The following is a 56163-nucleotide window of genomic DNA, read 5'->3' on the forward strand; positions in this document are numbered from 1 at the left end:
ATAGCTCTTCACCAGCAGCTGCACGAGCACGAGGTGCCCGTCGACCGACAGGAACAGCAGCGTCAGCATGATCGTGAAGAACTGGCCGAGCGCCGGCGACGAGCGGCCGTTCTGCGGGTCGATCGACGAGGCGAAGCCGATACCCATCGACCCGCCGATGATTTCGGAGGCGACCATCGGCGCGGCGAAAGCGATCTGCAGGATGAACCCGATCGCGGCGCCGACCAAGGCTTCGGAAAAGACGGACAGGAAGGTCGCGACCGCGAACACCTGTGCGGGCGGTGCGACGGGATGGACGGCCAGCACGAAGATGCCGACCGCGCCGGTCAGCCCGACACGCACCGGCAGCGGAATCGCCACCGCGCCGAACACCGGCGCCAGGATAAACGCCGCCCCCACGCGCACCATCACGAAGATGAGCGCCCACAGCTTGGGTTCGATGGCGAGGCCGAATCCTAACATCTCAATCCCTCTCCCTGTGGGAGAGGGAGGGAGCGGCGGAGCCGCGGAAGGGTGAGGGTGAGAGGCGCGCAACGCCCTCACCCTTCCCACCCGGCTGCGCCGGGCGGGCCCCTTCCCTCTCCCGTCGGGAGAGGGAAATCATTATTTCACCAAATCCGGAATGCGCTCGAACATGCCGACGGTGAAGTCGCTCAGCAGCCCCAGGATCAGGCTGCCGAAGATCATGATCGAAAACGCGACGACCAGCAGCTTGGGCACGAAGCTCAGCGTCTGTTCGTTGATCGACGTCGCGGCCTGGATCATGCCGAGGATCAGGCCGGCGAGCAGCGCCGGGATCAGGATCGGCGCGCTGGCGAGGGCGAGCACCCACATCGTCTGGTTGGCGACGGTGAGGAAGTAATCGGCGTCCATCGTCTCGTATCCTGTGGCGGTGGCCAAGCCCGCACCGTTCGGCCTGAGCCTGTCGAAGGCCCTGTGTCTCACCGTGCTTCGTCATGCTCAGCACGAACGGAAGTAGAGGTCAGGTCGCGAAGCTGTTGGCGAGGCTGCCCATCGTCAGCGCCCAGCCATCGACCAGCACGAACAAGAGCAGTTTGAACGGCAGCGAGATGATCGTCGGCGACAGCATCGCCATGCCGAGCGCCATCAGCACCGTCGCGACCACCAGGTCGATGACGATGAAGGGCAGGAACATCAGGAAACCGATCTGGAACGCGGTCTTCAGCTCCGACGTCACGAATGCGGGCAGCAGGACCGCGAAGGGAATGTCCTTCGGGCTGGCATAAGGGCCCGACTTCGCCATGTCGGCGAACATCGTGACGTCCTTGATCCGCGTCTGCTTGACCATGAAGGCGTGGAGCGGCGCGCCAGCGCGTTCGATCATCTGCGTGCCGGCGAGCTGGCCGGCGGCATAGGGCTGGATCGCATCGCGGTTCATCTGGCTGATCGTCGGTGCCATCACGAACAGCGACAGGAACAGCGCGAGGCCGATCAGCACCTGGTTCGGCGGCGTCTGTTGCAGGCCCAGCGCCTGGCGCAGCACCGCGAGCACGATGACGATCCGGGTAAAGCTGGTCATCATCAGCAGGATGCCCGGCAGGATCGTCAGCAGGCCCATGATGATGAGGACCTGGAGCGACAGCGACAGCGGCGCCGACTGCGTGCCGCCCGATGCCGCACCCGAACTCAGCTGGCCGAGCGCGCGGTCCACCGCATCGCCGACGCCCGGCGCGGGCGCCGCGGCGGGGGCGGCCGGCGCGGCCTGGGCAAAGGCCGGCACCGCGATCAGCAGCGCGAGCGCGATCGCCAGGATCGCCCAGATCCACTTGTGCGCGCTGCGTCCGCCGGCATCGGCGTCGCGGCGGCGCGAGGTCTTGAACAGCGCCGGGCCATGGCCCAGCCGGGTCACCGTCGGGCTCACTGGTCCACCTTGTCGATCAGGTTGACGCCGCCACGGCCGACCGAGACGAGCAGGCGCTTGCCTTCGAAATCGAGCACGGCCAGGCGCAGGCCCGGCGAGATCATCATCGTTTCCTTGACCGCGATCAGCCGGTTGGTCGGCTTGCCGGGCATGCGCGTCTCGATCCGGCGCCACAGGTACAGGCAGCCGATCATCAGGCCGCATACGAGCGGCAGCAGGACGACGAGCTTCAGGATATAGGACCACATCATGGAATCGTGTCCTCAGGCGCGCTTGTCGGGCGAGACCAGCTCGGTCATGCGCACGCCGAAGCGGTCGCCCACCGTCACCACTTCGCCGCGGCCGATCAGCGTGCCGTTGACGAACACGTCGAGCAGTTCGTTCGCTTGGCGGTCGAGCTCGATTACGCTCGATTCGCCCAGCGCGAGCAGTTCGCGCAGCGTCAGCTGGGTCGATCCGATCTCGACGGTCAGCTTGACGTCGACATCCTGGAGCAGGCGGAAATTGGCGGCGACGCCACCCTCCACCGGAAAGCTGCCGGTCATGTCGTTCATGCGTCGAATCCTTCGTCGTCGATACGGTCGAGATGGGTGAGGCGGACGGCCGCATGGCCGTTCGAGGTGCCGACGGTCCCCATGCCCAGCCGGCCGCTGCCGACCATGACGGGCACTTCGGGGCCGAAGCTGATCGGGATGACGTCGCCGGGCTTCAGGTCCATCAGCAGCGACAGCGGCACGACGGGTTCGGCGAGGACCGAGCGGATCGGGAAGCGCACGCCGAGCGCGGCGCGCGTCAGCGAATTGCGCCACACCGGATTGGCATCGGCCTTTTCCAGCACCTTGCCGGTCAGCGTCGGGGCATGCGGCTTCAGCGTCGTGACCGGATACAGCAGGTCGATGAACACCGGCTTCGCATCGCCTGCGGCGATGCCGAAACGGGTGACGATCATCGCATCCTCGCCGTCGATCGCCAGCATCGCGGCGTTGATCTCGACGCGGGTCGGCGTGAAATCGATCTGCGCGAGCGGCTCCCAGGCGCTGCGCAGCGGCGCGGCGATCCACTGGCCCAGCCGCGTCACCATCGCCTCGCCCGCGGGCGAGAATTCCGCCGGCATCACCGCAGGCGCGGTGCCGGTGCCGCCGAAGAACAGATCGAGCAGTTCCAGCACGAACACGCCGTCCAGCACGCACAGCCCGTTCGTCGCATTGGGCGCCATCGTCATCGGCAGCCAGGCAGTCAGCCCCTCGGGCCGTTCCGACCGATAGTCCGCAAACCGCTGCACGACCAAAGGCTCGGCCCAGGTGCGCACCTCGCGCCGCAGCACCGGCTCGAACACGCCGCGCAAGGTGCGGGCATAGCGGGCCGACAGATGCTGCAGCGTGTGCAGGTCGCCGAACGGATTGAGCTTCGCCGCCCCCAGCACCGACGCATGCGCGGCGGTGGCGCGATCGCGCGTCCGTCGTTCGGTGGTTGCTGCGGCGTTAACCATGCCTCACTGAACAACGAAATTGGTAAAGTAGACGTTACTAACGCCGCCGAATCCCTCTTTTTGTGTCAGCGTATCGTTAATTGCCTTCGCCAGGCGCTTCTGCAGCTGCTCCTTGCCCTCGCTGCTGAACACCTGATCCTCGGGCGTGTCGCCCAGCGTCAGCAGCACCGCCGACCGCACGGCGATGTCGTTGGTCTTCAGATTCTCGATGACCGTGGCGTCATAGGGCGTCGAGATGGCGAGGCCGATCTGCACGACATGGACGGAATTCTGCAGGTTCGAGGTGAAGCTCGGCTCCATCGTATAGTAATTGGACGCATAGCGATCGCCCGGCCCGCCCGACGGCACGTGCTTGCCGCCGCCGCTGTCGTGGCTGCCGCCCGATTCGCCGCCGCCGCCATGGCCGCCCTCACCGCCTTCGCCTTCCGCCTTGGGGCGCTTCTGTTCGGATTTGGGGACCAGCTTGGGGCCATGGTCTTCCTCGGCCGCGGCATGGCCGCCGCCGATCAGGCCGCTGCTCGCGGCGAAGACGCCGGCACCGACGCCGCCGCCGACCAGCACCAGCAACACGACCACCATGACGATGATCTTCATCTTGCCGCCGCCCTTCTTCTTGGGTTCGGCCTCTTCGGGTTTGTCGCTCATCGCTCGGGTTCCTTAACGACTGGGATCAGGCGAGACGGCCGTCATCGGCGGCGTCCTGCTCGGGGTTGGTGGTCCGCGCGGCCCGGTCGGGCTGGCGCGCGGTGGAGGTTTGCTGGCGAGGCTGCTGCTGGCCGCCTTGAGGCTGGCCCGATTGGGCCTGGCCAGCCGTCTGCTGCTGGTTGCCGGTGTTGCTTTGGGTCGACGGCGACTGGCTCTGGTTCTGGCTTTGCCCCTGCGACGACGACTGCGACGACGTGCCCGCCTGCTGCTGGCTGGCGGCGGCGGTGGCGGCCTCGACCGTCGTCTGGCCGATGCGGATCCCGCGGTCCTCGGCGATCGCGGACAGGCGGGCGCTGGCGCCCTCGATCAGCGCGCGCGTTTCGGCATTGTCGGATGCGAAGCGGACGTGCAGCGCGCCACCGATCGTCTTCACCGAAACGTCGAGTGCCCCGAGTGCGTCGGGGACCAGCCGGATGCGCGTGTCCTGCGCATTGGCGGCGTCGCGCAGCCGCTCGATCCGGTCGATCATCGTCGCCGGCCAGTCGTTCTGGCGCATGTCGAGCGGCGCCTGCGTCGGCGTGGCGGCGGTGCTGCGGACCTCGACGGCCTGCGCGGCGACCGGCGTCGGCGCGACCGGCTGCGCGTCGCGCTCCTCGCTCGCGCTGGCGGCATGGATCGCGGCGCCGAACACCTCCGCCGCCGACGCGGTCGTGCCGGCCACCGGCTGCAGGCGCGGCAGCGATTGCGCGCTGAGCGCGACGGTCTGGCGCGGCGTGCCGGCGACTTCGCGCGCGAACGTCTGGCGGGCAGGCGTGGGCTGTGCCGCGGGAGCAGCCTCGGCCGGTGCGTCGGCGACGACCGCGGCACCGGCGACGGGCACCGGCGCCGCCGCGGCGATCACGGGTGCGGTCTCGGCCGGCGCGGGTGCGGCGGCCTGTGACGGCGCAGGGACAGTCTCGCCTCGCGGCGACGTGGCGGCGGGCAGGGGCGATGTCGTGACGGGCGTCGCAGCTGACTGCGGCACGGGGGATGTCACGACGTCAGGCGCAGAGGTCGGCGCGGCGGCCACGTCAGCGGACGGGGCCTGACGCCCGCGGCCGGCGGCGGAGGGCCGGGGGCCAGTGGCGATGGGCGCCCGGGGTGTCGTGGCGGGCGCTGTAGCTACCGGCGTCAGCACCGCGGGGGAGGGGGCTGGCGTGGTCGGCGGGGCGTCGGGCGTCGCGGCCGTCTGCGCGACCGGCACGGTCAGCGTCTGCGCCGGCGTGGCGACCGCGGCGGTGTCCGGCTGGACGGGCGTGTCGCGGCTCGGCGCCGGCTGGTCATCGGCGGTGGTGGTTGCCGTATCCCGTTGCGGCATCGGGTTCGGCAACGCCGTGCGGTCCTGCACGACACTGTCGTGCTGCGCCATGGCGGCATTCGGCGTCGCGGCGGGGGAGGGTGTCGCCACCGTCGTATGCGCATCGACGGCTGGACGCGAGGCCTGCCTGGCGCGCGGCGACGCTACGGATGCGGGCGCCGCCTCAGGCTGCCGCGCCGCGGGCTGCTTGGTTTCCGGCTGCGGAGTTTCGGGCTGGGGCGTCACGGCGACGGGTATCGCTGCGGCTGGCGTCGGATCGATGACCGGCGCGACGTTAGCGGGCACGACGGCGGAAGGATCGGTCTGTGCCGCCGCGTCATCCGCGTCTTGCTCGGTCGAATCGGTGTCGGCGGACGCCTTGGTGCCGGACGATGTGGTCGCGGTGACCAAGGGGCGGGCGGGCGCCTCCGCGATACCCGCCTTGGCCTCGGCCGGCCGGCCGACAAGTTTCGCCTTGGCACCCGCCGTAGTCTGCGGGAGGGGCGTGGGAGCAGGCGGGGCCGGCTGTGGAACGGGTGCCGCGGCGATCGGCGTTTCCGCCGCGCCGAGGTCGACCATCGGGGCCTCCACCGGTGCCGGCTGCGGCAGGCTAATCGTCGGCGCCCCGGGCGTGGTCGCGACAGGCGCGGGCGCGTCCTCGGTCGGCGCGGCGGGAAGGACCGGGGTCAGATCGGGCGCCAGCACTACGGACGGTTCGACGGGAGCCGGCGTGTGCGCGACAGGCTGCGTCGTCGCGACGGGATCCGCCTTGGGCGTTTGTGCGGCAGCGATCGTGGGCGGCGCGATTGGCGCAGGCGTAGTCGTGGTTTCGGCGGCGTGCGTAGCGGGCACCGGCGCGTTAGATGGCGCGGCGACGGGTTCCGGTACATCGGCCGTAGCCCGTCCGGTATCGGCGGCATTCGGGGCCGCAACGGTGGCGGTCGGCGCAATCACCGTCTCGACCAGCACCGAACCAGACGATGCCGGCGCCGCGATGGGCGCCGGGACGACCGGTGCCGCCGCGATACCGACGTCTGCGGACATGGTGACCGGCTCTGTCGTCACTGCGGCAGGCGGGGCAACCGGCGCGGGCAAGGTGCTGGTCATCGCCTTCGTCGACGTGCCGCTGCTCAGCCTCTGCGCCGTCGCTGGAGGAGTGGCAGGCGCAGCAAGGATCGCCGGCATGGCCGTCGCCATCGCAGCAGGCTTCGCAGCCACCGGCATGGCCGGCTTGGCAGCGAGCGCCGCGGGAATCTCGAGCGGTGCGGGCACCGCGATATTGACGGCGGGCAGCCACGCCAGCGCGGGATCGACCTCGGCCGTCGCAGGGGCCGCCGCAGGCGTCGTCGCCGCCGCCACGGCCGGCAGCGGCATGCCAGGAGCGGCAACCGTTTGCCGCCCGGCCGGGGCGCTTGCCGCCGCGCCGGCTGGCGCAGCGGCTGCCGTCTTGGTCGCAAGGATAGGCAAGACTGCCGCGGCACCCCCCGGTGCCACGGCAGCCTCGTCCTCACCACCGCCGATCTGAAGCATCGACAACGCAAACAGATCACCGCCCGCCGACGACGCGCCCTTGCCCGGATGGCCGGGGGTGGGAGAGGCGACGGTAAGAGCAGTGTCGATCATGGTCATCATCTCATCGGACAGAGGTGTCCCGAGACAGTCAGCAAGGATCGTGCCGTTTTGCTTTCAGTGGCGACACGGGCGGCGTCTCTTCAAGCGCGCGCATCTCTTTGGCCAAGGCGGTGCGGCGTGCGCGCTCCAGCAGTTTCTCGATCGCACTCTGGTCGCGCTTGGCCGCCTTGGTCGCCTCGGCGGCGCGATTGACCATCAGTTCGGCGGTGTCGACGCGCGCCTGCGCGGCGGCGGCGGACTGGTGCAGCCGTTCGCGGAAATGCGCCTGCGCCCCCATCGATGCGGCGGAGACGCGCGTGTCCGGAGCGGGCGCGACCGCATCGGCCAGCGCCCGGATCCGGTTGTGCAGGCTGGTTTCACTGGCGTGCTTTTCGTGCGCGCGCATCTCGTCGGCGCGCACCAGCCCCAGTTGCAGCGTGCGCACCCGGTGGATGCGCGCGAGCTTCTTGGCGTCAGGCACCGAAGACGCCGGTCAGTTCGGCGATCGCCTCGTCCAGGCTCACCGTCTCGTTCGACGCCTGTTTGATATATTCCATCACCACCGGGTGCGCGGCGATGGCGTTGTCGATCGCCGGATCGGCGCCGGGGCGATAGGCGCCCATCAGCACCAGGTCGCGGTTTTCCTCGTACGTTGCCAGGTGCCGGCGCAATACGCGCGCGGCATGGACGTGATCGGGATGCGCGATATCGGTCATCACGCGGCTGACCGACGGACCGATGTCGATCGCCGGATAGACGCCGCGCTCGGCGAGGTGGCGGTTGAGCACGATATGCCCGTCTAGGATCGACCGCGCCGAATCGACGACCGGATCGTTGCCGTCGTCGCCATCGGCCAGCACGGTATAGATGGCGGTGATCGACCCGCCGCTGCGCACGTCGGTGCCGGCGCGCTCGATCAGATTGGGCAGCATCGCGATCGCGGACGGCGGATAGCCGCGCGCACTGGCAGGTTCGCCCAGCGCCAGCCCGATCTCGCGGCCCGCATGCGCGACGCGGGTCAGCGAATCCATGATGAGGAGGACCTTCTTGCCCTCATCGCGAAAGGCTTCGGCGATCGCGGTGGCGCGCAGCGCGCCGCGGATGCGCAGCACGGGGCTGTGGTTGGCGGGCACCGCGACGACGACCGCACGCTTGCGTGCCTCACCCGCGACCTTGGTCTCCAGGAAGTCGGCGACTTCGCGGCTGCGTTCGCCGATCAGGCCAATGACGATGACGTCGGCCTTGGCCGCCTTCACCATCATGCCGAGCAGCACCGACTTGCCGACGCCCGACCCGGCCATAATGCCGACGCGTTGGCCCTGGCCGATCGTCAGCAGCCCGTTGATCGCCCGCACGCCGACGTCCATCGGCTGGAGCACGCGGCCGCGGTCGAGTGGCGACTGCAGCTTGCCGGCGAGCGGCCATTTGCCCGCACCGCGGATCGGTCCCAGGCCGTCGATCGGCTTGCCCGATCCGTCTACCACGCGGCCCAGCATCGCCGCGCCGACCTCCGCCTCGCCCGGCGGCCCGATCGGGCGCACCGGCGCGCGCGGCAGCAAGGCGGCGGGGCCGCCCAGGTTCATCAGCAGAGTACGGCCGTTGCGAAAGCCGATCACTTCGGCCTCGACGCGCGCCGCGCCCGTGTCGTTGGCGCTGCCGCCGCCGATCTCGCAGATCGTGCCCACGGGCAGCGACAGGCCCACCGCTTCCATCAGCAGGCCGTCGTAGGAAGCGAGCCGGCCCGATACTTTGGCGGTGGGGCGGAAGTCGGCGACGCCCAGCGTCTCCAGATAATCGGTGGTAAAGCGGTTCAACATCACGCGTCCGGGTTGGTCACGACGGGCAGCGGCACGCGCTCGATCGCCTGCGCCAACTGGCTAAGCCAAAGGTCGGGGCCGTCCTCGACCAGGGTAGAGGCGCTTTCCAGGACGAAGCTGCCGCGGGCGAGATGGGGATCGGCCGCCGCGAAGATCGACTTGGGCAGAGCATCCGCCAGCAGCGGCATGTCGTCGGGGTTGAGGCGCAGCAGCGCGGATTCGCTGGCATCGGCCAGCAGCTCCGCCGCCGCTTCGATCCGTGCGTTCAGCATGTCCGCGCCGACGCCGCATTCGCCCACCAATTTGCTCACCAGCATCATCACCGTGGTGCGCAACTGGTGCGCGATCCGGTCGCGGTCCAGCTGGTGGCCGTTGGCAAGCGCCGCGGCGAGCTGCGTCATCAGCGCCGCATCGCGGTCGCCGCTTTCGCGCGCCGCAGCAGCGGCGGCGGCCAGACCCTCGGCATAGCCGGCGGCGTGCGCGGTTTCGACGGGATCGATGAAGGCCGTGGGTTCGGCCTCGGCGTCCAGCGGGTCCCAGCCCTGCGTCGGCTTGTCGCCGTCGCGGTCGGCGGGGCTGAAATGCTTCGGTCCGACCGGGCGCTCGTCCGCATCGTCGGCGGCCGCGCGCGCGCGCGAATAATCCGGCGCCTCGCCGCCCAGCTCGCGCTCCAGCGTCGCCCACATGTCGCGCGGGGTGAAGCCGGGCACCGGCGGCGCGAACGCCGCCTGTAACAGCTGCGCCGTGGTGTCGTGGCGCGAGGCGAAGCCAGCGACGAAGTCGGTCGGCTGGAGCGGCACGGTGCCGCGCGCAAAGGCGTCAGACATAATCGTCGTCGCCCGCGCCCATCACGATCGTGCCGTCCTTGGCCAGGTTGCGCGCGATAGTGATCATCGCCTTCTGCGCCTCCAGCACCTCGGCCAGCTTCATCGGCCCGCGCGCCTCCATTTCGTCGCGGATGCCGTCGGCGGCGCGCGCCGACATGCAGCCCAGGAAGCGGTTGCGGCCGTTTTCGTCGGTGCCTTTCAGCGCGCGCGACAGGATGTCGCCATCGACGTTGCGGATCAGCGTGCCCAGGTTCTTGTCGTCCATGTCGAGCAGGTTGTCGAAGATGAACATCGCCTCTTCGATCGCCTTGGCGACTTCCTTGTCGATCTTGAACAGCTTGGGCATCACGCGCTGCTCGGTCGCCTTGCGCGCGCCCTGCAGGATCAGCGCCGCCTCGCGCGTGCCGCCCAGCGTCAGCCCGCCCGACGTGGTGCCGCCGCCGTTGCGCCGGTTGGCGAGCACGGTCTTCAGCGTCTCGATCGCATCGGCGTTGATCGGCCCCAGTCGCGCGATGCGGTGCAGGATGTCGGGCTGCACGCCTTCGGGCAGCAGTTCCAGCACCTTGCCGCCGACCGCGGGTTGCAGATGGGCGATCATCACCGCGGCGATCTGCGGATGCTCCTTTTCGATCATCTGCGCGATTTCGGGCGCGTCGAGCCAGTTGAGCATCTCGAGCTCGCTCGACGTTTCGGCCGGGCCGATCCGGGCGAGGATGCTCTCCGCCTTTTCCTCGCCCAGCGCGCGCGTCATCAGCGCCTGCACCTTGGCGCGCGGATCGAAGGTGATGCCGTTGCGCTCGCGCGCCTTGCCGGTGAAATCGTCGAGCACCATCTGCATCTCCTCCTCGGAGACGTCGGCGACGTTGAGCATCGCCGTGCCAAGCTCGCGCACCTCATCGGGATCGAGTTTCTGGAGCATGGCCGCGGCCTCCTCCTCGTCGACCAGCATCATCAGCACCGCGGCGCGTTCGACGCCGCTGAAGGTGCGCGGGGCGGGGGCTTCGCTCACTGCTCTTCAGCCTTCATCATGTCGCGCAGCGCCAGCGCGGCGCGGGCCGGGTTGTCGCGGGTGAAGCCGCGCACCGCCATGATCCGTTCGTCCATGGTCTGCGGCTGTTCCAGCTGCTCGAGCGTCACCGGCTCGTGGACGGCGATGCCCAGCGGCGCGGTGCCGTCGGCGCCGATCCCGGCGGTGGCGCCCTCGGTGCCTTCGGCGCCGTCCGGCGCGTCGGTCTTGCCGGCGGCCTCTGCCTCGGCCTTCGTCTTGGCCAGCGTGTCCTCGCGCTTGCCCATCAGGCCCTTGGCGATCGGACGGACGCCGAGCAGCAGGACGAGCAGGGCGATCAGGATCGCGGTGCCGTTGCGCGCCGCTACCGGCACCCAGGCATTGTCGTACCAGGCGGGCGGGGCGACGTCGGTCGCATCGGCGAACTTGCGGCTGATGACCGTCACCTGATCCTGCCGCGCGCCATCGAAGCCGACCGCGCTCTTCACCAGATCGGTGATCTGCTGGATTTCCATCGCGGTGCGACGGCTCTTGTCGGGATCGCGCAGAAGCACGGCGACCGACAGGCGCTTGATCGATCCCGGCGTCGCCTTGGTCACCGACACCTCGCGGCCCAGGTCATAGGCGCGCTGGAAGCTGTCGCTCTGCTTGTTGGGGTTGGGGGCGGGGCCACCGGCGACCGGAGAGGGGTCGGGCGTGGGCGCCGCACCCGACGCACCGTTCGCGGCCTGCGGCTGCTGCAACTGGCTGGCGGGCGGCGGCGTGTTGCTCAGCGCGCCGGGGATACCGCCGGGCGTCGTCGGACTGGGCGCCTGATTGCCGGTCCAATTGCCCGTCTCGGCGCGCAGCGCGCCCTGCTTGTCGTAGCTTTCGCGCGTCGCCTGCGTCTGGTCGAGGTTGATGTCCGCCTGCACTTCGGTGGTGAAATTGCCGGCGCCGACCAGCGGGGTCAGCAGCTGGATCAGCTGCTGGCGCACCTTGTCCTCGGTTTTGCGCTGCATTTCCAGCCGCGCGTCGCCCTCGGCATCGACGCCGCTCGCGCCGCCGGGCTTGGACAGCAGCGCGCCCATCTGGTCGACGATCGTCACGTCCTCGGGCTTCATGCCGGGGACGGAACTGGCGACGAGGTTGATGATCGACTGGACCTGCGCCTGGCTCAGCGCACGGCCACCCTGAAGCTTGACCACCACCGATGCGGACGGCGACGCCTTGTCGCGCACGAAGACGCTGGCTTCGGGCATGGCGAGGTGGACGCGCGCCTCGGCGACCGCGTCGATATCCTCGATCGATCGGGCAAGCTCGGTCTCGCGCGCCTGGCGCAGGCGCTCGCCCTCTACCGCGCGGCTGACGCCCATCGGCAGCTGGTCGAGGATCGCATAACCGCCGGGCGCCTGCTTCGGCAGGCCCTGGCCCGCCAGCAGCATCCGCGCCTTGCTATACTGGTCCTCGTCGACGGTCAGGGCACCGGTGCCCTCGTCGATCCGGCTCTTGATGTTCGCCTGCGTCAGCGCGGCGGTGACCGCCTGCTTGTCGGCGTCGGTCAGCCCCTGGAACAGCGTCTTCTGCGTCGGCGTCGACAGCGTCATCCACGCCAGCGCGGCGGCGCCGATCAGCGCGACCAGCATCGCCATCGGCAGGCTGCGGCGCACCGCGGGCTGCGCCAGGACAGACTTGATCTGCAACAGCGGGTTAGCGAACTTCTCGGGCAGCGCGGGCGCGGCACCGGGCGTGGTGGTGGCGAGTGCAGTGGTCATCGATTACACCGGCATGCTCATGATGTCCTTGTAGGCGGACAGCAATTTGTTGCGGACCTGCAGCGTGGCCTCGAACCCTACCGAGGCTTCCTGGCGGGCGAGCATCACCTTGGCGATATCGACCGTCTCACCGCGTTCGTAGCTTTCCGACAGCGCGCTCGCCTTGTTCTGGCTCGCGTTCACGTCCTTCAGCGCGTCCTGCAGCGTGTCGGCGAAGCTCGCGGGCTTCGTCGCAGCACTCTGCGTCGGGGCGGCGCCCTCGGCCGATCCGGCGCGGGCCAGCGCCTGGTTGCGTTCCAGGATCTGCGCGCGCAGCTGCATCACGCGGTCGACGCTCATCGCGCCACCCACACCACCGACGCCGCTCATGCCGAAGCCGCCCAGGCAGTGGCGGGCCGGGCGAGGTCGTCACCCTGTTCGCGCGCCTTGGCGAGGCGATAGCGCAGCGTGCGCTCTGAGATGCCCAGGCGCCGCGCGGTCTCGACGCGGCTGCCGCCGCACGCGGCCAGCATCTCGCGGATCGCCTGGAATTCGCTCATCTGCACCACGTTGCCCAAGGTCGCCGGCTCGGCGGGCAGGGCAGGGGCGGCAGGCGCGACCGCGAACAGCGGCGTCACCGGGCTGGTCTCGCGGAAGGTGAAGCTGATCGGGCGGTCGAACACGATGTGGCTCGCCTCGATCGTGTCGCCGCCGGCGAACAGCAGCGCGCGCTGGATCACGTTTTCTAGCTCGCGGACGTTGCCCGGCCAGTCGTGGCGGATCAGCGTCTCGACCGCCTCGGCGGTCGGCCACGGCACCACCGCGCGGGTTCCGGCATGGCGCAGGATCATCGTCGCGGCGAGCGCCGGAATGTCCTGCGTGCGGTCGGCGAGCGGCTTGGTGCTGAGCGGGAAAACCGACAGGCGGTAGTAGAGATCGGCGCGGAAGCGGCCCGCGGCGACTTCGGCCTGCAGGTCGCGGTTGGCGCAGGCGACGACGCGCACGTCGATCGGCTGCGGCACGGAGGCGCCGATCGGCACCACCTCGCGCTCCTGCAGCACACGCAGCAGCTTGGCCTGCAATTGCAGCGGCATCTCGGCGATCTCGTCGAGCAGGATCGTGCCGCCGTCGGCGGCGCGGAAGAAGCCTTCGCCGCCCGACGAGGCGCCGGTGAACGCGCCCTTCTGGTGGCCGAACAGCAGCGCCTCCAGCATGGTTTCGGGCAGCGCCGCGCAGTTGATCGCGACGAACGGCCCGTTCTTGCGGGGCGAATTGTTGTGGATGGCGCGCGCCAGCACTTCCTTGCCGGTGCCGGTCGGCCCGTTGATCAGGACGGTGATGTCCGCCTGCGCGACGCGCTCGGCCAGCGCCAGCAGCGCCAGGCTCTCGGGGTCCGCCGCGGTGGGCGTGTCGGGGCCGGCGACCAGCGCGCGGGCAAAGCCGTTGCCGACCGCGGCGTCTTCGGGACCGAACGCGATGCGCGCCGGATTGCCGCCCTGCGAGGGCACGACGTGGCGCGGGCCGTCGCCGATGATGACCGTGCGCGCCGGGGCCGGCGGGGCCTCGCCCTCGGCGACCAGGAACAGGTCGGTGGCTGCGGGCTGGCCGGATTCGAACGATCCGATCCCGAAGCCCTGGGCGCGCAGGCCCGAAACGAGCGCATATTTGCGCTGCATCACTGCAGCGGAAGGAAAAATCGAACGCATGGTCATCCCCCAAGGATGAGCGTTGAAATGCGGCAAGACTGGTAAACGGGTCGTTAAAACGGTTGCCGCCCGGCAAAATATTTCCGGGCGCTCGTGCGCGCGCGCCGCGCCCGCCCCGCACCCGTGCCCGCGTACGCCGCACGTGCCTGCATGCGGGCGCGTGCTTTCTCCTGCCGCGCAATCCGGGTTCCCGGCCATCGCCGATGGCACGCGATTTTTTTGCTTAAAGCCCGTTTCGACCGGCCGTTACCCACCATGACGGCTCGGCCTTCCTCGCCAACGAGGCAGCGACAGGCCGCAGACCAATGGAGGTTCTCATGGCTGTTATCGGTACTAACGTTGCTTCGATCCGCGCCGCCAATGCGTCGACGGCCGCCAACCAGGCGCTGCAGACGTCGATGGAGCGCCTGTCGACCGGGCAGCGCATCAACTCGGCGAAGGACGACGCCGCCGGCATGGCGATCTCGGACACGATGACCGCGCAGATCCGCGGCATGAACCAGGGCATCCGCAACGCCAACGACGGCATCGCGATGGCGCAGACCGCTGAAGGCGCGCTGGGCGAAGTCGCCAACATGCTGCAGCGCGTTCGCGAACTGACCGTGCAGGCGACCAGCGGCACCTACAGCTCGTCGGACAAGACGAACATGCAGGCCGAAGTTTCGGCGCTGAAGACGCAGATCACCTCGACGCTCGCCAACACGCAGTTCAACGGCAACAAGCTGTTCGACGCGACGGCCGGCACCGTCAACACGACCGGCACCGCGCCGGCCCCCGTCGTCGCCGTGTCGAGCACGTTCAAGATCCAGGCGGGTGCCAACGCCGCCGACGCGGTCAGCCTGACGTTCAACAAGCTGACCAACAATTCCTCGCTGACCGCGGTCATCGGCGACGCCACCGCCCCGGCGCCGGCGCCGGTCCCCGGCATCGACCTGACGACCGCCGACAACTCGGCGCTCGCCACCGTCGACACCGCGCTGAAGACGGTCAGCACCTATCGCGCCGGCCTGGGTGCCGCGCAGAACCAGCTCCAGTCGGCGGTGAACAACCTCACCACCAACGCGACCAATCTTACCGCGGCGAAGAGCCAGATCACGGACGCCGATTTCTCGGCCGAAACGACCGCCCTCGCCAAGGCGCAGATCCTGAGCCAGGCCTCCACCGCGATGCTCAGCCAGGCCAACCAGAGCCAGCAGGGCGTGCTCAAGCTGCTCCAGTAATGTCCTCCCTGACGGCCGGATAAATTCCGCAAGTTCGGACCGCGTCCGGCCGTATCCCAACATGGTAGCTCAGCCTTTCGCCCAGGGGGGGCGGCGGTGAGGTGCCAATAATCAACCAAGGATTGTCACATGGCTGTTATCGGCACCAACGTCGCCTCGCTCCGCGCGGCTAATGCTTCCACCTCCGCCAACGCGATGCTGCAAACGTCCATGCAGCGCCTGTCGACCGGGCAGCGCATCAACTCGGCGAAGGACGACGCCGCCGGCATGGCGATCTCGGACACGATGACCGCGCAGATCCGCGGCATGAACCAGGGCATCCGCAACGCCAACGACGGCATCGCGATGGCGCAGACCGCCGAAGGCGCGCTGGGCGAAGTGTCCAACATGCTCCAGCGCGTCCGCGAACTGACCGTTCAGGCGACCAGCGGCACCTACAGCTCGTCCGACAAGACGAACATGCAGGCCGAAGTCACCGCGCTCAGCGCGCAGATCACCTCGACGCTCGCCAATACGCAGTTCAACGGCAACAAGCTGTTCGACGCGTCGGCCGGCACCGTGACCGCGGCAACCGCCGCACCGGCCCCGGTGGCGCCCGCCTACAGCACGATCAAGATCCAGGCGGGTGCGAACTCGGCGGATGCGATCAACCTGAAGCTCAACAAGCTGACCGACGACACGACGATCACCAACGCGACGTCGCTCGACCTCACCAGCGCGACCAACACCGCGCTCGCCACGGTCGACTCGGCGCTCAAGACGGTCAGCACCTACCGCGCTGGCCTGGGTGCCGCGCAGAACCAACTCCAGTCGGCGGTGAACAACCTCACCACCAACTCCACCAATCTTACCTCGGCGAAGAGCCAGATCACGGACGCCGATTTCTCGGCCGAAACGACTGCCCTCGCCAAGGCGCAGATCCTGAGCCAGGCATCCACCGCGATGCTGTCCCAGGCCAATCAGAGCCAGCAGGGCGTGCTCAAGCTGCTCCAGTAAGGTTCCGCTACCCGCGCAGCTCCGTCACCTTCGTGGTGACGGAGAGGCTCCTTCCTAACCCCCCTTACAGAAGGAACGATCATGACCGTCATCGGCACAAACGTGGCATCGCTGCGCGCCGCCAATGCCTCCACCAACGCGAATGCCGCGTTGTCCACCGCGATGCAGCGCCTGTCGACCGGGCAGCGCATCAACTCGGCGAAGGACGACGCTGCCGGCCTCGCGATTTCCGATACGATGACGGCCCAGATCCGGGGCATGAACCAGGGCATCCGCAACGCCAACGACGGCATCGCGATGGCGCAGACCGCGGAAGGCGCGTTGGGTGAAGTCTCCAACATGCTGCAGCGTGTCCGCGAACTGACCGTCCAGGCGACCAGCGGCACCTACAGCTCGTCCGACAAGGCGAACATGCAGGCCGAAGTCTCCGCCCTGTCGACGCAGATCACCTCGACGCTCGCCAACACGCAGTTCAACGGCAACAAGCTGTTCGACGCGTCGGCCGGCACCGTGACCGCGGCAACCGCCGCACCGGCCCCGGTGGCGCCCGCCTACAGCACCTTCAAGATCCAGGCGGGTGCGAACGCGGCCGACTCGGTGAACGTCAAGTTCAACAAGCTGACCGACGACACGACGATCACCAACGCGACGTCGATCGACCTCACCACCGCGACCAACACCGCGCTCGCCACGGTCGACTCCGCGCTGAAGACGGTCAGCACCTATCGCGCCGGCCTCGGCGCCGCGCAGAACCAGCTGCAGTCGGCGGTGAACAACCTCACCACCAACTCCACCAACCTGACCGCGGCGAAGAGCCAGATCACGGACGCGGATTTCTCGTCCGAGACGACCAACCTCGCCAAGGCGCAGATCCTCAGCCAGGCCTCGACCGCGATGCTCGCCCAGGCGAACCAGAGCCAGCAGGGCGTGATGAAGCTGCTCCAGTAACGGCAGCCGACGACTTTCAGTAACCGCGTACTTCGGCGCGGGCACCGCCCCCCCCAAGGGTGCCGGCGCCGGACCGAGCTCGTCCCCCAAGGTCGAGCAAGCCAGAGCCCCGGTGGTCGCCAGCGACCGCCGGGGTTTTCGGCTTGATGCCGTACGCAACGCTTGCCGCACGTTCTTCGTCTTCCGGCGACCATTGTGTCGTTCGGCACGTGTGGCGCGCACCGCCCGCCCCACCCACACCGTCACCCCGGACTTGGTCCGGGGTCCACTCTGCGGCGAGGGGGATGGCTTGAGGCTCGTACGCTGCCCCTGCGGCCCGGTGGACCCCGGACCAAGTCCGGGGTGACGCGGCGCGCGGGGCGGGTGCACCGCCCCCAACCGGGCGCCGTTACCGATGCGCCGCGCGCGTCAGCCGGTCGTTGATCGCCTCGCCCAACCCCTCATGCGGGATCGGCGCGATCGCGATTCCCCTGGCGTCGCTCGCATCGGCCCGGTGCAGCGCATCGAACAGCCGCGCCGCCGCCTCGGTCAGGTCGCCCGACGCCGATAGCGTGTCGTCCCCTATTATAGAGTCATAGCCGATCAGCCATTCGCCCGCGCGCCGCTCGGTCGCCTCCAGCCGCAGCGGCTTGACGGGGGCATAATGCGTCGCGAGCTGACCCGGCGCGGTGATCGCCGCGCCCTCGGCACGTCGCGTCACGCGGAAGGGCAGGTCCGCCGCCGCGATCGGCCCCGGCCGCAGGATCGTCCGCCCGGCGACAATCGTCGATTCCACCCCCGCCACGCACGCGCCGTCGTCGATGATCAGCGGCACCCGCGCACCCAGGCTCCTGGCGACATGCTCCGCCCGCGTCGGGCTCAGCCCGTTGCTCGCATTGGCCGACGGCGCGGCGAGCGGCGTGCCGCTCGCGGCCAGCAACGCCTGCATCGCCCGATGTCCCGGCACGCGCAGCGCGATCGTCTCCAGCCCCGCCGTCACCAGCGCGGCGATCCCGGTGTCGGCGCGCAGCGGCAGCACCAGCGTCAGCGGTCCCGGCCAGAAGCACGCCGCCAAAGCCCGCGCGTCCGCGTCGAACATTGCGATCCGCTCCGCCGCGGCAAGGTCGGGCACATGCACGATCAGCGGATTGAAGCTCGGCCGCCCCTTCGCCGCATAGATACCCGCCACCGCCGTCGCATTCCGCGCGTCGGCGGCGAGGCCATAGACCGTCTCGGTCGGCACCGCGACGCATTCGCCGCGGGCGATTCGCTCGGCCGCCTCGTCGATCGCGGCCATGCCGTAGGGTAAGATGCGCGGGTTTGGATCGGCCATTTTCCGACGCTATATCGTGCTGATCCTTGGGAGAGAATGATGTCCTTTACCGCCGCCGTCGCCGACCAGCGTTTCGTGCTGGAGCATGTCGTGAAGATCGACGAACTGGCGAACACGGATCGCTTCGCCGCCGCCAGCGCCGACGTGGTCGATGCCGTGCTGGAGGGCGTCGCGACCTTCGCCGCGGGCGAATGGGCGCCGCTCAACCGCGAAGGCGACACGGTCGGCGCAAAATGGACCCCCGACGGCGTCCATATGCCGGCCAATTTCATCAAGGCATATAAGGATTACGTCGAGGGCGGCTGGGGCACGATCGGCGTGCCGGAGGATTTCGGCGGCCAGGGCCTGCCCTTCGCGATCCAGACCGCGGTGCTCGATACGTTGGGCAGCGCCAACATGGGCTTCGCGCTCTGCCCGACGCTCACCGTCGGCGCGATCGAGGCACTGATCCACCACGGCACGCCCGAACAGCAGGCGCAATATCTGCCCCACCTCGCCACCGGCGCCTGGACGGGCACGATGAACCTCACCGAACCGCAGGCGGGCAGCGACGTTGGCGCGCTGCGTTCGACCGCCAAGCCGCTGGGTGACGGCAAATGGTCGATCAAGGGCACGAAAATCTACATCTCGTTTGGCGACCACGACATGGCGGACAATATCGTCCACCTCGTCCTCGCCCGCACCCCCGATGCGCCCGCCGGCACGCGCGGCATCAGCCTGTTCCTCGTCCCCAAATATCGCCTCAACGCCGACGGCACGCCCGGCGACTTCAACGACGTCCGCGTCGTGTCGATCGAGCACAAGATGGGCCTGCACGCCTCGCCGACTTGCGTGCTGTCGTTCGGCGACCATGACGATTGCATCGGCGAGCTGATCGGCCCCGAACATGGCGGCATGCGCGCGATGTTCACGATGATGAACAACGCGCGCCTCAACGTCGGTCTGCAGGGCGTGCAGGTGGCCGAAGGCGCGACGCAAAAGGCGGTCGCCTACGCCCTCGAGCGCGTCCAGTCCGCCCGCGGCGGCTCGCCGGACAAGAATCCGGTCCGCATCGTCGAACATCCCGACGTCCGCCGCATGCTGCTGCGCATGAAGGCGCAGACCCAGGCCGCCCGCGCTCTCGTCTATTATGCCGCGGGCCAGGTCGACCGCGCCGGCCTGGGCGATGCCGCGGCGAAGAACCGGCTGGAGGTGGTGACGCCGCTCGCCAAGGCGCACGGCACCGATATCGGCAACGAAGTCGCGAGCCTCGGCGTCCAGGTGCATGGCGGCATGGGCTATGTCGAGGAAACCGGCGCCGCGCAGTATTTCCGCGATGCGCGCATCACGCCGATCTACGAAGGCACCAACGGCATCCAGGCCGCCGACCTCGTCGGCCGAAAGCTGAGCCTGGAAAACGGCGCCGCCTTCGCCGCACTCGTCGCCGACATGCGCGCCGAGGCGCAGCACTCGGATCTCGTCGCGCTGATCGAAGCGGTCGACCAGATCGCCCACCGCCTCGCCACCGCGGACGCCGACGACAAGCTCGCCGCCAGCTATCCCTTCCTGACGATGACCTCGGTCGCGACCTGCGGCTGGCTGCTGGAACGCGAAGCCCGCCATGCGACGGGCGACGAAACCTTCGCCCAGATGAAGCGCGCTGCGGTCGCCTTCTACCTCGACCAGATCGTCCCCGAAGCGCTCGGCCTCAAGGCCGCCGCGACGGCGAAGGCGGACGTCCTCTACGCGGTGCCGGCAGAGGCGTTCGCGGCTTAAAATCCTCCCCCGCCAGGGGGAGGTGGCACCGGCAAAGCCGGTGACGGAGGGGGCGGTCAGCGGCGCACCTGATAACAGGACGCCCCGCGACCTCCCCCTCCACCGTTCGGCTGACGCCGAACGGTCCCCCTCCCCCTGGCGGGGGAGGACTGAGCGCCGCCCCACCCACACCGCCACCCCGCAGGGTCCACGCCTCCACGGGGGGGCAGGAGTCTCCAGACCGGCGCGCTCGCCCGGAATGACGCCGGACCAAGCGTCACCGAAGCCGTCACAGCGCCTAAATCCTCCCCCGCCAGGGGGAGGGGGACCGTTCGGCGCAAGCCGAATGGTGGAGGGGGCGGTCAGCGATGCGCTTCATAACGGAGGATGCCGCCGACCTCCCCCTCCGTCACCGCTTCGCGGCGCCACCTCCCCCTGGCGGGGGAGGACCGGGCAAACCCCCACCGTCACCCCGGACTCGGTCCGGAGTCCACTTTTCCGCGAGGGGACGGCAAGAACCTCCAGCTCCACCCCCAACCGCCCGGCGGACTCCGTCACGTGTCCGGCGCGAGGAGGGCAGGAAAGGCGGCGCCACCCACCACCCAGCCCTTGCCAACCGCAGCATTCGTCCCGAAAGCGCAGGCATGTTCGATCTCGACGCCTATCTCGCCCGCATCGGCCTGCCGGCCCGCGTGACCCCCGATGCCGAAGGCCTCGGCCGCCTGCAGCGCGAACACCGGTTGGCGATCCCGTTCGAAAACCTCGACGTCCGCCTGGGGCGCGGGATCGCGATCGACAGCGCCAGCGTGTTCGCCAAGCTCGTCACCGCCAAGCGCGGCGGCTATTGCTTCGAACACAATCGCCTGTTCCTCGACGCGCTCGCCGCCTTGGGCTTCGACGCGCGCCCGCTGCTCGCCCGCGTCTGGCTGGGCGCAACCGAGGTGCCGCCGCTCACCCACACGTTCAGCCTGGTGACGATCGACGGCGCGGACTGGATCGCCGACGCGGGCTTCGGCGGCAGCTATGCGCCGGTCATGGCGCTGGTCGATGGCTGGGAAGTCGACGCCCCCGACGGCGCGCGCTTCCGTCTGACGCGCGACGCCGCGCATGGCTGGATGCTGCTGCGCAAGGGCGCTGCCGGCTCCACCGACGGCCGCGGCACGGGCGAGGGCTGGCAGCCGCAATACAGCTTCCACGAAACCGCGGTCGCCGATGCCGATCTCGCGCTGTCCAACCATTGGACGTCGACCGCGCCCGGCAGCCGCTTCACGCAGATGACGATCGCCAGCATCGTCCTGCCCCATGGCTTTGCCGGCCTCACCGATCGCCGCTACCACCGCCGCGCGGGCGATAACGACACCGAAAGCGAGATCACCGATCCGCGCGTCTACCGCATGCGCATGTCGCTGATGTTCGGCATCGACCTGACCGCGGACGAGGTGGCGGCGCTGGGGCTGTTCTAACGTCGGCCGGAGCGCCGCCAACCCCTGCCGCCCGAAAAGCCGCCGTGGCCGACCGTCACTTCGCAGGCGACGCCGTCGCCATCGCCGTCCATCTGGGGGCGATAGCCGGGTTGGTCGCGAAACAGCGGCGCCTTGCCGGCCGCCCGCACCGCGTCGCATCCGGGATAATAGACGACCGCGCTTTCAGCAGCAGGCGATAGGGGAAGGAGCGCATGCAGGTCGGCGGCTGCGCTCGTCCCGGGCGGCGTGGCCGCCAGCCAGACACCGCCGAACGTCAGCGCCGACAGGCTGGCCGTCAATGCGAGAAACCGGCGATCCATGATCGCTCGGTTATCATCCTTGTGTTGCTAAATGCTTAGGATCGCTGGTTTACCTGAAGCTTGCCGTTACACCCGTTCGGCGTTCAGCAGGTCCGCCGCATCGAGCCCCAGCAGGTCGATATAGCCCCGGATCCGCGGCCACTGATTTTCGATGAAGCTCGCGCGTTCCGCCGCGCGCAGCTTGTCCGCCGCGCCCGGCAGCACGAACATGCCGACGCCGCGCCGCACCTCGACATAGCCGTCGTCCTGAAAGCTCTGATACGCCTTGGCGACCGTCAGCGGGTTGGCGCCATGTTCGGCGGCGAAGGCGCGAACCGAGGGAAGCTGGTCACCCGTGCGGTAATCGCCGCGCAGGATCCCGGCGGCGATGGTGCCACGCAGCCGGATGTAGACCGGGCTGTCCTCGTTGCTGAGCGCTGTCATGGTTGTTTAATACACCAGTCGCGCAAAAGGTCCATCCCCAACCTTTCCGTCCGAACCTGCCTTAAAATCCGTGCGATCAGGGCCAGTGGCTGATCACGCGTGTCAGATCGGGACGGGGCCGTTCGTCGAGCGGCCGGCCGGGCGTGCCGAGGAAGACGAAGCCCGCGATCCGCTCGTGCGGCCCGCCGAAGGCATCGCGCACCTCTTCCGAAAAGGTCGGCCAGCCGGTCAGCCAGCCGCCCGCAAAGCCCATCGCATGCGCAGCATGCAGCAGGTTCATCGTCGCCGCGCCCGCCGACAGCTCCTGCTCCCAGCGCGGGATATGGCTGGTCGTGCTGGGCGAAGAGAGCACGACGACCAAAGCCGGCGCCTGATGCGCGAACTGCTCCAGCGATTCGATCTCGGTCCGCGCCGCCTGCGGGCGTTCCGCGCGATAGGCATCGGTGATCAGCGTCGCGAGCGCAGCGCGATCGTCGACGATGACGAACCGCCAGGGGGCGAGCTTGCCATGGTCCGGCGTGCGCGCCGCGATGGCGATCATCTGCTCGAGTTGCTCGGGGGAGGGGCCCGGCGCGACCAGGTCGCGCGGCTTGCCGGAACGGCGCGTGGTCAGCAACGAAAGCGGCGTGGAGGTGTCGTTGAACATGGCGCCCGCCATAGCCGCGAGACGCCGATGTTTACAGTCGCGGCTTTGTCGTTACTCTTGATACCATTAACGACGATGCGTGCGCAGCGATGCCGCACAGTTCAGGGAGCGTAACGAATGGTGGACACCCCGACCGCGGACAACCGCGGCGAGCCTGACATCAGCCATATCAATCCGGCCGCCGAAAAGACCTGGTTTGGCCATCCCCGCCAGCTCGCGCGCCTGTTCACCACCGAAATGTGGGAACGCTTCGGCTATTACGGCATGCGCGCGCTGCTGACGCTCTATCTGACGCAGCATTTCCTGTTCGGCGACCGCGCCGCGACCGGCCTGTATGGCGGCTATACCGCGCTCGTGTACCTGACGCCGCTGGTCGGCGGCTATCTGGCGGACCAGTATCTGGGGTCCAAGCGCGCGGTGAAGTTCGGCGCGATCCTGATGGCGCTCGGCTATTTCACGCTCGCCTTCGGTGGCCAGCCCGCCAAGCCCTATGCGACGATCGACGGCCAGCGTTACGACGTCGCGGTCGCGCAGGTGAACGGTGTCGAGACGCGCTACGTCATCGACGGCACGCAGAAACTGGCGATCAAGGGCAATGACGACGGCAGCGTCGCGCTGCTCGGGGCCGACGGCCAGCCGCAGCGCACGATCGCCAAGGGCGGCTTCGCGTCGGACGGCGAGCGTAGCACCTTCTACACGACGCTGATGCTCATCGCCTTGTGCATGATCTCGGTCGGCAACGGCTTCTTCAAACCCAATATCTCGACCATGGTGGGTGAGCTCTACGCGCAGGGCGATCGCCGTCGCGACAGCGGCTTCACCATCTTCTACATGGGCATCAATCTCGGCTCGCTGCTCTCGCAATTCCTCTGCCCGCTGCTCGCGGTGGGTATTCCGGGCGTGTGGGCGGGGCTCGGCTGGTGGGCGGGCTTCGGCCTCGCCGCGCTCGGCATGCTGCTCTCGTGGATCCTTATCCAGTTCGATGGCGGTCGCCTGACCGGTTACGGCGAACAGCCCGCCGGCCAGCCCGCCAACCGTACGATCGGCATCTATGCCGCGGCGCTGATCGGTATCCCGCTCTTCTACCTCCTATTCGTCAACCTGATGAACAGCGCGGAATCGACCGCGGGTGCGGGTTCGATCGTCGCCTATGTCCTGGCGCTGCCGCTGATGGGCAAATTGCTGTTCGGCACCTTCATCATCGCGGTGCCCGGCATCCTGATCTGGAGCTTCGTGTCGGGCAGCCGCACCGAATTCCAGATGATGCTGGCGGCGATGGTGCTCATCACCTTCAACGTCGTGTTCTGGACGTTGTTCGAACAGGCCGGCTCCAGCCTCACGCTGTTCGCCGATCGCAACACCGACCTCCACATCTTCGGCTATCCGATCTCGGCGGGGCAGACGCAGACGTTCAACGCGCTGTTCATCGTGCTCTTCGCCCCGGTGATGGCGGCGATGTGGACCAAGCTCGCCGCCGCGGGCCGCGAACCGTCGATTCCCGTCAAGTTCGGCATCGCGCTGATGGGTGTCGGCGCGGGCTTCCTGTTCCTCGTCTTCGGCAGCCGCTTCGTCGGGCCGGATTTCAAGGTCGGCATCTGGTGGCTCGCAGGCCTCTATCTGATCCACAGCCTCGCCGAACTGTGCATCTCGCCGGTCGGCCTGTCGATGATCACCAAGCTGTCGATCGCGCGCATCGTCGGCCTGATGATGGGTGTGTGGTTCCTCTCGATCTCGGTCGCGCAGTATTTCGCCGGCATGATCGCGCAGGTCGCCAGCGTCGAAACCGTCGGCGGGCAGGTGACGAACCTGAAGGTCAGCCTCGACACCTATAACGGCGTCTTCACGCTCATCGCCGAATGGGCGATCGGCCTCGGTATCGTGCTGCTGCTGCTCTCCTGGCCGCTCAAGAAGTGGATGCATGGGGTGAAGTGACGCAAACCCGTCACCCCGGCCGCAGAGCCGGGGTCCCGCTTTTTCTGTCTGCGGCGAGAGAAGCGGGACCCCGGGTCAGGCCCGGGGTGACGGGTTCTAGTCGGGCCGCTTCTCCCGCCCCACCACGCTCGTCACCGCGACGTCCATCGTCACATTCCCCACGGTCCGGAACAGGTCCGGCACCGTCTCCACCGCCACCAGCAAGCCCAGCGCCTCGATCGGCACGCCCATCGCGAAGGCCACCGGCGCCACGCTCGCGAAGAAGCTGATCGTCCCCGGCAGCGACACCGACCCCATCGTCGTGATCGCCGCGGTCGCCACCCCCGCCGCCAGCTGTCCCGGCCCGATCGGCACCCCCAGCCAGTGCGCGACGTACAGCGCCACCGCCAAATTCATCGCCGGACTGGTCGCGCGAAAGATCGCCACGGCCACCGGTAGCACGATCCCCGCGGTCGCCGGCGCGACGCCGATCGCTTCCGATCCCTTCAGCATCGCCGGCAGCGACGCGAGCGAGCTTTGTGTGCTGATCGCGATCCCCTGCGCCGGCGCCACCGCCCTGGCGAAGGCGCGCACCGGCACGCCCCCGAACACCCGCGCCACGACATAGCCTGCCAGCAGCACGATGAAGCCGATCGTCGATACCAGCACGATATAATGCACCAGCGCCCCGAACGCCGCCGCGCCCGTCCGCGCGCCGACGCCATAGGCAAGCGCGAAGATGCCGATCGGCGCCAGCTTCAGCACCCAGCCGATGATGACCAGCATCGCGTCGGTAATGCTCTGGAACAGGTCGGTCAGCCGCTTGCGCGACGCCGCCTCCAGCCGCGTGATCGCAAAGGCGAAGGCGAGCGTGAACACCGTCAGCGGCAGGAATGCGTCCCCGGATGCCGCCGCCACGACATTGGTCGGCACGATCGTGTTGAAGAAATCGGCCAGCGTCGGCACCTTGCCCATCACCGGCGCCGCAGTCAGCGCGGCTCGCAGCGCCTGCGACCACGCCTCCGGCAATGGCCAGGCATCCAGCAGCAGCGGCATCACCGCCGCCGACATCATGGTCGTCCCCCACAGCACCACGACGAACAGCGCCACCGCGCGCCCCGCGATCCGCCCGGCGCGCGCGGCTTCCGCCGTCGCGGCGATCCCGGTCACCAGCAGCCCGACGATCAGCGGCACGATCACCATCTGCAGGGCATGCAGCCACGCCTCGCCGATCGGCTGGGTGACGGTCGTCACCGCCAGCGCGGCGTCACGGTTCAGCGCGACCCCCAGGATACCGAGCGCGATGCCGGCGACGAGCGCCAGAAGGATACGGGTGGCTTGCGACATCGGGTTCCTTGGCGCATCGGGAAAACACGAAAACGCATAGCGGGACGGAAACCACGCGATGGCAAGGAAATACTTCGGCACCGACGGAATTCGCGGGCTGACCAACGCGGGCGCGATGACCGCGGCAATGGCGATGAAGGTCGGCATGGCGGCCGGCGCCTATTTTCAGCGCGGCGATCACAAGCATCGCGTGCTGATCGGCAAGGACACGCGCCTGTCGGGCTATATGCTCGAATCCGCGCTCGTCGCCGGCTTCACCAGCGCCGGCATGGACGTCATCATGGTCGGGCCGCTGCCGACGCCCGCGGTCGCGATGCTCACGCAGACGATGCGCGCCGACATCGGCGTCATGATCTCCGCCAGCCACAATCCCTTCGCTGACAATGGCATCAAGCTGTTCGGTCCCGACGGCTACAAATTGTCCGACGAGGCCGAACTGACCATCGAGGGCCTGATCGACAGCGATGTGCCCCTCGCGCCCGCCGCGCAGATCGGCCGCGCGCGCCGCATCGACGACGCGCAAGGGCGCTACATCCACTTCGCCAAGAACACCTTCCCCACCGACCTGCGCCTCGACGGCCTGCGCGTCGTGATCGATTGCGCCAACGGCGCCGCGTACAAGGTCGCGCCCTCCGCGTTGTGGGAGCTGGGCGCGGATATCATCGCGATCGGCGTCACCCCCAATGGCGTCAACATCAACAACGGCGTCGGCTCCACCGCGCCGCAGACGCTGTCCGAAACCGTCGTCGCCAGCGGTGCCGACATCGGCATCGCGCTGGATGGTGACGCAGACCGCCTGATCGTCGTCGACGAACAGGGCAGGGTGGTCGACGGCGACCAGCTGATGGCGACGATCGCCGCCGGCTGGGCGCGCCGCGGCCGTCTCGCAGGCGGCGGGCTCGTCGCGACCGTCATGTCGAACCTCGGCCTCGAACGGCATCTCAAGGCGCAGGGCCTCGGCCTCGTCCGCACCGCGGTCGGCGACCGCTACGTCCTCGAAAAGATGCGCTCGTCGGGCTACAATGTCGGCGGCGAACAGTCGGGCCACATCATCCTGTCGGACTACGGCACCACCGGCGACGGCCTCGTCGCCGCGCTGCAGGTGCTCGCCGAGTTGAAGCGCGCCGGCGCCCCGGCCAGCGAAGTGCTGCACCGCTTCGAACCGCTGCCGCAATTGCTCAAGAACGTCCGCTTCGCCGGTGGAAAGCCCTTGGAGGCGCAGTCGGTCAAGGACGCGATCGCCGCCGCCGAGGCCGAGCTCGCCGGCACCGGCCGCCTCGTCATCCGCCCGTCGGGCACCGAACCGGTGATCCGCGTGATGGCGGAAGGCGACGACGCGCGCCAAGTCGAAACGCTCGTCGATCGCATCTGCGACGCCGTCCGCCAGGCCGCCGCCTGATGCTGGCGATGCGCCCCGATTGCGAGCGCTGCGGTATGGACCTGCCCGCCGACGCACCCGGTGCGTTCATCTGTTCGATGGAATGCACCTTCTGCACCGAATGCGCCGATGCAATGGACGAACGCTGCCCCAATTGCAGCGGCGAACTCCTCGACCGCCCGACGCGGATCGGCAAACTGCTGAAGGCGAACCCGGCCAGCACGGAACGCCGCTTCAAGGGCTGACCCCCAATTCGTCATCCCGGCGAACGTCGGGATTCATGGAGACGGCGCCACCAGCGTCGGCGCACCACCGCGACATCACCGCCACCATGGATCCCGGCGTCCGCCGGGATGACGAATAAATTTGGTTCACGCGGAGACGCGGAGACGCGGAGGTGTTGCGTCTGGAGCCGCGGCAGCTTTCACCCATTCGGTTCAGATCGGGCCGCGCCTGTGGTGCGCGACACCTCCCCACAAGCGCAACCCTCCGCGTCTCCGCGTCTCCGCGTGAACCAAATCCCCACCGCCCCAGCCACCGCCGATAAAGGCTCACGCAAAGACGCGAAGCCGCAAAGAGGCCTCACCCGCCGCACCGCCGCTGATCGCGCGACGGCGCCACCACCCACGCAACCCCTTGGCGTCTTCGCGTCTTCGCGCGAACCAAAACCGCTGTCCTACACGCCCCCAAATATGCCATGGCACACCCTTATGGCTCACCCCACAAGCCACACCCCCGCCATCGTCATCGCTACGCCCCAGCACGGGGAGCGAGTCCGGACGTTACGTACCGTCCACTTCGTCCACTTCCGGAAACAATCATGATCCCCCGCGTCCTCATCATCGCCGGATCCGATTCGGGCGGCGGAGCCGGTATCCAGGCGGATATCAAGACCGTCACGATGCTCGGCGGCCATGCCATGACCGCGATCACCGCGATCACCGCGCAGAATACGCTGGGCGTGCAGGCGGTGCATCCCGTCCCCGTCGACATGGTCGTCGCGCAGATGACGAGCGTCCTCGACGACCTCGGCGTCGACGCGGTGAAGATCGGCATGATCGGCTCCGCCGCGACCGTCCACGCCGTCGCCGACGTGTTGGAAGCGCTCGACGTCCCCATCGTCTTCGACCCCGTGATGATCGCCACCAGCGGCTCCGTCCTCGCCGATGCCGACACGATCGCGGCGTTCGAGCGGCTGATGGGCATCGCGTCGGTGGTGACGCCCAACATTCCCGAACTGGCGGCACTCGGCGGCGAAGCGGCGGTGCTGGCGCATGGCTGTCACGTCGTCGCCAAGGGCGGGCATGGTGACGGGGCGTCGGTGACGGACCGGTTGCTGTCGCCCGGCGGAGAAATCCGTCGGCTCATCGGCAAGCGCTTCGACACCGACGATACCCATGGCACGGGATGCACCTTGGCCAGCGCGCTGGCAGCGGGTCTCGCCAGCGGACTGGGAATCGAGGATGCGTTCGTACAGGCCGTCCGCTTCGTCCGCATTGCGATGATGCATGCACCGGGTCTCGGTGCCGGCCATGGCCCGCTTGGGCATGCGCTCGGGGTGGTGCCGTTTGACGAACTGGAAGGCTGAATGCCCGGACTGAAGCACGAAAAGGCCTGCCTGCCCCCCGTCGCCGGGGTGGACGAGGCGGGGCGCGGCCCGCTGGCCGGGCCGGTCGTCGCCGCGGCGGTGGTGCTGCCCGCCAAGGGTACGCCGCGCGGCATCGACGATTCCAAGAAGCTCTCGGCCACCGAACGCGCTCGCCTCTGCACGCTGATCCAGACCCGCGCCGTTTTCGGCATCGGCATCGTCGAGGCGGATGAGATCGATACGCTCAACATCTATTGGGCGACGATGAAGGCGATGACGCTCGCGGTCGATGCGCTGACGCTCAAGCTTGGCTGCGATCCCGGCCATGTGCTGGTCGACGGCAATCGCCTGCCGCGTTGGTCCTACCCGGCGACGGCGATCGTCAGCGGCGACGCGCACAGCCTGTCGATCGCCGCCGCGTCGATCCTCGCCAAGGAAACGCGCGATGCGATCATGCTCGAACACGCGGCGGTCCACCCGCATTATCACTGGCATTCGAACAAGGGCTACGGCTGCAAGCACCATCTGGCGGCGCTGCTCGAACACGGGCCGACCCCGATTCACCGCCGCAGCTTCGCGCCCGTCGCGGCCGCCTACGCCCGAATCACGCCGGATGCGGCGGCGGGACCGCTGTTCACCGCCTCTGCCGCTAACCAATTTCATGGCTGAGTCTTTTGAGTCACACCCCCAGCGCTGGGGGACGCGCGGAATCGACGCTCCCATATCTTGCGGGGCCGAGTCGTTGGTCGGGCCGCTTAACGGGATGGCAAGCTTTATCGTTAACCACTCAGGCCTTGACGCGAGTCCACCATCTGACGCGAATAGAGGTCCAAGGGGGACGTAATGGCGGTTATCGAGAAGGTCAGGCAGCCGAAGGTTTCGGCGCGGACAGCGGCGCGCGCCAAGGCGATTAAGCCGGCGCCGGTCGACACGCGCGTGCTGCCGCTCGACCAGATCGTCCGCGGCGATTGCATCGCGGCGATGCGCGCCATGCCCGACAAGTCGGTCGACATGATCTTCGCCGATCCGCCCTACAACCTCCAGCTCGGCGGCGAGCTGTTCCGTCCCGACGGCAGCCATGTCGATGCCGTCACCGACGATTGGGACAAGTTCGACACCTTCGCCGCCTATGACGCCTTCACCCGCGCCTGGCTGGCCGAGGCGCATCGCATCCTGAAGGACACCGGCTCGATCTGGGTGATCGGCAGCTATCACAACATCTTCCGCGTCGGCACCGCGGTGCAGGATTTGGGCTATTGGATCCTCAACGACATCGTGTGGCGCAAAGCCAACCCGATGCCCAACTTCCGCGGCACCCGCTTCACCAACGCGCATGAGACGTTGATCTGGGCGTCGAAGGGCGAGGGCGCGAAATACACCTTCAACTACCGCAGCATGAAGACCCTGAATGACGAGCTGCAGATGCGCTCCGACTGGGAATTCCCGATCTGCGGCGGGCAGGAACGCCTGAAGAAGGACGGCGTGAAGGTCCACCCGACGCAAAAGCCCGAGGCTTTGCTCTACCGCATCCTGCTCGCCTGCACGAAGCCCGGCGACGTCGTCGTCGACCCCTTCTTCGGCACCGGCACCACCGGCGCGGTGGCAAAGCGCCTGGGCCGCCACTGGATCGGCATCGAGCGTGAGGGCGATTACATCGCCGCCGCCGAGGAACGCATCGCCGCCGCGCTGCCGCTCGATGAATCGGCACTGTCGACGATGCAGTCGCCCCGCCAGCAGCCCAAGGTCGCCTTCGGCGTGCTGGTCGAAAACGGCTATCTCCAGCCCGGCGCGGTGCTCACCGACACCAAGCGCCGCTTCCGCGTGACGGTCCGCGCCGACGGCAGCCTGCTGTCGGACTGCGGCGCCAGCGGCTCGATCCACAAGCTCGGCGCGGCGCTGCAAGGCGCCCCCGCCTGCAATGGCTGGACCTTCTGGCAGCATGAAGCCGGCGGCAAGCTCCAGCCGATCGACACGCTGAGACAGACCTACCTGCTCGCGACCCAACCGTAACGCCCCCTCGGCAAAGGGGGGAGGAGCGGGTGCCTGCTTCCTCCCGTCACCCCGGACTTGTTCCGGGGTCCACCGGGCCGCAGGGAACGGCAAGAGCCTCCAGTCGCCCCCCTCGCCGCGGAGTGGAGCCCGAACCAAGTTCGGGGTGACGGGGGACGACGACCGACACCAAATTCCTCCCCCGCCAGGGGGAGGTGGCACCGCAAAGCGGTGACGGAGGGGGCGGCAAGCGATGCCCCTCGTTGCCGACACCCGACCGCCTCTTGCCTTGTCGACCCACAGCAAGGACACGGGAACGATGACCCTCCACCTTCGCCCCGTCCAGTTCGTCGACACCCCCGTTACCCAGGCGGACGGCGGCGTCGCCCGCCTCGCCGGCGGCCTGCAATGGTTCGCGGCCTATGAGGTGATCGAGAACGGCACCAAACGCACCGTCCCGGTTGCCGATATCGCCTCCCTCGGCGATCGCGCGCAGACGCTCCACGCCGCGATCACCGCGCCGCGCCCCCCGCTCGTCCTCGGCGACCGCACGCTCCGCCTCGACCAGCCGCTCGTCGCCGGTATCCTCAACGTCACGCCGGACAGCTTCTCCGACGGCGGCCAGCACAGCGCCGATCCCGCCGCCGCCGCCGCGGCCGGCGTCGACATGGCCGCCGCCGGTGCCGCGCTGATCGACCTCGGCGGCGAATCCACCCGGCCCGGCGCCGCGCAGGTTTGGGAAGGCGACGAGATCGCCCGCATCCAGCCGGTCGTCGAACGCCTCGCCCGCAGCGGCACGCTCGTCTCGATCGACACCCGCAAGGCTGCGGTGATGGAAGCCGCGCTCGCCGCCGGCGCGCAGATCGTCAACGACGTCTCCGCTTTGCTCTGGGACGATCGTGCGCTCGCTGTCGTAGCGCAGGCCAGTTGCCCCGTCGTGCTGATGCACTCGCCCGACCCCAAGGAGGGTGGCCACGCTCGCACCGGCTATCGCGACGTGCTGACCGAAGTGTTCGACTGGCTCGAGGCTCGGATCGCCGCAGTGACGGCCGCCGGCATCGACCGGTCGCGCATCATCGTCGATCCCGGCATCGGCTTCGGCAAGACGCTGTCGGAGAATCTCGCGCTCCTCAACGGCCTCGCACTGTTCCACGGTCTCGGCTGCCCGATCATGCTCGGCGCCAGTCGCAAGCGGATGATCGGCGCGCTGGACAATGAAGCCCCGGTGGCGGCGCGCCTTGGCGGCAGTCTTGCGCTCGCGCTGAAGGGGGCGGAGGCCGGCGTGCAACTCCTGCGCGTTCATGACGTTTCCGCAACGGTTCAGGCGCTGCGCGTGTGGCGCGGCCTGCGTGACCGGGCCCTCGTGGGTGGCTGAACCGTAAAATAGTGTTGCAGTGCAGCATAGCGCGCGGATGTGCGTTATGGCCGCTCCGTCATCATTCGTGAGGTTCCATGATCGTCGCATCCTCCCCTCGACTGAACCGTATCATCGCCGAGGTCTGGAAGCCGCTGACGCTCCTGTTCGTCTGGGACGTCATCGTCACGGTCACCTATTACGTCCTGCCGTTCAAGGCGCCGTCGCTGCCGCTGACGCTGTTCGGGTCGGTGCTGGCGCTGTTCCTGGGCACGCGCGCCAATTCGGCCTATGCGCGCTGGTGGGAAGGGCGTTCGCTGTGGGGACTGATGATCAACGCCTCGCGCAACATCAGCCGCGAAGCGCGCAACTTCCTGCCGGCCGAAGAGGCGCATGACCTGCGCCGCACGATCGTGCTGCGCCAGATTGCCTATGTGAACGCGCTACGCTGCCAGCTGCGCAAGCAGCCGGTCGACGAACAGGTGTTGAAATATCTGTCGCGCGGCGAGGCGGAGCCGGCGCTCGCCCGCACCAACATCGCCAACGGCCTGCTCGACGGCACCGGCCGCCGTATCGACGATGCGCGCCGCGCCGGGCTGATCGATACGATCCAGCAGACGCGGATGGAATCGACCCTGGTCGACATCGCCAATTCGCAAGGGGGGATGGAGCGGCTCAAGAATACGCCGCTGCCGAACCAGTTCCGCTTCTTCCCGACGCTGTTCACCCACGTCTTCTGCATCCTGCTGCCGATCGGCCTCGTCGAGACGTTGGGCTTCGCGACGCCGCTGGGGTCGACCGTGGCGGGGCTGATGTTCCTCGCGGTGCTCGCGATCGGTGACGATCTGGTCGATCCGTTCGCCAATACGGTTCACGATCTGCCGCTGACCGCGATGTGCCGGACGATCGAGATCGATCTGCTCCAGTCGATCGGTGACGAGGCACCCCCACCGCTGACCCCGGTCAAAGGCGTGCTCTGGTAGACTAAAGCGTGTAGCCGCCATCGCTGAGCAGGCAGCTGCCGGTGACCAGCGCGGCGGCGTCGGACAGCAGGAAGCCGATCTGCGCGGCAATCTCCTCCGCCTTGGCATAGCGGCCCAGTGGCGTGGCCATCGCCGCCATTTCCGCAAAGGCGGCGTCACGACCGATCGTGGCGACCCGGTTCGCAAACATCGGGATCGCATCCCACACCGGGGTTTCCACTCCGGCCGGGGCGATGGCGTTGACGCGGATGCGCCGCGCCGCGGCTTCCTTGGCGGCGACCTTCACCAGATGGATCAGCGCCGCCTTCGACGCGCCATAGGCGGCGACGCCCACCTCCGCCTTGATCCCCGCTGCCGATGCGGTCGCGACGATCGCGCCGCCGTCCGCCATCGCCCGCAACGCCGCGCGCAGCGTCAGGAACGCGCCATCCAGGTTCACCGACAGGATGCGTCGCCATTCGGCGAAGTCGAGGTCGGCGATGACGCCCGCGCCGGCCACCCCGGCATTGACCACCGCGCCGTCGATGCCGGCAAGATAGGGTGCGGCGCTGTCCCAGAACGCCTCGTCCGCGACATCGCCGGGCAGCAGGTCCAGCGTGCATGGCAGGTCGATCGCGGCCAGCGCCGCCGCCTCGCGATCGACCAGCACCAGCCGGCGCGCGCCCTCGGCGGCGAGATGTTGCGCGGTGGCGAGGCCGATGCCCGATGCGGCACCGGTGACGAGGATGTGACGGTTCGCGAAGCGGCTCATGCCGTCCCGCATAGCAGGATCTACGCCGCGGCGTTATCGATCCCCAGCTCGCCAAGCTTGCGGTACAAGGTCGAGCGCCCGATCCCCAGCCGCCGTGCGACTTCGGTCATCCGCCCGCGATAATGGCCGATGGCGAGCCGGATCACGTCCGCCTCGATATCCTCCAGCGGGCGCAGGTTGCCGTCCGGCCGGAACAACGTCACCCCGCCGCCCGACAGCGTGGCGGTGCCCGCGCTCCCCGGCCGGCGATTGCCCAGCGAGGCGATCTGCGGGAAATCCGCCCGCGTCAGCGCCGCGCCCTCGCACAGCACTGCCGCACGAAACAGCGCGTTCTGGAGCTGGCGGACGTTGCCCGGCCAGTCATATTGCACCAGCAGCGCCAATGCATCGTCGGTGATTCCCAGCGGCCTTAGCCCCGGTTGCTGCGCGATCCGCGCCAGCAGATGCCGCGCCAGCGCCGGCACGTCGGCCAGCCGCTCGCGCAACGGCGGAATCGTCACCTGCACCACGTTGAGCCGGTAATAGAGGTCCTCGCGGAACCGTCCGGCGGCGACCTCGTCGAGCAGCGTCTTGTTCGTCGCGGCGATCACGCGCACGTCCACCTGCCGCGCATGACGCGCACCGATCGGCTGGATCTCGCCCGATTGTAGCACGCGCAGCAGCTTCACCTGCGCCTCGAGCGGCATTTCGCCCACTTCGTCGAGCAGGATGGTGCCGCCGTCGGCATCGGCGAACTTGCCGATCTTGCGTTCGAACGCGCCGGTGAACGCGCCCTTTTCATGCCCGAACAATTCGGATTCGACGAGGTTCGCCGGAATCGCCCCGCAATTGACGGTGACCATCGGTTTCTTGGACCGCGGCGAGGCGGCATGGATCGCATCGGCGACCACTTCCTTGCCGACGCCGCTTTCACCCTCCACCAGCACCGGCACGCGCGCCCGCGCCGCCTTGGCGGCGATGGCGAGCGCGGCGCGGAAATCGGGCGAGGAGCCGACGATCTCGTCGAACGCCAGCAGCGCCGGAATCTTTTCGGTCAGCGGCCGCAATTCGCCCGCCGTCGTGCCCGCCACCGCCGCTTCCAGCGCGGCGAGCAGGCGTTCGGGCGCCAGCGGCTTCACCAGGAAATCGGTCGCGCCCGCGCGCATCGCCGCAACGGCATGCGCGACCGATCCGTTGGCGGTGAGCATCAGGATGGGGAGCGCCGGGCGTCGTTCGCGCAGCTCCGCGATCAGCGGGCCGGCATCGGCATCGGGCGCCCAATGGTCGAGCAGGATCGCGTCCAGCTGCATCCCGTCCTGCGTGCCGAGCTGCGCCAGCGCCATCTCGCCATCGGCGGCGAAGATCGATCGCCAGCCGGCGCGCGCGGCCAGCGCCGACACCAATCGCCGCTGCGCAGGTTCGTCGTCGATCAGCAGAAGCAGCCGCTGCCCGTTGCGCGTCATAAGGTTTTCCGTCCCGGTTCGGGGCAAGCGATACACCGTCGGAGTAAAGGCGGGCTTAAGCCGGTGCAGGCGTACCTTGCCTTGACGCCCATGGCGCTTTGCGGGCAGTGATCGTGCAACAGGGGCGAAGGCGCCACAGGCAAACAGGGGTTGGATGATGGCCGGCAACGGTGACATGAAGGCGCATGTGGCGACCTATTCGAGCGTCACGAAGATGCTGTTCTGGGGCGCCATCGCCTGTGCGGTGATCGCCGCGCTGGTGATCTGGCTGATCGCCTGAGCGCCCGCCGACATGAAGATCGCCGTTCTCAAGGAGCATGTTGACGGCGAGCGGCGCGTTGCCGCCACGCCGGAAACCGCCAAGAAATTCATCGCTCTGGGTGCGACCGTCGCGGTGGAAACCGGTGCCGGTGCCGCCGCCCGTTATGCCGATCAGGCCTATGCCGATGTCGGCGCCAGCGTCGCCGACCGCGCGAGCACGCTCGCCGGCGCGGACATCATCCTCGGCGTGCAGGGCCCCGATCCCGCCGGTCTGACGGGTGCCGCGGTCGGCGCGTGGATCGTCGCTGGCCTCAACCCCTTCGGGGACCGCGCGCGAATCGACGCCTATGCCGCCGCCGGCTACGAAGCGCTGGCGATGGAATTCATGCCGCGCATCACGCGCGCGCAGTCGATGGACATATTGTCGTCGCAGTCGAACCTCGCCGGGTACAAGGCGGTGCTCGACGCCGCGGCCGAATATGGCCGCGCCTTCCCGATGATGATGACCGCGGCCGGTACGGTCAGCGCCGCCAAGGTGTTCGTGATGGGCGTCGGCGTCGCCGGCTTGCAGGCGATCGCCACCGCGCGGCGCCTCGGCGCGCAGGTCTCCGCCACCGACGTTCGCTCGGCCACGAAGGAACAGATCCAGAGCCTCGGCGCCAAGCCGATCTTCGTCGAGAATGTGAAGGGCATCGAGGGCGAGGGCGCCGGCGGCTATGCCGGCGAGATGAGCGACGAATATAAGGCGGCGCAGGCCGAACTCGTGTCGTCGCATATCGCCAAGCAGGACATCGTCATCACCACCGCGCTGATCCCCGGCCGCCCGGCGCCACGCCTGATCAGCGATGCGCAGGTCGCCAGCATGCGCCCGGGCAGCGTCATCGTCGACCTCGCCGTCGAACAGGGCGGCAATGTCGAAGGCGCGGTGGCGGGCGAGATCGTCGAGCGCCACGGCGTCACAATCGTCGGCCACCGTAACGTCGCCGGCCGTCTGCCCGCCGACGCCTCGGCGTTGTTCAGCCGCAACCTGTACAACTTCCTCTCGACCTTCTGGGACAAGGATGCTGGCCGCCCGGTGCTCGACGCCGAGATCGGCGACGCCGTCCGTTTGACCAAGGACGGGCAGGTGGTGAACGCCCGGCTGCTCGGCGCATGAGGGGGGCTGTCCTACACGCTGGTCTTGGGCCTAGTCTTGCGCCGATGAACCGCGAATCGTTCCTCCGCTCCGCCGCTACGAACCGTTCAGGTTCGCGGTATGGCGAACAGGGGGATACCGTTTCGCTCACTTTGTCCACTTTGGAAGCGCCGGTACGCCGCGCCGAAACAGTCGGGAGCTGAATCATGGACTTTGTCGCGATCCTCTCGATCTTCGTGCTGGCCTGCTTTGTTGGATATTATGTCGTCTGGTCGGTCACGCCGGCGCTGCATACGCCGCTGATGGCGGTGACCAACGCCATCTCCAGCGTCATTATCGTCGGCGCGCTGATCGCCGGCGCGGCGGCGGGCAGTGCCTCGTCGAAATGGCTGGGGCTGCTTGGCGTGGTGCTGGCCAGCATCAATATCTTCGGCGGCTTCGCGGTCACCAGCCGCATGCTTGCCATGTACAAGAAGAAGGACCGGCCGGCGCCGGCCAAACACTAGGCAATTCGTCACCCCGGGCTTGACCCGGGGTCCCGCTTCTTCTGGCAGTGGGACAAGACAGCGGGACCCCGGCTCAAGGCCGGGGTGACGAGGGGGAACAGGATGGAACACGCAACCGCCGGCAGCTCGTTCGCGGCGCTCGCCTATCTGATCGCCGGGGTGTGCTTCATCCTCGCGTTGCGCGGCCTGTCGTCGCCGACGTCGAGCCAGCGCGGCAACCGCTTCGGGATGATCGGCATGACCATCGCCGTGGTCACGACGCTGGTGACGCATGTGCCGATCGACCAGTTGCTCGTGACCGGCGCGACGCCGACCTATGATTACACGGCGATCCTCAGCCGCGTCGATTACGTCACGATGCTCGAAATCCTCGCCGCGATCGGCATCGGCGCGGTCATCGGCATCACCACCGCGCGCCGTATCGCGATGACTGCGATGCCGCAGCTCGTCGCCGCCTTCCACAGCCTCGTCGGCCTAGCCGCCGTGCTCGTCGCCTGCGCCGCCTTCCTCAACCCCATCGCCTTCGGCATCGCCGACATGGTGATCCCGATGATCGGCCAGCCCTTTGCCGTCATCCATGGCGTCAGCCGGGTCGAAATGGGCCTCGGCGTCGCGATTGGCGCGATCACCTTTTCGGGCAGCGTCATCGCCTTCCTGAAATTGAACGGCAACATGGGCGGCAAGCCGATCCTGCTGCCCGGCCGCCACGCGATCAACCTCGCCGTGCTCGCCGCGATCCTGTTGCTCGTCGCCTATTTCACGCAGGATCAGAGCCCCTGGATCTTCTGGACGATCACGATCCTCAGCTTCGCGATCGGCTTCCTGCTCATCATCCCGATCGGCGGCGCGGACATGCCGGTCGTCGTCAGCATGCTCAACAGCTATTCGGGCTGGGCGGCGGCGGCGATGGGCTTCACGCTGCACAACAGCGCGATGATCATCACCGGTGCGCTGGTCGGCTCGTCGGGTGCGATCCTCAGCTACATCATGTGCCGCGCGATGAACCGCAGCTTCATCAGCGTCATCGCCGGCGGCTTCGGGGCAGAGGCCGCGGCGAGCGGCGGTGGCGACAAGGTCGACCGTCCGTGGAAGCGCGGCTCGGCAGAAGACGCTGCCTTCCTGATGAGCCAGGCCGAACAGGTCGTCATCGTGCCGGGCTACGGCATGGCGGTCGCACAGGCACAGCACGTCCTGCGTGAAATGGCCGACAAGCTGAAGGAGCATGGCGTCCGTGTGAAATACGCGATCCACCCCGTCGCGGGCCGCATGCCGGGCCATATGAACGTGCTGCTCGCCGAAGCGAACGTGCCCTATGACGAGGTGTTCGAGCTGGAGGACATCAACTCCGAATTCGCGCAGACCGACGTGGCCTTCGTCATCGGTGCCAACGACGTCACCAACCCGGCGGCCAAAACGGACAAATCCTCGCCGATCTACGGCATGCCCGTGCTCGACGTCGAAAAGGCGAAGACCGTGCTGTTCATCAAGCGCTCGATGGGCGGCGTCGGCTATGCCGGGGTCGATAACGACGTGTTCTACATGGACAATACCATGATGCTGCTCGCCGATGCGAAGAAGATGGTGGAGGAGATCGTCAAGGCGCTCGACTGATGGCGCCGGGTGTCTCCATTTTGGATGTAAATGGCATTTGGGCGCCATTTACCTCGGAAATGGAGGTGACTGACCGCGATCCCGCCCCCGGCCCGCGTATCGTGCCGCCATGGGGAAGGCGACGTTTACCGAATGGGCGGGGCAGGGTGGTGCCGGCTGCTACAGACACCGCGGCCGCGCGATGCTGCTGATCGCCGACAGCGACATGGGCGATGCCGCCGACGCGGCGATCGCCGCCGCCGGGGGACGGCCCTTGCGGCGCATCGCCTGGGCCGAGGTGGAGGCGGGCCTCGCCGCCGTCGTCGCCGCGCCCGTCGTGCTGGCGGAGGCGGGCGGCGTGGCTCCCGAACGGCTGGAACAGGCGCTGCCTGCGCTGGGCCGCTTCCTCGACGCCATGGAAACGCGCGCCGTCGTCACCTTCGCCACGGACCAGATCGATCTCGTCGCCCGCCATTTGATGGATGCCCCCGTCGAATTGCTCTGCGACGCCACCATCCCGCAGCGCGCGCTGGCGCTGGCCCAGGCGGCACTGCCCCGGGCGCTGATGCTGAACGACAGCATGCCCGACCGGGTGGAGGACGATCGCCACGCCTACAGCCCGCAGGGCGCCGAATCAGACGACCAGCACATCCGCCGCATGGCCGAAGGGATCGCGCAAATCTCGCGCATCACCGCCGGCCTCCTCTCCCATACCGCGCCGGCGGAGGGTGGCCCGGGCACCCGCGACCTCGCCGATCGCCGCCGCAGCTTCGCCAGCGAGCCTGCGCCCGGCGGTCAGGTCGTCACGCCGCAGGAGGTGCGCCGCGTGATCCAGTTGCGCCAGTCGCGCAGCCGCTTCTTCGGCCAGTTCATCGGCGAGGGGCTGTTCGAGGACCCGGCGTGGGACATGCTGCTCGACCTGTTCGCCGCCGAGCTGGAGGGCAATCGCGTCAGCGTGTCCAGCCTGTGCATCGCCGCAGGTGTCGCGCCGACCACCGCGCTGCGCTGGATCGCCCGCATGACCGACATGGGCCTGTTCGTCCGCCACCCCGACCCCGTCGACCGCCGCCGCGCCTTCATGACCCTGTCGCCCCGCGCCAGCGAGGCGATGCGCGCCTATCTGGTGGCGGCGCGGAAGGCGTGAGTGCGCTTCCCTCTTGCGGTTCCGCTCCGGCTTTGGCAGGGCGGACTTCCCCGAGAGGGGGCGCTTAGCTCAGTTGGTAGAGCATCTCGTTTACACCGAGAGGGTCGGCGGTTCGAGCCCGTCAGCGCCCACCATCCCCCCGATGATCAGGCCTGTGCCGCCCCGAAGTCCGATGGCGTCCGCCGCGGACCGCCGCTGCCACGCCGGTTGAGCGCCTGGCGCACCCGGTCGAGCAATTCGGTGCGCCGATAGGGCTTGCTGAGCACGTCCGTGGCGCGCTTGCGGGGTCCGTTGACGACCAGTTCCTCGTTATAGCCGGTGGTCAGCAGCACCGAGACGCTGGGATCGCGCTCCATCACCGCATCGGCCAGCATCAGGCCGTTCATGCCGCCCGGCATCACCAGATCGGTGAACAGCAGGTCGATATGGTTGTCGGGATGGACCTTGTCGAAGGTCTTGAGGCCCTGTTCGCCGCTGATCGCGGTGGTGACGCGATAACCAGCGCTCGTCAGGATCTCGCTCGCGACCGCCAGCACTTCGTCATTGTCCTCGACGATCAGCACATGTTCGACATAGCCGCGCGGCTGGGCCGGTGCCGCGTTCAGCGCGTCGACGCTGGCATCGGACGTGCCCGCCTCTTCGCTGGGGCGTGCGACGGGGAAGATCATCATGACGCTGGTGCCGCGACCGTCCTCGCTCTCGATATCGAGGCGGCCGCCGGACTGGCGCAGGAACCCGCTGGCCATGGCGAGGCCGAGCCCCGTGCCCTGACCGACGCCCTTGGTCGTGAAGAACGGTTCGACCGCGCGTTCCAGCACCTCGGGCGGCATGCCCGTGCCTTCGTCCTTCACCTCGAGCACGACATAGTCGCCGGGCGCCAGTTCGCGCGCGGTTTCAGGGGTGAGCGACAGGCGGCGCGTGCCGATCGTCACCTCGCCGCCATTGGGCATGGCGTCGCGGGCATTGTTGACGATGTTGAGCAGCGCCATTTCGAGCTGATCGGGATCGACGACGACGTGCGGCAGCCCGCGGCGCAGGCTGAGGTGCAGGTCGACGTATTTCGACACTGAGCTTTCGATCACCTCGCTGAACTCGGTGACGAGGTGGCTGAGATCGATCGCACGCGGTTCGAGCCGCGTCTTGCGGGCGAAGGCGAGCAACTGGCGCGTCAGCTTGGCGCCGCGTTCGGCGGCCGACTGCGCCGCGGCGACGTAGCGCTTGGCCTTGTCACTGTCGGTGACCGCGGACAGCAGGTCGAGGTTGCCGTTCACCACTTGGAGCAGGTTGTTGAAATCGTGCGCGAGGCCGGCGGTGAGCTGGCCGATCGATTCCATCTTCTGCGCCTGGCGATAGCTTTGTTCGACGTTGCGGCGGCGCGTGACGTCGAGCTGGCTGGCGAAGAAATAGAGGAGGTTGCCCTCGACGTCGTAAACCGGGCCGATGAACACCGCGTTCCAGAACGGCGAGCCGTCGCGGCGGTAGTTGAGCAGTTCGAGCGCGATCGACTGGCGGGCCTCGATCGCCTCGCGCAATTCGGCGACGGCGCCGCGATCGGTCTGCGACCCCTGCAGGAAGCGGCAGTTGCGGCCCAACACCTCGGCTTCCTCATACCCCGTCAGGTCGAGGAAGGCCTTGTTGGCGAAGGCGATCGGATTGTCGTCCTGATTGGGATCGGTCAGGATCATCGGCATCCGCGTCATCTCGATCGCGGCGAAGAAGACGTTGCCGCGATCGTCGAGGCCGGGGCGCGTGATCGTGCTTTCGCGCCAGTGATGCAGGCCCGGGCGGCCGATCGGGTCGTCGTGACCGCTGTCGATCGAGCCGGCGGAGGGGACTCCGGTCGCCTGTCCGATCAGGGGCGCGTCGGACGCGGTGCGTTCAGTGGGGTGCTGGGAGTCATCAGCCATGGATTCGGGCATGGCCCAGTCGGCCCCAACAGGCAAGTCGCGACCGTGACTGGTTTATTCCACCGATCATGGTCGATCGCCACCCTCGTCGCGATATTTGATCTCCAGATAGCGACCGCGCGTCGACAGGCTGTCGAGGTCGTTCTGCGCCAGCCGCGCGGTCATGTCGGCGATCTCCTGCTCGATCAGCTTGAGGCCGGCGACGAGTTCGGCGTCGGGCGTGCGGCCGTTGCGCTCGACGCGGCGGAGCGGTTCGGGAACGCGCGCGTAATCGGTGACGAAGGCGGGCAGCTGTTCACCGATCAGGCGGCGGACCTCATAGGCCTCTTCCTCGCGGCCATCGAGCCGGCCGAGCTGCGGCGACAGCGTTTCGAGGCGGACGCCGATCTGGTCGACCAGCCCGCGTGCCGGCGCAGGCAGCATCGGGCGCTGCGCATCGAGCCAGCGTTCGGTCTTGGCGGGCAACGTTTTGATGTCGGTTTCGCGCAGCACCTTTTCGCTCGGCGCGCGGGCGGCCGGCGCGATGGCGATCGCGATCGTCACCGCCGCCATCAGCAGCAGCACGGCGAGCCCGCCGAACAGGCCAAGCGGCACGACCATGCCCGCCACCGCCGCGGCGATTAGGATGATCGCGTTGACGGCGCAGATGATCGCGAAGCGCGTGCCGACACCGACCGCCTTGCGCTTCAGCCGCTTGCCATGCGCGCGATACACGGTGCCGAGCTTTTCGGCGACGGGCCCGCGATAGTCCTCGCTGATCCGGGCCATCGTCGCGCGGGCACGGGCGATCTGTTCGTCGACCTCGGTCATGCCAGTCTCACAGCGACTCCAGGCGATAGCTGTCGGTCGACGGACCCTTCAACGCGCCCTGCGCGGCGCCTTCCGCCCGCGCGATATAGCCCTTCGACTTCTCCACCTCGCTGCCGAGCGCGGTGACGGTGGTCTTCATCGAATCGAGCGCCTTGATCTTGAACGTGTCGATCGCATCCATCGTGTCGTAGATGTTCTGGAAGGCGCGTTGCAGCGTCTCCAGCGGGATGGTCGAGGCGGCGGCCTGTTCGTGAATCGCGGCGGTGTTGCTGCGCAGCAGCTTGCCGGTCGAATCGATGATGTTGGCGGTGGTCGTGTTGAGCTGCGTGATCGATTCCAGCACCAGCTTCTGGTTGGTCAGCGCCTGCGCCACCGTCACCGCGGTGCGCAGTGCTGACACGGTCGTGGTGCTGGCGCGATCGACGCCCTTCACCAGTTCGACGTTGTTCTTCTTGACGAGGTCGAGCGCGAGATAGCCCTGCACCGTCACTGCCATCTGCGTCAGCAGATCCTGCGTGCGCTGGCGCGTGTAGAAGAGCGCGGTTTCGCGGATCGCCTTCGCCTTTGCGGGGTCGGTGTGGTCGAGGTCGGCGGCCGTCTCCTCCAGCTTGGCGTCCATCGCCTTGCTGAGGTGAATCATCTGCTCGAGCCGCCCCATCGCGCCCCACAGATTGGCGCGTTCGGTATCGATCGCGGCATTGTCCATCAGCAGCTCATCTTTGCCGGACGCAAGGTTCTTCAGGATCGCGCTGATGTGCGTCTGCGACGACTGGTAGCTTTCGAAATAGTCGCGCATCTTCGACCCGAAGGGGATGATGCCGAAAATCTTCTTGGGGCCGCTGAGCGCGCCCTTGCGGCCGGGATCGAGGTCTTCGATCACCCGGCGCAGCTGCGCGAGATCGGCTCCGACGCCGCTTTCCTTGTCCATCGCGCGGATCGGGCGATCGAGGAAGCGGTTCGACTGGCCCGCCGCCTCGCGGATTTCCTTCGCGCCCATCGCGGTGATCGCATCGACGCGCTTGCCGAATTCGGGGCTGTTGACGTCCTCGGCAACGAGATCGCGGACGAAGGTGTCGACGCGGGTTTCGAGCTGCGTCTTCTTGGCATCGTCGATCGGCACGAGCCCGGCGGCGCGCTCGGCCTGCACGGTCGGCACGGGATCGGGCGGGGTCAGCACCAGCCCCGGTTGCGTAGGTGCGCTCAAGGTATCGGCGCTCGTCGCCATCATCGTCCTCCAGCGGGCATCGGCCCGTTGCCCCGCAATGTGCCGGTTGCGGGGGCGGGGTTCAAGTGTGTCATGTGAATAATACGCTGGCGCGCGATGCCGGGGGTGATTCGGGTCGCGGAAGTGGACGAAGTGGACGGTGCGTTACGTCCGGAAACGCCACCCGTGCTGCGCCTGCCGGGCAAGGACAGGGCGAGGGTGGGCGTGGCCATGGCGGCGGTATAGCGGATCCGGGGCGTGTAGGACAGCGGGGTTGCGATACGGTGGGATGTCGGCGTCCACTTGGTCGTCGGTGACGATCGAAGCATATGGCGGCCATGCGCACCTTTGGAACGATCGCGCCCGATCCGGCGGCTCACCCCCGTTGAAGGCCCAAGGGATGACTTTAGCATTATTATCAACAACGAGCCGATAAATATTGCAAGCGCGCGCGAGCGAAAAGCTCTCGATAGTAAAATCGTCGACCGACGTTGTCGAATGCTTGTCGATCCATTTTCGGCTGTTAATGTTGCGAAGACCCTTCACTCGAATGGTCATTATCGGGGGATATATGAAATATTCGAAATTGGGGTTGCTTCCCCTGCTCGCTTTGGTGACCGCATGCGGCGGTAGCGATGGATCAAGCGCGGGTGGGGCGGTGAGCGTTACACCGGCTCCCTCGCCAGCCCCTACGCCGGCGCCCACCCCGACGCCGACACCCGCTCCTACGCCCACGCCCACTCCAGCGCCGACTCCAACCCCGACGCCGACATCGGCAACGCTGCCGATCTCATCCCCCATCCCCAGCGATGGCAATTGGTCGACCCTGCAGGGTGACCCGGGACATACGGGTTATGTTGCCGGGAGCTATACAGCCGCAAAATTCGCCGACGCCTGGACGATTACGACTCCCAAACCTCCTAGCGATGTCGCGGCACGGGCGGGAAGCGTGTTCTACAATGTGCTGCAGGCGGACGGCCACATCTACACGCAGGCCGTATCGACCACGAGCGGCGCGTCGCTGTGGGGTTTCGATCTTGGCGGAAACAATGTTTACCCAAATACGATGCCATTCGGTCCAGCCTACGCGAATGGTCGCGTAATATCGATGGCGCCGAATAACACATCATCTGCCGCACCGTTTCAGGTGATCAATGCTTCGAACGGTGGGTACGTCAGTACGGTAACGTACGATGCACAATTCAGTAACGGTAGCGTCGTAACGCCCGTTGGAGATGAATTGTTTTTCACATCAGGGTATTATGGCAACGTCGTGTTCGCCGCGAACGCCGCCACGGGAGACAAAATCTGGCGTAACTTGGACAGTACGCAGTATGGCGGCTATGTCATGCAGGGGGAGAGTGTCGCCGTCGATCAAAAATACGTCTACTTTTTCCGCGTTGGGTCGCTTTCGATCCTAGGTCGGGATGGAAATCTTCTGCAAAGCATTCAAAACCCGTTCTTTTCGCAAAATTACATAAGTTACTTCGGGGAATATGACGGCGCTCCGATGCTGGACGGTAATGGCCACGTATTTACCTATGCAGACAATTATATGTTCGGTAAATCGTTGCCGCTTATCGGTTTCGCCCTCAATGCCGCCAAGCCAATGTGGCGTACCAGTTATAGCTATACTGGACAGCCTGCAGTCCGGGGTGGCAAAATCTATGCCGTCCGGTCCTCCAGCACGATGGTCGACGTGATCGATGTGCTCACCGGCTTGGTCACGAGCTCGATCAACGTGGGCGGCAGCGGTAACCTGACCAGCAATGTGATCGTCACCGACAGCCATCTGTTCGTCGCGAATGCGGCAACGACGTTCGCCGTAGATCTGAATGGCGGTAATCCGGCGCCTACCTGGACAACGGCATTCGGCGGCAACCTGGCCATCACGCCGGATGGGTATCTGATCATTTCCACCAAGACGGGTCTGCACGCGGTGAAGCTCAGATAGGTTTCGGCTCGTACGGCGGCGGGGGGCGATGATCGGCGCAAGGATCACTCCGTCATCCATCCCCGCCCCCGCCCCCCTTCCCGCGACGCAACATTTCGGCTATGGGCGCCCGCGATACCCTATAGATCAGGAATTCCCATGAGCCTCCGCAACGTGGCGATCATCGCGCACGTCGATCACGGCAAGACGACGCTGGTCGATCAGCTCTTCCGCCAGTCCGGCACCTTCCGCGACAACCAGCGTGTCGAAGAGCGCGCGATGGATTCGAACGACCTCGAAAAGGAGCGCGGGATCACCATTCTCGCCAAGCCGACCTCGGTCGACTGGGCGCCTCCCGGCGGCGGCGAGACCGTGCGCATCAACATCGTCGATACGCCGGGCCACGCCGACTTCGGTGGTGAAGTCGAACGTATTCTCTCCATGGTCGACGGCGTCGTGCTGCTGGTGGATTCGTCGGAAGGCGCGATGCCGCAGACGAAGTTCGTGACCGGCAAGGCGCTGGCGCTGGGCCTGAAGCCGATCGTCGTGGTCAACAAGGTCGACCGTCCCGATGCGCGCATCCAGGAGGTGCTGGACGAGGTATTCGACCTGTTCGTGTCGCTGGACGCGAACGACGAGCAGCTCGATTTCCCGGTGCTCTATGCCTCGGGCCGCAACGGCTATGCCTCGACCGACATGGACGCGCGCGAAGGCACGCTGATCCCGATGTTCGAGACGATCGTCAACCACGTGCCGCCGCCCAATCTGGACAAGGACGCGCCGTTCACCTTCCTGGTGACGCTGCTCGACCGTGACAACTTCCTGGGTCGCATCCTGACGGGCCGCGTCAATTCGGGCACGGTGAAGACGAACCAGGCGATCCACGCGCTCGACGCCGACGGCAACATCATCGAGACGGGCCGCGCGTCGAAGATCCTGTCGTTCCGCGGGCTCGATCGCGTGCCGGTCGACGAAGCGAGCGCGGGCGACATCATCAGCCTCGCCGGCCTGACCGTCGCGACGGTCGCCAACACGATCGCCGACACGACCGTCAGCGAGCCGCTGCACGCGCAGCCGATCGATCCGCCGACGCTGTCGATGCGCTTCGCGGTAAATGATTCGCCGATGGCGGGTCGCGAGGGCAGCAAGGTGACGAGCCGCATGATCCGCGACCGTCTGTTCCGCGAGGCGGAATCGAACGTCGCGGTGAAGGTGACCGAAGCCGCCGATCGCGACAGCTTCGAAGTCGCCGGCCGCGGCGAACTGCAGCTGGGCGTGCTGATCGAGACGATGCGCCGCGAAGGCTTCGAGCTGGGCATCAGCCGCCCGCGCGTGCTGTTCGGCGAGGACGAGGACGGCAAGAAGACCGAGCCGTACGAAACCGTCATCATCGACGTGGACGAGGAGCATTCGGGCACCGTCGTCGAGAAGATGAACCTGCGCAAAGCCGAGCTGACCGACATGCGTCCGTCGACCGGCGGCAAGACGCGCATCACCTTCTCCGCGCCCTCGCGCGGCATGATCGGTTACCACGGCGAGTTCCTGTCGGACACGCGCGGCACCGGCATCATGAACCGGCTGTTCGAGCGTTATGGTCCGCACAAGGGCCAGATCGAAGGCCGCAAGAACGGTGTGCTGATCTCGAACGGCGCGGGCGAGGCGAACAGCTATGCGCTCGGCCCGCTCGAGGATCGCGGCATCCTGTTCGTCGGCCACGGCGAGGCGCTGTACGAAGGCATGATCATCGGCGAGAATGCCAAGACGGATGACCTGGAGGTCAATCCGATGAAGGCGAAGCAGCTGACGAACTTCCGCGCATCGGGCGGCAAGGACGATGCGATCCGCCTGACGCCGCCGAAGAAGATGACGCTGGAGCAGGCGATCGCGTACATCGACGACGACGAGATGGTCGAGGTGACGCCGAAGTCGATCCGCCTGCGCAAGCGCCATCTGGATCCGCACGAGCGCAAGAAGGCGTCGCGCGCCAAGATGGCGGCGTAACGCTTTCGGGTTTGGGTTTGAGGAGGGGGCGTCCGAGCGATCGGGCGCCCTCTTTTTTGTGTGCGGTGGGCGGGGCGGTGTCCCATCCACTCCGTCACCCCGGGCTTGACCTGGGGTGACGCTTTTCGGCGGGGCGGAGAAGAAGAAGCGGGACCCCGGGTCGAGCCCGGGGTGACGGGGGAGGGTTAGCGGGGGACGGGGCGCAGAAATAGGGCGACGCGTTGCGGTGCCGCGCTCTGCCGTCGGTGGCGATCACTTGTCGGGCGTGGGCGCTTGCCGATGGGGCGGGTGGAAGGTGTCTTGAGCTTCCCGTCATCCCGGACGGGTACTCTACGGCCAGGGACGTTTTGCGCCTCTTGCCGCCCCCTGGCGGCCCGGTGGACCCCGGAACGGGTCCGGGGTGACGGTGTGGTTGGGGCGGCGGCGGGGCGCAAAAAAGGGGCGGCGCCTTGCGGTGCCGCCCCTGCTTTAGGTCAGTTGCAATCGCTCATTTGAACCGGCCGCTGACCGAGACGCCGATGATGCGCGGTTCGTTGAACACTGCGGCCATGTAGTTTTCGATCACGCCCTTCAGGTTCTTTTCGTTGGTGATGTTGCGGGCGAAGGCGGCGACTTCGTAATTGTCGTCCGGCGTCGTGTAGCCGATCTTCAGGCCGCCTTCGAAATTGCCCTTCGAATAGAATTCCGCGGTCTTGTAGAGCACGAAATTCGTATAACCCTGGATGTTCCAGTCGGTCGCGGCGAACAGCTTGCCGCCGTTCGACAGCGGCACGTCGTAGCGGGCGGTGGCGTCGAGGTTCCAGCGCGGGGCGTTGGGCAGCGGGTTGCCGTCGACCGCCGCGAAGGTGTTGGCGCCGACCTTGATCGTCGGATTCTGCACGGTGCAGACGACCACGCCGTTGAGGATGCAGACCTGCGCATAGACGCGCTTGTCGCGGATCTTCGAGGCCAATGCGCTGGCGCCGAGGGTCAGCGTCAGGTTCGGGATCGGGCGGAATTCGCTGTCGATCTCGACGCCATAGGCGCGGGCCTTGTCGGCGTTGAACAGCACGCCGTTGCCGTTCACGTCATTGCCGTTCAGCTGGATGTCGTTGACGACATAGGTGAATAGCGACGAATTGATGCGCAGGCGCCCGTCGAGGAACAGGCCCTTCGACCCGACTTCCCACGAGGTGATCGTTTCGCTGTTCGCGGTGCTGAACGGCGAGTTGAACACCGCCGAGCGACCCTGGATCGTCGGACCGCGGAAGCCGCGCGCGACGCGGGCGTAAACGCTGTTCTGGCCGTCGATCGCGTAGAGCGCCGAGACGTCCCAGCTCGGCTCCTTGCCCTCGAGGCGCACCGACGTCGGGGCGGTGGGGTTGAAGCGGCGGAACTGGTCGACGGTGCCGGTAACATCATAGACGGGCTTCACGAGCGCGGTCTTCTTGAGATCCTCGGTATAGCGCGCGCCACCGGTGATCGTGAAGTCCGGCGTCACCTTGAAGCTGGCCTGACCGAAGGCCGCCCAGCTGGTGTTGACGTCGCGCAGACGCACCCAGTTGTTGGGATTGCGCGTGTTTCCAAGGGCATCCGGGCCGGTCAGGAAGTAGGACCGTTGGTAGAATTCCGTGGTGTCCTTCTGGTTGAAGTAGAATCCACCGACCTGCCAGGTGAAGCGCTGGCCCGCGGCCGACGCGAGGCGGACTTCCTGCGTATACTGGTCGAGGCCGCGGATGTTGCCCTGGCTTTGCCCGTAACCGTTGGGACGGCCGTTGAACGGATAGTTCACCGCCGCGCCACCATCGGTATCGCCGCGGCTGTAGCCCGAGGTCGTCTCGTACGCGCTGATCGACGTGAGCGTGACCGGCCCGAAGTCATAGGCGGCGTTCACCGACGTGCCGTAGGTGTCGTAATCCTGCGGGTTGTCGTTGCCTTCGTCGAGCGCGATGCGGTCGCGCGGTTCGGCCGAGACCGAGTTCGAGCCCTTCTTCAGCGCCGCGCGGTGGAAGATCGTCGAGGTGCCGTGATAGCCGCGCGCATGGCCCGACACGTTGACCGAGAAAGCGTCGGTCGGCGTCAGCAGGACCTGCAGGCGCACGTCCTTTTCGGTGAAGCCGCCCATCGCATTCTTCTGCGGCGTGCGCGTGCCGTCGGCGCTGTAGCCGGCGAAGGTGTTGTCGACCCAGTCGTTGCGATGCTGCATCAGGCCCGACAGGCGGACGGCGACCTTGTCCTGAACGATCGGGCCGCCGACGCCGGCGTCATAGGTGAATGTGCCGAGGCTGCCGGCCGACGCCGACACGCGACCCTGCCAGGTTTGCGAAGGCTTGATCGTGTCGAACTTAATAATACCGGCGGTCGTGTTGCGACCGAACAAGGATCCCTGCGGACCGCGCAAGACTTCGACCTGCTGCACATCGAACACGGGATTGGATTTCAGGACGACATGCTCTAGAACAACATCGTCCTGGATGATGGAAACTGGTTGGCTGGCGCCCAGGTAAAAATCTATGTTGCCCAGGCCGCGGATGTAGAAGCGCGGGAAGATGCGGCCGGTGGTGGTTTCGGCATAGAGGCCGGGGACGCGGCCCGACAGCGCGAGAATGTCTTCGCCGCCCGACTGGAGATTGCGCAGTTCCGGCCCGCCGACGACGGCGACCGAGATCGGCACGCGCTGCAGGTTTTCGGCCCGGCGTTCGGCGGTGACGACGATGTCGCCGAGATCGCCGGTGTCGGCCTGCGGCGCGGCGTCGGCCGGCGCGGGAACGGGCGCAGGCGCCGTCTGGGCGAGGGCGGGCGCCGCGAGGCTGGCGGCGCCGAGCAGCAGCATGGTCTTGAACAGGCGAGACGTCACGAAATTCCCCTTTATGGTCTGGCGCGAGGGGACCATGTTCGCGTGGCAGGCGCGCGGGTGATCCCGTTCGCGAATTCCTGTCGTATCGGATGGCGCCCCCTGCGGCTGTCGCGCGACTAAGCGCGGATTGTGTCGTCTTCGTGAACATATGTGTCCGGTCGGACGGTAAACCGCGGATGAACGCCGCATTCCGGCTCGGTTCAGCCCGAATCACCTAGAGCCCAGGCAACACGCTCGGACCGTTGTGCGTTTGGCCCAACCCGGACGTCGTCAGTGAGGAGGTTCGTCATGAACGGGTTTTTGAAGAAGGCAGGATTGGGTGTGGCGCTCGCCGCCACCGCGCTGACCGCCGCGGCGCCGGCCGATGCGCAGCGCTGGGGTGGCTATCGTCACTATAACCGTGGTGGCGGCGATGCCGTGGCCGGTGCGCTGCTGGGCGGCGTGCTGGGCCTGGGCATCGGTGCGGCGATCGCGAGCAGCAACCGTCCGCGCTATTACGATCGCGGTTATTATTACGATGCGCCGCCGCCCCCGCCGCGCGTCGTGTATGAAGACCGCTATTATGCGCCGCCTCCGCCGCCGCCCCCGCCGAGGGTCGTGGTGCGCGAGCGCTACTATAACTACAATTATCCGTCCTACGGATATGGCTACGGCTACTGATAGCAGCGGTTTCGTCGGGAAGGCGGCGTGGGCAGCGATGCCCGCGCCGCTTTTTCGTGGCGGGCGCGCGCCATTGGCGTTAAGCGCGCGCGGATGACCGATACGCCCCCCGATCGCCTGTCGACCGACCCGTCGAGCCCGTATTTCGACCAGCCCGCGCTGGAGCGCGGCATCGGTATCCGCTTCAAGGGCAAGCAGCGCCACGACGTCGAGGAATATGACCGCGCCGCCGGCTGGATCCGCGTCGCGCTGGGCAAGAAGGTCGACCGCCACGGCCGCCCGCTGACGATCAAGCTGACCGGCGAAGTCGAGGCGTGGTTCGAACGGCCCGCGCCGGGCGGCGAGGGTGAGGATAGCGCCGAGGGGTAAGCCCCCGATCGCGACTGGCAGACCGTGAGGGCGTGGCGGGGAACCGGTGCGCCCTTTTTGCTGGGCGATGCGTGTGACGGAGGGGGGCAATCGTGACGATCGTCCCGAAACCGTAGCCCCAGCGCAGGCTGGGGTTTCTCTCGGCTCCGGTCGCGCGCTGTCACCGGACGATCCCTGCCTGCGCTGGGATGACGTTTGGGGCGGGTGGATCGACGCGCCGCCGCGTCAGCCCAAAACGCGGCCGATGCGCACGAGGACGCCGGTGGGGTCGCTGACCGCGAATTCATAGGTGCCCCAGGGGGTGGCGTGGGGCGTGTCGGGCAGGATGATGAGCTCGCGCACCCGGTCGGCGATCGCGTCGACGTCGTCGACATAGAGGTAAAGGCCGAAGGGATTGTCCTCGACATTGGCTGGCCAGCCGGGCGCATGGCGCAGGTGAAGGTGCCAGCCGCGGCCATCCTCCAGAATGCGATATTCGCCCCAGTCGGACGCGAGGGTGAAGCCCAGCCGGGCGTAGAAGGCGGTGCTGGCGGCGAGATCGCTGCTCGGCACGATGGCGACGACATGATGGGACATGGGGATCGGCCTCCTGCCGGGACGGCTTATCGCTTGGGCAGGTGCCGCAGGATCGCCGGCATCTCCGCATCGATGACCGGGCGGGGATCGCCGTCGCCGTAGCGCACGCTACTGCGATAGCGGAGCCGCTGTCGATAGGGGTGCGCGCCGGTGCCGGGCGTGCTGACGGTGATCCAATAGGCGAAGGGAGCGATGCGGGTCGGCTCCGCGACGATCATGTCGCCGGCGAGTGGGCCGGCGTCGATGTAGCGCACCTCCTGATTGTTGTTGCGGCCGGTCTGGTGCGTGAAGACGGGCGTGAAACGGTCGGCGGTCCGGTCGTAGGCGAACAACGCGGTCGCGATCCGCTGGTCGCCGTTGGCGCCGTGCAGGCTGCCGACGCGGAGCAGCAGCAGCGGGGCGTGGTCGCGAGGGTGGACGATGCGCGCGGCGAGCAGGTCGTGCGGCTCGGCATAGGCATCGGCGCCGCCGGGTGGGGTGAGCAGGCGCGATATATCGGGCTGGCAGGCGCCACCGGGATGTCCGAGGCACAGGCGGACCGCGCCGGGCACAGTGCCGTCGCCGAGGATCGGATCGGGGATGGCGGGCCCCTGCGTCGCGGCGAGGGCCCACGGAGTGCGGGTGGCGAAGGGGCGGGTGAGGTCGATCGTAGCCGGCAGCGGGGGCGCGGCGGGGCTGGAGGCGGCGAGCAGGAGCAGGGCGAGCAGCGGCATGAGCATGCATCCTTCGCGGGCGAGGCACCGGCAATCTGCGCGGTGGAATCTTGCGCGTTGCTGAACGTCGTTGGTGAGCGGCGCGCGTCATGGCGGCGGTGGTGGTGGTTCGCTTGGGCGGCGCGCTGGCGGCGGCGATAGGGGCCGCCTAGCCCACAGGCGCAAAGTCGGCGTGGGGTGGGCGGGTCAGATCATGGCCAAGTACCCGTTAACCATATTGGCGCTGAAGGTTAGTGACGGGAGACGCAAAAGGGTTGCGCGCAATTACCGATCTGGTACGTTGGTGTCCGCCGGTGGGGCCATGGCATCCCATCGGCCGGCGATCGCATCCAGATATTGGCGTGCGACGTCGAGCGTTCCTGGTACATAGCGATAGTGGGTTTCGCGCCCCGCGCTGGTCCGGGTGACGAGGCCCGCCTGTTCGAGCAGGTGCAGATGTTTGGTGACGGCCTGGCGGGTCATGCCCGCATGCGTCGCCAGCCGGGCGATCGGTCGGGCGACGCCGCTGCGAAGCGTGACGAGCAGCAGCAGCCGCGTGGGATCGCCGAGAATGGCGAACAGCCGCGCGGCCTGCACGGGCTTGGCGACGGACGGCGGAACGGACATCGGCAACCTCCCGGTTGCCCAGGCAACCGTCAGGATGCCGATAGGGCAACCGAACGGTTGCGGTGCTGGCAACCCTGTGGTTGCTTATGATCGACGTGCGCCGGTTAGGCAACGCAATCGTTGCCATCGATATGTGGCGCACGTCCTTGGCCGCAGTGATCACCGCGTTGGGGCGGATGCCCGGTCGGCGCGGGGACGGTCTGCCTCGAGAGCGGAGCGGGGCGCCGGTGGACGCAAAACCGTCAAAATGCGGCGGCATGGTCGGCCCGGGACGTCGGGGTGTGACGGCCCGTGTACACTGGACGAGCGTCGGAGGCAGACATGAACCGGGCAGGGCGGGCCGTGATGGCGATGGTGGCGGGCGCGCTGATGCTGTCGGCCGGGCCGGCGATCGCCAGCGAACCGGGCCTGGAGCTGATCGGCACGACGCAGATTCCGTTCGACAGCCGGTTCGACGGGATCACGATCGGCGGACTGTCGGGGCTCGACCGGCTGCACGGCGACCAGTATCTTGCCATATCGGACGACAAGGGCGATGGCCGCCCGCCGCGCTTCTATCAGCTGTCGATCGGGCTCGATCCGGCGCATCGCGCGATGACGGTGCGGGTCGAACGCCAGACCCCGCTGCGCGACGTGCGGGGCGCGCGCTTCCCGATGGACCGCGCGGTCGTCGATCCCGAAGGCATCCGGCATCTGGCGAACGGGCATATCCTGTGGTCGTCCGAGGGCACGTGGAGCGAGGATCCCGCGCTGCGGGTGCAGCCGGCGATCTACGAAAGCAACGCGGCGGGCCGTGTGCTGCGGCAGTTCGATTTGCCGTCAGCCTATCTCTACGCGGACAATCGCACGCGCGGGGCGGCATCGAACGGCGTGCTGGAGGGGCTGGCGGTCGCGCCCAAGGGCGGCGTGTTCGCGATCAACGAGGTGCCGGCATATGAGGACGGGACGGCGAACGGGCCCGCGCTCCATCGCCTGACGCGCTTCGATCCGCGCACCGGGCGGCCGCTGCGCCAATATGTCTATGACGTGCCGGATGCGCGCTACAGCGTGTCGGAATTGCTGGCGATCGACGACCGGCGCTTCCTGTCGATCGAGCGCGTCGCGCCGTTCGATATGCGGCAGGGCGTGCGCGCGCGGATCGTGCGGTCGCGGATCGCCGACGATACGACCGACGTGCTGTCGTGCCCGGCGCTGCCGCGCTGCGCCGCGGTGCCGATGACGCGTGAGGTGCTGCTCGACCTGCCCGGCCGGTATGACGGCGTGCTGATCGACAATCTGGAGGGGATGGCGTGGGGCCCGCGCCTGCCGGACGGGCGGCGCACGCTGATCCTGGTGGCGGACGACAATTTCAATCCGGAGGAGACGACGCAGTTCCTCGCCTTCGCCTGGCCGGGGGCGGACCCGCTGCGGTAGCGGGTCCGTCGGTGGCGGTTACGCCGCCTCGAGCGCCTCGGTCGCCTCCAGCCATTGCGCCTCGAGCGCGTCGATGCGGTCCTGCGCGTCGGCGCGGCGCTTCATCAGGTCGCCCATGGCGAGCTTGGCGAAGCGCGGTTCGGCGGTCTTGGGATCGAACATGGCGCGATCGAGCGCGTTGCGTTCGGTGGTGAGCTTGGCGATCTCGGCTTCCGCGTCGCGGATCGCCTTGCGGCGCGCCTTGTCGGCTTCGCGGTCGATGGGCTTGGCCTTGTCCTTCTTCTTGCCCTTCTCCTCGGGCTGCTTGTCGCCGGCGAGGACGAAGGCGATGTAATCGTCGAGGCTGCCGTCGAATTCCTTCGCGGTGCCGCCGTCGACCAGCACGAGGCGGTCGGCGGTCATTTCCAGCATGTGGCGATCGTGGCTGACCAGCACGACGGCGCCCGAATAGGCGTTGAGGGCCTGGATCAGGGCTTCGCGCGCATCGACGTCGAGGTGGTTGGTCGGTTCGTCGAGGATCAGCATATGCGGCGCGTCGCGGGTGATGAGGGCGAGCGCGAGGCGCGCCTTTTCGCCGCCCGACATCTTGCCGACCTTGCCCACCGCTTTATCGCCCGAAAAGCCGAAGCGGCCGAGCTGCGC

General features: G+C 67.7%; 53 protein-coding genes and 1 tRNA gene (2 of these 54 cut by a window edge). 24 read left to right on the forward strand and 30 right to left on the reverse strand.

What is annotated here, in order from left to right; translation table 11 throughout:
* The 15 genes from fliR to ACP690_RS02265 all read right to left on the reverse strand — a co-directional run.
* Positions 1-462, reverse strand: the 5' portion of a protein-coding gene (gene fliR, locus ACP690_RS02195; protein WP_017980133.1) for a flagellar biosynthetic protein FliR. Its footprint begins 309 nt before the window's first position; the window shows 462 of its 771 coding nt (coding positions 1-462); it begins with the start codon at positions 460-462; its stop codon lies off the left edge, out of view.
* 141 nt (positions 463-603) lie between these two features.
* Entirely contained in the window at positions 604-873 is a 270-nt protein-coding gene (gene fliQ, locus ACP690_RS02200) for a flagellar biosynthesis protein FliQ (protein WP_017980132.1), read from the reverse strand.
* Between the two features lie 109 nt (positions 874-982).
* Entirely contained in the window at positions 983-1882 is a 900-nt protein-coding gene (fliP, locus tag ACP690_RS02205) for a flagellar type III secretion system pore protein FliP (RefSeq protein WP_183949486.1), read from the reverse strand.
* A complete protein-coding gene (locus ACP690_RS02210; protein ID WP_017980130.1) occupies positions 1879-2133 on the reverse strand; it encodes a flagellar biosynthetic protein FliO in 255 nt (84 codons plus the stop codon). The genes fliP and ACP690_RS02210 overlap by 4 nt, the downstream gene beginning before the upstream one ends.
* A 12-nt stretch (positions 2134-2145) precedes the next feature.
* Positions 2146-2436 (reverse strand): flagellar motor switch protein FliN, encoded by a 291-nt coding sequence (gene fliN, locus ACP690_RS02215; RefSeq protein WP_017980129.1) that lies wholly within the window; start codon positions 2434-2436, stop codon positions 2146-2148.
* A complete protein-coding gene (locus tag ACP690_RS02220; RefSeq protein WP_043060868.1) occupies positions 2433-3371 on the reverse strand; it encodes a flagellar motor switch protein FliM in 939 nt (312 codons plus the stop codon). The genes fliN and ACP690_RS02220 overlap by 4 nt, the downstream gene beginning before the upstream one ends.
* 3 nt (positions 3372-3374) lie before the next feature.
* Entirely contained in the window at positions 3375-4016 is a 642-nt protein-coding gene (locus ACP690_RS02225) for a flagellar basal body-associated FliL family protein (RefSeq protein WP_426259989.1), read from the reverse strand.
* Between the two features lie 25 nt (positions 4017-4041).
* Positions 4042-6975, reverse strand: a complete 2934-nt coding sequence (locus tag ACP690_RS02230) for a flagellar hook-length control protein FliK (RefSeq protein ID WP_426259990.1) — start codon at positions 6973-6975, stop codon at positions 4042-4044.
* A gap of 37 nt (positions 6976-7012) precedes the next feature.
* Positions 7013-7444: a hypothetical protein gene (locus ACP690_RS02235; RefSeq protein WP_241890266.1), complete on the reverse strand. Its 432-nt coding sequence runs from the start codon at positions 7442-7444 to the stop codon at positions 7013-7015.
* Positions 7437-8780 carry a FliI/YscN family ATPase gene (locus tag ACP690_RS02240; protein ID WP_116460445.1) on the reverse strand — a complete coding sequence of 448 codons (1344 nt, stop codon included), beginning with the start codon at positions 8778-8780 and terminating at the stop codon, positions 7437-7439. The genes ACP690_RS02235 and ACP690_RS02240 overlap by 8 nt, the downstream gene beginning before the upstream one ends.
* The gene (locus ACP690_RS02245) at positions 8780-9607 is read right to left on the reverse strand and encodes a FliH/SctL family protein (RefSeq protein ID WP_017980124.1); all 828 of its coding nucleotides are present in this window, start codon (positions 9605-9607) and stop codon (positions 8780-8782) included. The genes ACP690_RS02240 and ACP690_RS02245 overlap by 1 nt, the downstream gene beginning before the upstream one ends.
* Positions 9600-10616, reverse strand: coding sequence for a flagellar motor switch protein FliG (gene fliG, locus ACP690_RS02250; RefSeq protein ID WP_017980123.1), 1017 nt, complete (start codon positions 10614-10616; stop codon positions 9600-9602). The genes ACP690_RS02245 and fliG overlap by 8 nt, the downstream gene beginning before the upstream one ends.
* The gene (gene fliF, locus ACP690_RS02255) at positions 10613-12367 is read right to left on the reverse strand and encodes a flagellar basal-body MS-ring/collar protein FliF (protein ID WP_018250612.1); all 1755 of its coding nucleotides are present in this window, start codon (positions 12365-12367) and stop codon (positions 10613-10615) included. The genes fliG and fliF overlap by 4 nt, the downstream gene beginning before the upstream one ends.
* Positions 12368-12370: 3 nt before the next feature.
* Positions 12371-12736, reverse strand: a complete 366-nt coding sequence (gene fliE, locus ACP690_RS02260) for a flagellar hook-basal body complex protein FliE (RefSeq protein WP_017980121.1) — start codon at positions 12734-12736, stop codon at positions 12371-12373.
* Positions 12733-14052, reverse strand: coding sequence for a sigma-54 interaction domain-containing protein (locus ACP690_RS02265; protein ID WP_024310346.1), 1320 nt, complete (start codon positions 14050-14052; stop codon positions 12733-12735). Before ACP690_RS02265 ends, fliE begins: the two co-directional genes overlap by 4 nt.
* Positions 14053-14369: 317 nt before the next feature.
* Between ACP690_RS02265 and ACP690_RS02270 the strand changes: the two genes are divergently transcribed.
* The 3 genes from ACP690_RS02270 (at position 14370) to ACP690_RS02280 (ending at position 17216) form a co-directional block, all read left to right on the forward strand.
* Complete coding sequence (locus ACP690_RS02270; RefSeq protein ID WP_043060865.1) at positions 14370-15272, forward strand: flagellin; 903 nt, start codon at positions 14370-14372, stop codon at positions 15270-15272.
* A 129-nt stretch (positions 15273-15401) separates the two neighbouring features.
* On the forward strand, positions 15402-16268 hold the full coding sequence (locus tag ACP690_RS02275; protein ID WP_017980118.1) for a flagellin: 867 nt from the start codon (positions 15402-15404) through the stop codon (positions 16266-16268).
* Between the two features lie 81 nt (positions 16269-16349).
* Positions 16350-17216 carry a flagellin gene (locus ACP690_RS02280; protein ID WP_116460451.1) on the forward strand — a complete coding sequence of 289 codons (867 nt, stop codon included), beginning with the start codon at positions 16350-16352 and terminating at the stop codon, positions 17214-17216.
* 388 nt (positions 17217-17604) lie between these two features.
* Here ACP690_RS02280 and ACP690_RS02285 read toward each other — a convergent pair whose 3' ends face one another.
* Entirely contained in the window at positions 17605-18528 is a 924-nt protein-coding gene (locus ACP690_RS02285) for an L-threonylcarbamoyladenylate synthase (protein WP_426259991.1), read from the reverse strand.
* Positions 18529-18564: 36 nt separating this feature from the next.
* On the opposite strand from ACP690_RS02285, the gene ACP690_RS02290 reads away from it, so the two are divergent.
* Both ACP690_RS02290 and ACP690_RS02295 read left to right on the forward strand, forming a co-directional pair.
* A complete protein-coding gene (locus ACP690_RS02290) occupies positions 18565-20283 on the forward strand; it encodes an acyl-CoA dehydrogenase (protein WP_426259992.1) in 1719 nt (572 codons plus the stop codon).
* A gap of 623 nt (positions 20284-20906) precedes the next feature.
* On the forward strand, positions 20907-21725 hold the full coding sequence (locus ACP690_RS02295; protein WP_244056780.1) for an arylamine N-acetyltransferase family protein: 819 nt from the start codon (positions 20907-20909) through the stop codon (positions 21723-21725).
* Here the strand turns inward: ACP690_RS02295 and ACP690_RS02300 are convergent.
* From ACP690_RS02300 to ACP690_RS02310, 3 genes are all read right to left on the reverse strand, one after another.
* Complete coding sequence (locus tag ACP690_RS02300; protein WP_043059279.1) at positions 21722-22045, reverse strand: excalibur calcium-binding domain-containing protein; 324 nt, start codon at positions 22043-22045, stop codon at positions 21722-21724. The genes ACP690_RS02295 and ACP690_RS02300 overlap by 4 nt on opposite strands.
* Positions 22046-22111: 66 nt before the next feature.
* Entirely contained in the window at positions 22112-22468 is a 357-nt protein-coding gene (locus tag ACP690_RS02305) for a GntR family transcriptional regulator (RefSeq protein ID WP_017980112.1), read from the reverse strand.
* Between the two features lie 76 nt (positions 22469-22544).
* Positions 22545-23114 carry a nitroreductase family protein gene (locus ACP690_RS02310; RefSeq protein ID WP_426259993.1) on the reverse strand — a complete coding sequence of 190 codons (570 nt, stop codon included), beginning with the start codon at positions 23112-23114 and terminating at the stop codon, positions 22545-22547.
* Positions 23115-23231: 117 nt separating this feature from the next.
* On the opposite strand from ACP690_RS02310, the gene ACP690_RS02315 reads away from it, so the two are divergent.
* Positions 23232-25046 (forward strand): peptide MFS transporter, encoded by a 1815-nt coding sequence (locus ACP690_RS02315; RefSeq protein WP_426259994.1) that lies wholly within the window; start codon positions 23232-23234, stop codon positions 25044-25046.
* Positions 25047-25142: 96 nt separating this feature from the next.
* Here ACP690_RS02315 and ACP690_RS02320 read toward each other — a convergent pair whose 3' ends face one another.
* Entirely contained in the window at positions 25143-26372 is a 1230-nt protein-coding gene (locus ACP690_RS02320; RefSeq protein ID WP_426259995.1) for a dicarboxylate/amino acid:cation symporter, read from the reverse strand.
* A 58-nt stretch (positions 26373-26430) separates the two neighbouring features.
* Here ACP690_RS02320 and glmM point away from each other — a divergent pair, with 58 nt between their 5' ends.
* The 7 genes from glmM to ACP690_RS02355 all read left to right on the forward strand — a co-directional run bounded on the left by glmM (position 26431) and on the right by ACP690_RS02355 (position 33664).
* Positions 26431-27771 (forward strand): phosphoglucosamine mutase, encoded by a 1341-nt coding sequence (gene glmM / locus ACP690_RS02325; RefSeq protein ID WP_294286432.1) that lies wholly within the window; start codon positions 26431-26433, stop codon positions 27769-27771.
* Positions 27771-27995, forward strand: coding sequence for a DUF1272 domain-containing protein (locus ACP690_RS02330; RefSeq protein WP_426259996.1), 225 nt, complete (start codon positions 27771-27773; stop codon positions 27993-27995). Before glmM ends, ACP690_RS02330 begins: the two co-directional genes overlap by 1 nt.
* Before the next feature lie 575 nt (positions 27996-28570).
* Positions 28571-29338 carry a bifunctional hydroxymethylpyrimidine kinase/phosphomethylpyrimidine kinase gene (gene thiD, locus ACP690_RS02335; protein ID WP_078462239.1) on the forward strand — a complete coding sequence of 256 codons (768 nt, stop codon included), beginning with the start codon at positions 28571-28573 and terminating at the stop codon, positions 29336-29338.
* Positions 29339-30007, forward strand: a complete 669-nt coding sequence (locus ACP690_RS02340) for a ribonuclease HII (RefSeq protein WP_063686548.1) — start codon at positions 29339-29341, stop codon at positions 30005-30007. It abuts the gene before it with no gap.
* A gap of 174 nt (positions 30008-30181) precedes the next feature.
* Positions 30182-31348, forward strand: a complete 1167-nt coding sequence (locus ACP690_RS02345; RefSeq protein ID WP_426259997.1) for a site-specific DNA-methyltransferase — start codon at positions 30182-30184, stop codon at positions 31346-31348.
* A 298-nt stretch (positions 31349-31646) separates the two neighbouring features.
* On the forward strand, positions 31647-32702 hold the full coding sequence (gene folP, locus ACP690_RS02350) for a dihydropteroate synthase (RefSeq protein WP_426259998.1): 1056 nt from the start codon (positions 31647-31649) through the stop codon (positions 32700-32702).
* A 77-nt stretch (positions 32703-32779) separates the two neighbouring features.
* Positions 32780-33664 (forward strand): bestrophin family protein, encoded by an 885-nt coding sequence (locus ACP690_RS02355; RefSeq protein WP_017980102.1) that lies wholly within the window; start codon positions 32780-32782, stop codon positions 33662-33664.
* Position 33665: 1 nt separating this feature from the next.
* Here the strand turns inward: ACP690_RS02355 and ACP690_RS02360 are convergent, their stop codons facing one another.
* Both ACP690_RS02360 and ACP690_RS02365 read right to left on the reverse strand, forming a co-directional pair.
* Entirely contained in the window at positions 33666-34427 is a 762-nt protein-coding gene (locus tag ACP690_RS02360) for an SDR family NAD(P)-dependent oxidoreductase (protein WP_426259999.1), read from the reverse strand.
* Between the two features lie 8 nt (positions 34428-34435).
* Positions 34436-35857 carry a sigma-54-dependent transcriptional regulator gene (locus ACP690_RS02365; protein WP_426260000.1) on the reverse strand — a complete coding sequence of 474 codons (1422 nt, stop codon included), beginning with the start codon at positions 35855-35857 and terminating at the stop codon, positions 34436-34438.
* Positions 35858-36011: 154 nt separating this feature from the next.
* On the opposite strand from ACP690_RS02365, the gene ACP690_RS02370 reads away from it, so the two are divergent.
* The 6 genes from ACP690_RS02370 to ACP690_RS02395 all read left to right on the forward strand — a co-directional run bounded on the left by ACP690_RS02370 (position 36012) and on the right by ACP690_RS02395 (position 40627).
* Positions 36012-36137: an aa3-type cytochrome c oxidase subunit IV gene (locus ACP690_RS02370; RefSeq protein ID WP_017980099.1), complete on the forward strand. Its 126-nt coding sequence runs from the start codon at positions 36012-36014 to the stop codon at positions 36135-36137.
* Between the two features lie 12 nt (positions 36138-36149).
* Positions 36150-37274 carry an NAD(P) transhydrogenase subunit alpha gene (locus ACP690_RS02375; RefSeq protein WP_426260001.1) on the forward strand — a complete coding sequence of 375 codons (1125 nt, stop codon included), beginning with the start codon at positions 36150-36152 and terminating at the stop codon, positions 37272-37274.
* Between the two features lie 185 nt (positions 37275-37459).
* A complete protein-coding gene (locus tag ACP690_RS02380; protein WP_043060847.1) occupies positions 37460-37759 on the forward strand; it encodes an NAD(P) transhydrogenase subunit alpha in 300 nt (99 codons plus the stop codon).
* A gap of 102 nt (positions 37760-37861) precedes the next feature.
* A complete protein-coding gene (locus ACP690_RS02385; RefSeq protein ID WP_426260002.1) occupies positions 37862-39370 on the forward strand; it encodes an NAD(P)(+) transhydrogenase (Re/Si-specific) subunit beta in 1509 nt (502 codons plus the stop codon).
* A gap of 109 nt (positions 39371-39479) precedes the next feature.
* A complete protein-coding gene (locus ACP690_RS02390; protein WP_426260003.1) occupies positions 39480-40493 on the forward strand; it encodes a MarR family winged helix-turn-helix transcriptional regulator in 1014 nt (337 codons plus the stop codon).
* A 58-nt stretch (positions 40494-40551) separates the two neighbouring features.
* Positions 40552-40627 (forward strand) — tRNA-Val (locus ACP690_RS02395).
* 12 nt (positions 40628-40639) lie between these two features.
* Here ACP690_RS02395 and ACP690_RS02400 read toward each other — a convergent pair.
* From ACP690_RS02400 to ACP690_RS02410, 3 genes are all read right to left on the reverse strand, one after another.
* Complete coding sequence (locus ACP690_RS02400; RefSeq protein WP_426260004.1) at positions 40640-42400, reverse strand: histidine kinase famiy protein; 1761 nt, start codon at positions 42398-42400, stop codon at positions 40640-40642.
* Between the two features lie 66 nt (positions 42401-42466).
* Positions 42467-43210, reverse strand: a complete 744-nt coding sequence (locus ACP690_RS02405) for a hypothetical protein (RefSeq protein WP_244056755.1) — start codon at positions 43208-43210, stop codon at positions 42467-42469.
* Between the two features lie 7 nt (positions 43211-43217).
* Positions 43218-44435, reverse strand: a complete 1218-nt coding sequence (locus ACP690_RS02410; protein ID WP_043060855.1) for a toxic anion resistance protein — start codon at positions 44433-44435, stop codon at positions 43218-43220.
* 928 nt (positions 44436-45363) lie between these two features.
* Here ACP690_RS02410 and ACP690_RS02415 point away from each other — a divergent pair.
* Both ACP690_RS02415 and typA read left to right on the forward strand, forming a co-directional pair.
* On the forward strand, positions 45364-46368 hold the full coding sequence (locus tag ACP690_RS02415; RefSeq protein ID WP_426260005.1) for a PQQ-binding-like beta-propeller repeat protein: 1005 nt from the start codon (positions 45364-45366) through the stop codon (positions 46366-46368).
* Positions 46369-46506: 138 nt separating this feature from the next.
* On the forward strand, positions 46507-48348 hold the full coding sequence (gene typA / locus ACP690_RS02420) for a translational GTPase TypA (RefSeq protein ID WP_017980090.1): 1842 nt from the start codon (positions 46507-46509) through the stop codon (positions 48346-48348).
* A 487-nt stretch (positions 48349-48835) separates the two neighbouring features.
* On the opposite strand, the gene ACP690_RS02425 is transcribed toward typA, so the two are convergent.
* Positions 48836-51160 carry a TonB-dependent receptor gene (locus ACP690_RS02425; protein ID WP_426260027.1) on the reverse strand — a complete coding sequence of 775 codons (2325 nt, stop codon included), beginning with the start codon at positions 51158-51160 and terminating at the stop codon, positions 48836-48838.
* A 312-nt stretch (positions 51161-51472) separates the two neighbouring features.
* On the opposite strand from ACP690_RS02425, the gene ACP690_RS02430 reads away from it, so the two are divergent.
* Positions 51473-51844: a hypothetical protein gene (locus ACP690_RS02430; RefSeq protein WP_294216098.1), complete on the forward strand. Its 372-nt coding sequence runs from the start codon at positions 51473-51475 to the stop codon at positions 51842-51844.
* 93 nt (positions 51845-51937) lie between these two features.
* Positions 51938-52213, forward strand: coding sequence for a DUF3297 family protein (locus ACP690_RS02435; protein ID WP_426260006.1), 276 nt, complete (start codon positions 51938-51940; stop codon positions 52211-52213).
* 225 nt (positions 52214-52438) lie between these two features.
* Here ACP690_RS02435 and ACP690_RS02440 read toward each other — a convergent pair whose 3' ends face one another.
* The 3 genes from ACP690_RS02440 to ACP690_RS02450 all read right to left on the reverse strand — a co-directional run bounded on the left by ACP690_RS02440 (position 52439) and on the right by ACP690_RS02450 (position 54108).
* The gene (locus tag ACP690_RS02440) at positions 52439-52789 is read right to left on the reverse strand and encodes a VOC family protein (RefSeq protein WP_063686523.1); all 351 of its coding nucleotides are present in this window, start codon (positions 52787-52789) and stop codon (positions 52439-52441) included.
* Between the two features lie 26 nt (positions 52790-52815).
* Positions 52816-53502 carry a hypothetical protein gene (locus ACP690_RS02445; protein ID WP_426260007.1) on the reverse strand — a complete coding sequence of 229 codons (687 nt, stop codon included), beginning with the start codon at positions 53500-53502 and terminating at the stop codon, positions 52816-52818.
* Between the two features lie 264 nt (positions 53503-53766).
* Positions 53767-54108, reverse strand: coding sequence for an ArsR/SmtB family transcription factor (locus ACP690_RS02450; RefSeq protein ID WP_063686519.1), 342 nt, complete (start codon positions 54106-54108; stop codon positions 53767-53769).
* A 321-nt stretch (positions 54109-54429) separates the two neighbouring features.
* Here ACP690_RS02450 and ACP690_RS02455 point away from each other — a divergent pair, with 321 nt between their 5' ends.
* Positions 54430-55521 carry an esterase-like activity of phytase family protein gene (locus ACP690_RS02455; RefSeq protein ID WP_426260008.1) on the forward strand — a complete coding sequence of 364 codons (1092 nt, stop codon included), beginning with the start codon at positions 54430-54432 and terminating at the stop codon, positions 55519-55521.
* A gap of 18 nt (positions 55522-55539) precedes the next feature.
* Here ACP690_RS02455 and ACP690_RS02460 read toward each other — a convergent pair whose 3' ends face one another.
* Positions 55540-56163: the final stretch of an ABC-F family ATP-binding cassette domain-containing protein gene (locus ACP690_RS02460; RefSeq protein ID WP_426260009.1), read on the reverse strand. 1224 nt of this gene lie beyond the right edge of the window; the window shows 624 of its 1848 coding nt (coding positions 1225-1848); the start codon falls outside the window, past its right edge; it ends in the stop codon at positions 55540-55542.

Source organism: Sphingomonas sp. DC4900 (assembly GCF_049896485.1).
GTDB classification, from domain to species: domain Bacteria; phylum Pseudomonadota; class Alphaproteobacteria; order Sphingomonadales; family Sphingomonadaceae; genus Sphingomonas; species Sphingomonas aquatilis.

What these genes read in the sequence shown, in the direction of transcription:
- fliQ (WP_017980132.1), bottom strand. Translation starts at nt 873, where the DNA reads ATGGACGCCGATTACTTCCTCACCGTCGCCAACCAGACGATGTGGGTG.
- ACP690_RS02210 (WP_017980130.1), bottom strand. Translation starts at nt 2,133, where the DNA reads ATGATGTGGTCCTATATCCTGAAGCTCGTCGTCCTGCTGCCGCTCGTA.
- fliN (WP_017980129.1), bottom strand. Translation starts at nt 2,436, where the DNA reads ATGAACGACATGACCGGCAGCTTTCCGGTGGAGGGTGGCGTCGCCGCC.
- ACP690_RS02220 (WP_043060868.1), bottom strand. Translation starts at nt 3,371, where the DNA reads ATGGTTAACGCCGCAGCAACCACCGAACGACGGACGCGCGATCGCGCC.
- ACP690_RS02225 (WP_426259989.1), bottom strand. Translation starts at nt 4,016, where the DNA reads ATGAGCGACAAACCCGAAGAGGCCGAACCCAAGAAGAAGGGCGGCGGC.
- ACP690_RS02230 (WP_426259990.1), bottom strand. Translation starts at nt 6,975, where the DNA reads ATGATCGACACTGCTCTTACCGTCGCCTCTCCCACCCCCGGCCATCCG.
- ACP690_RS02240 (WP_116460445.1), bottom strand. Translation starts at nt 8,780, where the DNA reads ATGTTGAACCGCTTTACCACCGATTATCTGGAGACGCTGGGCGTCGCC.
- ACP690_RS02245 (WP_017980124.1), bottom strand. Translation starts at nt 9,607, where the DNA reads ATGTCTGACGCCTTTGCGCGCGGCACCGTGCCGCTCCAGCCGACCGAC.
- fliF (WP_018250612.1), bottom strand. Translation starts at nt 12,367, where the DNA reads ATGACCACTGCACTCGCCACCACCACGCCCGGTGCCGCGCCCGCGCTG.
- fliE (WP_017980121.1), bottom strand. Translation starts at nt 12,736, where the DNA reads ATGAGCGGCGTCGGTGGTGTGGGTGGCGCGATGAGCGTCGACCGCGTG.
- ACP690_RS02265 (WP_024310346.1), bottom strand. Translation starts at nt 14,052, where the DNA reads ATGCGTTCGATTTTTCCTTCCGCTGCAGTGATGCAGCGCAAATATGCG.
- ACP690_RS02270 (WP_043060865.1), top strand. Translation starts at nt 14,370, where the DNA reads ATGGCTGTTATCGGTACTAACGTTGCTTCGATCCGCGCCGCCAATGCG.
- ACP690_RS02275 (WP_017980118.1), top strand. Translation starts at nt 15,402, where the DNA reads ATGGCTGTTATCGGCACCAACGTCGCCTCGCTCCGCGCGGCTAATGCT.
- ACP690_RS02280 (WP_116460451.1), top strand. Translation starts at nt 16,350, where the DNA reads ATGACCGTCATCGGCACAAACGTGGCATCGCTGCGCGCCGCCAATGCC.
- ACP690_RS02285 (WP_426259991.1), bottom strand. Translation starts at nt 18,528, where the DNA reads ATGGCCGATCCAAACCCGCGCATCTTACCCTACGGCATGGCCGCGATC.
- ACP690_RS02290 (WP_426259992.1), top strand. Translation starts at nt 18,565, where the DNA reads ATGATGTCCTTTACCGCCGCCGTCGCCGACCAGCGTTTCGTGCTGGAG.
- ACP690_RS02295 (WP_244056780.1), top strand. Translation starts at nt 20,907, where the DNA reads ATGTTCGATCTCGACGCCTATCTCGCCCGCATCGGCCTGCCGGCCCGC.
- ACP690_RS02300 (WP_043059279.1), bottom strand. Translation starts at nt 22,045, where the DNA reads ATGGATCGCCGGTTTCTCGCATTGACGGCCAGCCTGTCGGCGCTGACG.
- ACP690_RS02305 (WP_017980112.1), bottom strand. Translation starts at nt 22,468, where the DNA reads ATGACAGCGCTCAGCAACGAGGACAGCCCGGTCTACATCCGGCTGCGT.
- ACP690_RS02310 (WP_426259993.1), bottom strand. Translation starts at nt 23,114, where the DNA reads ATGTTCAACGACACCTCCACGCCGCTTTCGTTGCTGACCACGCGCCGT.
- ACP690_RS02315 (WP_426259994.1), top strand. Translation starts at nt 23,232, where the DNA reads ATGGTGGACACCCCGACCGCGGACAACCGCGGCGAGCCTGACATCAGC.
- ACP690_RS02320 (WP_426259995.1), bottom strand. Translation starts at nt 26,372, where the DNA reads ATGTCGCAAGCCACCCGTATCCTTCTGGCGCTCGTCGCCGGCATCGCG.
- glmM (WP_294286432.1), top strand. Translation starts at nt 26,431, where the DNA reads ATGGCAAGGAAATACTTCGGCACCGACGGAATTCGCGGGCTGACCAAC.
- ACP690_RS02330 (WP_426259996.1), top strand. Translation starts at nt 27,771, where the DNA reads ATGCTGGCGATGCGCCCCGATTGCGAGCGCTGCGGTATGGACCTGCCC.
- thiD (WP_078462239.1), top strand. Translation starts at nt 28,571, where the DNA reads ATGATCCCCCGCGTCCTCATCATCGCCGGATCCGATTCGGGCGGCGGA.
- ACP690_RS02340 (WP_063686548.1), top strand. Translation starts at nt 29,339, where the DNA reads ATGCCCGGACTGAAGCACGAAAAGGCCTGCCTGCCCCCCGTCGCCGGG.
- ACP690_RS02345 (WP_426259997.1), top strand. Translation starts at nt 30,182, where the DNA reads ATGGCGGTTATCGAGAAGGTCAGGCAGCCGAAGGTTTCGGCGCGGACA.
- folP (WP_426259998.1), top strand. Translation starts at nt 31,647, where the DNA reads ATGACCCTCCACCTTCGCCCCGTCCAGTTCGTCGACACCCCCGTTACC.
- ACP690_RS02355 (WP_017980102.1), top strand. Translation starts at nt 32,780, where the DNA reads ATGATCGTCGCATCCTCCCCTCGACTGAACCGTATCATCGCCGAGGTC.
- ACP690_RS02360 (WP_426259999.1), bottom strand. Translation starts at nt 34,427, where the DNA reads ATGCGGGACGGCATGAGCCGCTTCGCGAACCGTCACATCCTCGTCACC.
- ACP690_RS02365 (WP_426260000.1), bottom strand. Translation starts at nt 35,857, where the DNA reads ATGACGCGCAACGGGCAGCGGCTGCTTCTGCTGATCGACGACGAACCT.
- ACP690_RS02370 (WP_017980099.1), top strand. Translation starts at nt 36,012, where the DNA reads ATGATGGCCGGCAACGGTGACATGAAGGCGCATGTGGCGACCTATTCG.
- ACP690_RS02375 (WP_426260001.1), top strand. Translation starts at nt 36,150, where the DNA reads ATGAAGATCGCCGTTCTCAAGGAGCATGTTGACGGCGAGCGGCGCGTT.
- ACP690_RS02380 (WP_043060847.1), top strand. Translation starts at nt 37,460, where the DNA reads ATGGACTTTGTCGCGATCCTCTCGATCTTCGTGCTGGCCTGCTTTGTT.
- ACP690_RS02385 (WP_426260002.1), top strand. Translation starts at nt 37,862, where the DNA reads ATGGAACACGCAACCGCCGGCAGCTCGTTCGCGGCGCTCGCCTATCTG.
- ACP690_RS02390 (WP_426260003.1), top strand. Translation starts at nt 39,480, where the DNA reads ATGGGGAAGGCGACGTTTACCGAATGGGCGGGGCAGGGTGGTGCCGGC.
- ACP690_RS02400 (WP_426260004.1), bottom strand. Translation starts at nt 42,400, where the DNA reads ATGGCTGATGACTCCCAGCACCCCACTGAACGCACCGCGTCCGACGCG.
- ACP690_RS02405 (WP_244056755.1), bottom strand. Translation starts at nt 43,210, where the DNA reads ATGACCGAGGTCGACGAACAGATCGCCCGTGCCCGCGCGACGATGGCC.
- ACP690_RS02410 (WP_043060855.1), bottom strand. Translation starts at nt 44,435, where the DNA reads ATGGCGACGAGCGCCGATACCTTGAGCGCACCTACGCAACCGGGGCTG.
- typA (WP_017980090.1), top strand. Translation starts at nt 46,507, where the DNA reads ATGAGCCTCCGCAACGTGGCGATCATCGCGCACGTCGATCACGGCAAG.
- ACP690_RS02425 (WP_426260027.1), bottom strand. Translation starts at nt 51,160, where the DNA reads ATGCTGCTGCTCGGCGCCGCCAGCCTCGCGGCGCCCGCCCTCGCCCAG.
- ACP690_RS02430 (WP_294216098.1), top strand. Translation starts at nt 51,473, where the DNA reads ATGAACGGGTTTTTGAAGAAGGCAGGATTGGGTGTGGCGCTCGCCGCC.
- ACP690_RS02435 (WP_426260006.1), top strand. Translation starts at nt 51,938, where the DNA reads ATGACCGATACGCCCCCCGATCGCCTGTCGACCGACCCGTCGAGCCCG.
- ACP690_RS02440 (WP_063686523.1), bottom strand. Translation starts at nt 52,789, where the DNA reads ATGTCCCATCATGTCGTCGCCATCGTGCCGAGCAGCGATCTCGCCGCC.
- ACP690_RS02445 (WP_426260007.1), bottom strand. Translation starts at nt 53,502, where the DNA reads ATGCCGCTGCTCGCCCTGCTCCTGCTCGCCGCCTCCAGCCCCGCCGCG.
- ACP690_RS02450 (WP_063686519.1), bottom strand. Translation starts at nt 54,108, where the DNA reads ATGTCCGTTCCGCCGTCCGTCGCCAAGCCCGTGCAGGCCGCGCGGCTG.
- ACP690_RS02455 (WP_426260008.1), top strand. Translation starts at nt 54,430, where the DNA reads ATGAACCGGGCAGGGCGGGCCGTGATGGCGATGGTGGCGGGCGCGCTG.